We start from the raw sequence: 48715 nt of genomic DNA, 5'->3' as shown, positions 1-48715 counted from the left end.
CACGCCGCGGCCGGCGCAGCCGACGCCCGGCTCCGGACCGCCGGACTCGACGCAACGGATGTCGCGATAGCCGACCTTCATCACCTCTTCGATCTCGAGGTCCTCGACGCTGCCCGCGGCAGCGGCCAGACTGAGAATGGTGTCCTGCGCCTTGGCGTGCAGGATCAGGCGGGTCGAATCCGCCTTGGGGTCGCAGCCGACGATCAGGATCCGATGACCCATCTCGGCGAGCGCCGCCAGAGTGTTCTGCGACGTCGTCGATTTGCCGATGCCGCCTTTGCCGTAGAATGCGATTTGTCGAAGTGATGACATTCTGCTCTCCATCAACCGATTGCCAATGTCCCGCATGCGCCTTGCATGACCAGGACCGCGTCCTCTCTCCAGAACCGGCAGACGGGTTATTGGGAAGGAGAGCATCGCTCGTCCGAAGCGTCGGCGTGCACTCAGCCCTCAACCATTGCCTGACCAGAGTTTTGCAACGGCTGTGCCAGAGCTTTGGAATCGTTAAAAAGGCCATGTTTTGAAAGAGATGCGGTCAAGCTCGACGCTAGGATGAGCTTGTTGCAAACCCGACATCTGGGTTTTTCACCCGACGCTCCCACGACGTGCTGTCCGAAACGACACATGTCGCCGCAGGCCTGAACCAAGCGCTCAACGAACCCCCGTCACGGCGCATGTGCGAAGCCTACAGAGGGCGCGGTACGGAGTTTGCTTGATGTAGATCAAACCCGTTTCACGAACGGGCCAGAAGGAGCATTTTCGATGTCGAGCAGGACGTGCGTCTTTGTCATTGAATCCGATCAGGTGATCCGTTCGGCGCTCGGCTATATCCTCAGCGAGCGTCATGAGACCTTCACCTTCGCGGAGACCGCTGATGCGCTGAGCAAGGCGGCACGGGCGACACCTGACGCGGTGCTGGTCGGCAGCAGCATCCTGGAGGATGGCGGCGCCGAGACCGTCGGCATGCTCGCCCGCAAGCTGAACCAGGCCGGCATCATCGTCGTCGCCGGCTCGACCAAGTCGCCGCTCGCGCTGGCGGGCCTGCGCCAGGGCGCCGAGGCGATCATTGCGAAGCCGATCACCTTCGACGGCGTGACCCATGCGGTCGACACGGTGCTGGCGCGCCGCGGCACCGAGCCGAGCCTCGCGACATAGCCGCCCCGGGGCGGATCGAGATCAGCAGACCACCAGGAGAGGATCATGTTGAAGATGGCCCAGACCGCAGCACCGGCGAATCCGGATATCGACGACATCGTTGAGAACTTCGCGCTGCTCGACGACTGGGACGACCGCTACCGCTACGTCATCGAGCTCGGCCGCGGCCTGACGCCCCTGCCCGACGCCGACCGCAACGACGGCAACAAGGTCCAGGGCTGCACCAGCCAGGTCTGGGTCGCGACATCGGTACGCCACGGCGCAGCGCCGGTGCTCGACTTCGTCGGCGACAGCGACGCCCACATCGTCCGCGGCCTGGTCGCGATCCTGCTCGCGATGGTCTCCGGCCGCACCGCCCCCGAGATCCTCGCCGCCGATCCGATCGCGCTGTTCGAGAAGCTCGGCCTGCGCGAGCATCTGACGCCGCAGCGCTCCAACGGCTTCCGCTCGATGGTCAGCCGCATCAAGGCCGATGCGCAGGCGGCGATGGCCGCGGCGGCGTAGGTTTTGATGGGCTGGTTTGCTTGGTTAGTCTAGCCCCGCCTCGCGCGGCGCATGCGGTCCAAGCCTCTCCCCGCGTGCGGGGAGAGGCCGGATTTCATCGCAGATGAAATCCGGGTGAGGGGGACTCTCCGCGAGTCTGGTGCGAGTGTCACACCCACCGACCGTGCGGAGAGTCCCCCTCACCCCAACCCTCTCCCCGCAAGCGGGGCGAGGGAGCGCACCGCCGGCTTGGTGAGCGCTCGACTCCAACTTGCAAAAGTCAGGCGGGACCTATTACAGGGCGGCACAAGAGCGGCCTACGAGAAGAACTCCTGCGCCTTCTTCAGCGCGCGGACGAGCACGTCGACCTCTTCCCGCGTGTTGTACATCGCAAACGACGCCCGGCAGGTTGCCGAGACGCCAAAGCGCTCCAAGAGCGGCATCGCGCAATGGGTGCCGGCGCGCACCGCGACGCCGGAACGGTCGATGACGGTGGCGAAGTCGTGGGCGTGGGCGCCCTGCATCTCGAACGAGACGATGGCGCCCTTGTCGACGGCGTTGCCGATGATGCGCAGTGAGTTGATCTCGCGCAGCTGCTCGGTCGCGTAGGTCACGAGATCATGCTCATGCGCGGCGATGCGCTGCTTGCCGATCGAGGCGACGTAGTCGATCGCAGCACCGAGCCCCGCGGCCTCGACGATCGGCGGCGTGCCGGCCTCGAAACGGTGCGGCGGGTCGCCGTATGTGACGAAATCCCGCGACACCTCGCGGATCATCTCGCCGCCGCCGTTGAACGGCGGCATCGAAGCCAGGAGCTCGCGCTTGCCATACAGCGCGCCGATGCCGGTCGGGCCGTAGATCTTGTGCCCGGTGATGCAGTAGAAATCCGCGTCGAGGTCGCGGACGTCGACCTCCATATGCACCGCAGCCTGCGACCCGTCGATCAGAACGGGGATGCCGCGGTCGTGCGCGATGCGGATGACCTCCTTGACCGGCACCACCGTGCCGAGCACGTTCGACATCTGCGTCATCGCCACCATCTTGGTGCGTGGCGTCAGCAGCTTCTCGAACTCGTCGAGCAGGAAGTTGCCGTCATCGTCGACGGGAGCCCATTTGATGACAGCGCCCTGACGCTCCCGGAGAAAATGCCAGGGGATGATGTTGGCATGGTGCTCCATGATCGAGAGCACGATCTCGTCCCCCGGCCCGATCCGCTCGCGGCCGAAGGTCTGCGCGACCAGGTTCACCGCCTCGGTGGCGCCCCGGGTGAAGATGATCTGCTCGGGGCTCTCGGCATTGAGGAACGTCGCCACCTTGGCGCGGGCGCCCTCATAGGCCTCGGTGGCGGCGTTGGCGAGATAATGCAGCCCGCGATGCACATTGGCGTATTCCGACGTGTAGACCTGGTTCATCCGGTCCAGCACCGCCTGCGGCTTCTGCGCCGAGGCGGCGTTGTCGAGATAGACCAGCGGCTTGCCGTGGACCTGCATGCCGAGGATGGGAAAATCCGCCCGGATGCGGCCGACATCGTAGCCGCTCCCGTTCACCGCTGCATGCATCGTCTACTCCCGTCGTCCGAGCCAGCCCAGCAGCGCCCCGGTCAGCGCGTCGCGCACGCTCTCATTGGCCGCGCCCTCGATGATCTCGCCGATGAAGGCCTGGATCAGCAGCGCCTTCGCTTCCGCCGGCGGGATGCCGCGCGCCATCAGGTAGAACAGCAGCTCATCATCGATCGCGCCGGTCGTGGTGCCGTGGCCGCACTGCACGTCGTCGGCGAAGATCTCGAGCTCCGGCTTGCTATCGGCCTCGGCCTCGTCGGACAGCAGCAGCGCCCGCGACATCATCTTGGCGTCGGTCTTCTGCGCACCGGGGGCGACCGTGATCTTGCCCTGGAACACCGCGCGGGCGGTGTCGCCGACGACGGCCTTGAAGGTCTCGCGGCTCTGGCCGTTCTCCGCGGCATGCTCGATCGACAGCGTGGTGTCGGCATGCTGCGTCCCCGACAGCAGCGAGCCGCCGCGGATGTCGGCGACGGTGCCCTCGCCCGCAAGGCGGACGAACAGCTGGTTGCGGACCAAGCTGCCGCCGGCGACGAAGCCGAGCTGATTGAAGGTCGCGCGCGCGCCGATATTGGCGAGCAGCGAGCCGATGTGCAGCGCGCTGCCGCCCTCGCTGACGACCTTGATGTGGTCGATGCGCGCCTCGTCGCCGACGACGAGCTGCATCGCGGTATTGACCTGATACTCGCTGCCGTCAGGCCCCTGATGCGACTCGACGATGGTGGCGCCGGCACCGGCGCCGATATTGACCAGCGAGCGGGTGAACATCGAGGTCGCGACCCAATTGGTCGTGACGAAAGCGACGTGGATCGGCCGGCTCAGCGCGGTGCCCGGCGCGACCAGGATGACGACACCATTGGCCGCCAGCGCGGTGTTGAGCGCCAGCGCCGGATCGTCGTCCGGCACGATCGCGCCGAGGCGCTGCGACAGCAGCGGCTTGTCGGCGGCGAGCGCATCGGCCATCGGCTGGATGGTCAGACCGGGCTCGAGCCCGGCGAGGTCAGACAGCTCTGGCACGAAGGCGCCATCGACGATGACGAGCTTGCGGAAGCCGGCGCCGGCAAACAGATCCTTTGCCTCTCGCGCTTTAGCCTTGGCGGCGTCGTCCGGCAGCGAGGCGAGCCGCTTGGCTTCCTTCATCTGCGTGCGCAGATCGGTGTAGCGCCACGCCTCGACGCGCCGGTGCGGCAGGCCGACCGCGCTGAAGCGGTCGAACGCAGCGGCACGCACAGCCGTGATCTCCTCGCCGCCCGGCAGATAGCGGCGGGCGCCCTGGTACAGATCGGCCAGTCCGAGCTCGGCCTTGGTCTTGCGGATCGCGACGCCCATGCTCGTGCCCGCCCCTTATGCCGCTTCGCTCTGATACTGCGCGTAACCGGTCGCCTCGAGCTCACGCGCGAGATCCGCTCCGCCGGTGCGGACGATGCGGCCAGCCGCGAACACATGGACGATGTCCGGCACGATGTAGTCGAGCAGCCTCTGGTAGTGGGTGATCACGATCATGCCGCGCTCGGCCGAGCGCAACGCATTGACGCCGTTGGCGACGACCTTCAGCGCGTCGATGTCGAGACCCGAATCCGTCTCGTCGAGCACGCAGAGCGACGGCTGTAGCAGCGCCATCTGCAGGGTCTCGTTGCGCTTCTTCTCGCCGCCGGAGAAGCCGACATTGAGCGGCCGCTTCAGCATCTCGGAATCGATGTTCAGGGTCTTGGCGATCTCGCGGACGCGCTTGATCAGGTCCGGCGAGGACAGTTCCTCCTCGCCGCGCGCCTTGCGCTGGGCGTTGAAGGCGGCGCGCAGGAACGTCAGGGTCGCGACGCCGGGGATCTCCAGCGGATATTGGAACGCCAGGAACACGCCCTTGGCGGCGCGCTCGTCGGCAGACATCGCCAGCAGGTCCTCGCCGTTGAGATAAACCTCGCCGGCGGTGATCTCATAGCCGGGCTTGCCGGCGAGCACGTAGGAGAGCGTCGACTTGCCGGCGCCGTTCGGCCCCATGATGGCGTGGATCTCGCCCTTGTTCACGGTCAGGTCCAGGCCCTGGATGATCTTGCGACCACCGGAGATCTCGGCATGGAGCCCCTTGATTTCGAGCAAGGCCGTCATCGAACACTCCTTCATGTTGTCGCCGCGCGCGACGTCCTCATCCAACTGAACCTTCGAGGCTGATCGAGATCAGCTTCTGCGCCTCGACCGCGAACTCCATCGGCAGCTGCTGCAGCACGTCCTTGACGAAGCCGTTGACGACGAGCCCGACCGCCTCTTCCTGCGAAAGGCCGCGCTGGATGCAGTAGAACAGCACGTCCTCGGAGATCTTCGACGTCGTTGCCTCGTGCTCGAACACCGCCGACGAGTTCTTGGCCTCGATGTAGGGGACGGTGTGCGCGCCGCACTGGTCACCGATCAGCAGCGAGTCGCAGGCGGTGAAGTTGCGCGCGCCGGAGGCTTTGCGGTGGGCGCTGACGAGGCCGCGATAGGTGTTCTGCGACTTGCCGGCGGCTATGCCCTTGGAGATGATCCGGCTCGACGTGTTCTTGCCGAGATGAATCATCTTGGTGCCGCTATCGACCTGCTGGAAGCCGTTGGAGATCGCGATCGAGTAGAATTCGCCGCTGGAATTGTCGCCGCGCAGGATGCAGCTCGGATATTTCCAGGTGATCGCCGATCCCGTCTCGACCTGCGTCCAGGAGATCTTTGAATTCGCGCCACGGCAGTCGCCGCGCTTGGTGACGAAATTGTAGATGCCGCCGACGCCCTCGGAATTGCCGGGATACCAGTTCTGCACCGTCGAATATTTGATCTCGGCATCATCCAGCGCAACCAGCTCGACGACGGCGGCGTGCAGCTGGTTCTCGTCGCGCTGCGGCGCAGTGCAGCCTTCGAGATAGGAAACGTAGGCGCCCTTGTCGGCGATGATCAAGGTACGCTCGAACTGACCGGTGTTGCGCTCGTTGATGCGGAAGTAGGTCGACAGTTCCATCGGGCAGCGCACGCCCGGCGGGATGTAGACGAACGAGCCGTCCGAGAACACCGCCGAGTTGAGCGTGGCGAAATAATTGTCGGTGGTCGGCACCACCGTGCCGAGATATTTCTGCACCAGGTCGGGATGCTCGCGCAGCGCCTCGGAGATCGGCATGAAGATCACGCCGGCCTTCTTCAGCTCCTCCTTGAAGGTCGTGGCGACCGAGACCGAGTCGAACACGGCGTCGACCGCGATCTTGGTGCGCGGCGCGGCCGCCTCTCCGTCTTCGCTTTCCACCGCCGCGGACGGACGCTCGACGCCCTCGAGGAGCTCGACCTCGCGCAAGGGAATGCCGAGCTTCTCATAGGTCTTCAGGATCTCCGGATCGATCTCGTCGAGCGAGGCGACCTTCTTCTTCGGCTTCGGCGCCGAATAATAATAGAGATCCTGATAGTCAATCTTGGGGTAGCCGACGCGCGCCCAGGTCGGCTCGGTCATGGTCAGCCAGCGGCGATACGCCTCCAGCCGCCATTCCAGCATCCAGGCCGGCTCATTCTTCTTGGCCGAGATGAAGCGGATGGTGTCTTCCGACAGCCCCTTCGGAGCCTTCTCGGATTCGATCTGCGTCTCGAACCCGTAACGATATTGATCGACGTCAATGCCCTTGACCCGATCAATGGTCTCCTGAACCGCTGCCATCTCTCACTCCGCTTCCAAGGCTCAACAAGGCGCCCGCCTCAGGCGGGCACGCAGGTGTCCGGCACCGGACAGACGGCAGCACATTGCGGCGCGTCGAAGTGGCCTTCGCATTCCGTGCACTTCTTCGGATCGATGATGTACATGTCGTTCTTCAGCCGGATGGCCGCATTCGGACATTCGAACTCGCAGGCCCCGCAGACCGTGCATTGTGAGGCGATGATCTTGTAGCTCATGTGCTGTTCCCCGCGCTCCAGCGACATCGGGCGATGTCATTCGCGCATGATCTTTCAAGCGCCGTGCCAGAGCGCATTTGGTTGATTTCTAAGGAGGATTCTAAATGTCACTGACAGCGGCCAGCTGTCGCTCTCCCGACAGCATGTCGTAAGTGCGACAGGAGCGGCTGATGGACATGCCCGCCGTTGGAGTCGAGCTCTCGCCGCGCTGACGGTGAGCTCCCCTCCCCGCAAGGGGGAGGGGAGCCCACCGCCGCTGGAGCGACAGTCGGGCTCTCATGACGACAGCTGTGATCGCACTAACCATCGCTTTTGACTCGAGCATCGCCTCAAGCAAAAAGGGCGCGCTACCAGCGCGCCCTTCGGAACAGCTCACGCTCATCCACTCAGAACCGCTTGACCTCGATATTGTACTTCTTCAGCGCGTAGCCGATCTGACGGGGAGTCAAGCCCAGCAGGCGCGCGGCCTTGGCCTGGACCCAGCCGGAGCGTTCCATCGCTTGCACGATGCGATCGCGCTCGGGAACGGCGCCGCCATCCATCGCCTCGGAATACTCGCCATCGTCGACATCGCTTACCGCTGCTTCGACCGGAGTCTCGATCGGTGCCGACGTGCGCGGCAGGATCGGCAGCGGCACCATCGGCTGGCCGCGCGGTGGCGGCGGCGTGACCGTGTTGCCCTTCCACAGGATCGCCGACATGCACTCGTTGCGGCTGCAGGCGAAGTCGTGCTGGCCGATCGCCGATCCCGCCGCCAGGGTCGCCGTCCGCTGCACGCAGTTCTCCAGTTCGCGCACATTGCCAGGGAAGCCGCAATGCATCAGCACCTCGATGGCACTCACGTCGAAAGTGAGATCGCGCTCGTTCTCGCAATTGAAGCGGCGCAGGAACTCGCGCGCCAGCTGCGGGATGTCGCTGCGCCGGTCTCGCAGCGGCGGCAGCTTGATCGGCACCACGCTGATCCGGTAGTAAAGGTCGGCGCGGAATTCGTTGCGCGCCACCGCCTCTTCCAGATTGCGGTTGGTGGCGGTGACGATGCGGACGTCGACCTTGATGGTCTGATTGCCGCCGACGCGCTCGAACTCCTGCTCCTGCAGCACGCGCAAAAGCTTCGCCTGGAACGCCGGCGAGATCTCGCCGATCTCGTCGAGAAACAAGGTGCCCTTATCGGCCAGCTCGAAGCGGCCCTTGCGCGCATTGATCGCGCCGGTGAAAGCGCCCTTCTCGTGGCCGAACAGCTCGGACTCCAGCACCGTCTCGGGAAGCGCCGCGCAGTTGATCTTGATGAACGGCCGCTTGGCGCGATTCGACATCTCGTGGATCGCCTTCGCCACCAGCTCCTTGCCGGTGCCGGATTCACCGCGCAACAGCACCGGCGCGTTCGACTTGGCGACGACGTTGATCTTCTCCAGCAACGCGCGCAGCGCCGGGCTGTCGCCGACGATGCCGTCGACCAGCACCTTCTTGCCCTTGGTGGGCGCCGGCTTCAGCTCCATCAATTCCTTCTGCAACCGGTGGCTCTCGGCCATCAGCCGCTCGCGGTCGCGCGCGACGACGCGATGCAGCTTGATGGTCTGGCCGATCAGATTGGCAACCATGGTCAGGAAGCGGACATCCGAGTCGAGCCGGAACACGGCGCGGCCGTCCCAGACGCGGTCGATCGTCAAGGTGCCGACGACGCGCTGGTCGATGCGGATGGGCACGCCGAGGAACGACACGCGCGTGTCGGCGCCGGCCCCGAGCGTCGTTGCATCAGCGGCGCTGAAGGCGGGATGATCAGCGACGTTCTCCGCGATCAGCGGCACGGCGGTGGCCACGATCTGGTCGATGGCCTTCTGCGGCAGCCGCTCGCGATAACGCTGGTCGCTGCCCTCGCTCCACCCGGCGCCGACGGCGAGATCGGGAATGCCGTCATCGGCGAGCAGCGACACCACGCCGTGGCGCATCTGCATGAAGGACTGCAGCAGGTTGACGACGTTGGCGAGGGTGATTTCCAGCCGCGTCGGCGCGGCCAGGATTTTCGAGATTTCGAAAATTCCGGTCAGCGCGATCTCGCTGAGCGGTATCGGGGCAGCATTGGACCTGACGTCCTGAGCTTCGACCTGACGTGTTTCCGTTTGGACCATGGTCGCTTCTCTGATGGTCACGGACGCTCTCGACGAGATCGCCCGCGATTGTAGGCGTTCTAACATCCTCCCTTAACTGCAGTTGATTGTCGTGCCTAACTTTGCTGCATTGCCGCAGAAGTAGTGTGCAGCAAACAGAACAGAAAAGCTGCAGAACTTCATGGCCTTAACAAATTAGTTTGCACCTTGCGCGATGCGCGCACTGCACGGTCGCCGACGCGGTGAAAACAGCGCGTCTGGCGAATTCCTGTTGTCTTCCCGACACCTAGGATTCAGCGAACCGCGGCTGGCCTGCGAGCAGCTCGCAAGCGCCCCAACTGAACACCAGGTTTCCACGTCAGTCGTGGCACTCGCCGCGTGCGGCTGCCAGCTCCTGATGCCCCCGCCTTCACATCGGCGTGTAGCTCGGATCAACCTAGAGGTGCTGGCCTCCATTGATCTGAATCTCCTCGCCGGTCACGTAGCTCGCCGCGTCCGAGCACAGGAAGAACAGCACCTTGGCAACCTCTTCCGGCGCGCCGATCCGGCGCATCGGAATCAGCGGCGAAAAGCGCGCCTCGGTCTCGGGCGACACCATCTCCGTCTTGATCTCGCCGGGCGCGATCGCGTTGACGCGGATGCCATGCGGGGCGAAGTCGTGCGCCATCTCGCGGGTCAGGCAGGCGAGCGCCGCCTTGGAGGTCGCATAGGCCGTGCCGGCAAACGGATGCACCCGGGTGCCCACGATCGAGGTCACGTTGACCACCGCGCCCTGCCCGCGCTTCAGCTCCTCGAACAGGCCGCGCGCCAGCAGGATCGGTCCGAGGAAGTTGACGTGGAAGACGGTCATCCACGTCTCGACCGAGGTCGCCAACGAATCCAATCGGCCGCCATCCTCGGCCTTCGGCGAGATCGCGGCATTGTTGATGAGCGCATGCAGCGGCGCGCCGTCGAGGCGCTCCTTGATGTCGGCAATCGCACGCGGGATCGCCTTGCGGTCACTGAGATCGACCTGGACGTGGTTGTCTGGCCCGGCGTCCCACGGACAGCGGCCGCCATCGAACGGCTGGCGCGAGCAGGTGATGATGCGCCAGCCCGCGTCCGAGAACAGCCGCGCCGTCGCGTGACCGATGCCGCGCGAGCCGCCGGTCAGCACCAGCGTCTTCTGCTCGGCGCGCTGCGGACGCTCCGCGGCCGCCATGTCGCGATGGAACGGGCATGAGGCGATGTCGGCCGCATCGATGGCCGGCTCGCGGACGTCCTGGTCGAGATCGAGACTCACCTCATCCGCCCTGATCCTGCACCGCGCTTCACCGAGACTCTCCGCGGATTCGTCATGCGCCGGTTGTGCAGATTCCGGGCCAGCGAAAACCGCGCGCAGCCCCGCTGTTCCCTGTCGGGTTCGCGACAGATTGGCGGGTTCAGGACAGATCCAGCGTCGGCTTTCCGCCGCGCCCATTCTAAGGCGTTCTGAACTCAAGACGTTCAAACGATGATCATTTTCGACATGCTCGGCGCTGGTCCGACTCTTGCTCAACCGAAGTGATCAATTTGATCTGAAAGTTGGCTTTCCACCGTCACGACGGAGGGCCACGAGACGCCGAACGCCGTATGGACCGGGACATGGGGACGACTGCAGTGCGCTTCGCCGTCGTCCTCGGGACCAACGACGTCGCGTCGGCGATCGCCGTGCATCTGCATCGCGCGGGCTTCTGCGTGGTGCTGTCGCATGACCCCAATCCGCCGGTCATGCGGCGCAAGATGGCGTTTCACGACGCTCTGTTCGGCGACAGCGTTCGTGTCGAGACCGTGATCGGCGAGCGCATCGACAGCACCATGGACGTGTTCAAGGCGCTCGGCGATCCCCAGCACGTCCTGGTCACCCCGCTTGGGCTGATCGATCTGCTGCCGGTCCGCGCCATCGACGTGCTGGTCGACGCGCGCATGCAGACGCGCGAGGTGACCCCCAATCTGCGCGGCATGACGCGGCTGTCGATCGGCATCGGCCCGGGCTTCTCGCCCTCGGCCAATTGCGACGTCGCGATCGAGACCCGGCCAGATCGGCTTGGGCAGATCGTACGCGAGGGCTGGACGCTGGCGAAGGATGATGTGGGCGAGCTCGGCGGCGTCGGCGCCGAGCGCCTGGTGCATTCGCCGCATGAGGGCCGCTGGCATACGCCGGTCGAGATCGGCACGCGGATCTACAAGGGGTTTGTGATCGGCCATCTCTCGGGTGAGCCGGTGGCCGCGCCTTACGATGGTATCCTGCGCGGCATCGTCCGCGACGGCAGCGACGTGTCGGCCGGCGTGGCGCTCGCCGAGATCGATCCGCGCGGCCGCCACGCGCAGTGGACCGGCATCGATGCGCAGGGACAGGCGCTGGCGCAGGCGACGCTGGCCGCAATCCGGCTGCACGCCGCCGACCGCATCGGCGCGAGCGCCGGCAGCCTGCGCTGATCTCCCGCCTTCGAACGATTCTGATTAGCCCGCGTCCCGGATGCCCGCCTTGGCATCGCCGTTGCTTATCGTTGGCAGGAGCGAGCAACAGCCATGATCATTTGTTCCTGCAACGTCATCAGCGACACGGCCATTCGTGACGTCGTCACGGCGGCCGACATCACCTTCGGTTCGCCGGCACAAGTGTATGATTGCCTCGGCTGCTCGGTCCAATGCGGCCTCTGCTCGCGCTCGGTGAAGCGGATTCTGGAGGAACGAATGGGCGAGACGGCGGTGTGGCCGGTACAGACCGAACCCGCGCCGTGCCAGCTGATGTCGGTCGCCTGACAAGCGACAGACCAGACCTGTCGCCTCGCGCGCTGTCGGATGTCGGACAAAGCCGACAGCGGCACCGAGACGGAGTTTCGGTGGATAGGCGACATACACCTGCATCACCCCGCCCGTCATTCCGGGGCAAGGCCGCAGGCCTTGAACCCGGAATCTCGAGCTTGTCTTGCAATGCTTCTCCGCAATCTCGAGATTCCGGGTTCAATCGCCAACGCGCCGTCGCATTGACGATTGCCCCGGAATGACGGTGCGTCGATGCAGTTCGACGATGCGGATCCTCAAATGAACGGCTTCCCGCCCGTGACCGCCACCGTGGTCCCCGACGTGTAGCTCGACAGCGGATCGGCCAGCATCACGTAGGCCGTCGCCAGCTCGGCCGGCTGGCCGGCGCGCTTCATTGGCACCTGTTGGCCGAAGCTCTTCACCCTGTCCTCGGACATCGTGGAGGGGATCAGCGGTGTCCAGATCGGACCGGGCGCGACGGCATTGGCGCGAATGCCTTTCTCGGCCAGCATCTGGGCAAGGCCGCCGGTGAAGTTCTGGATTGCGCCTTTCGTCGTGGCATAGGCGAGCAGACTCGGATTGGGCATGTCGGAATTCACCGAGGCGGTGTTGACGATCGCGCTGCCGGGCTTCATGTGCGGCACCGCCGCCTTGGTCAGATAGAACATCGCGTGGATGTTGGTGCGGAAGGTCATCTCCCACTCCTCATCCGAAATATCGCCGATGTCGCTGAAGGTCGCCTGATGCGCGGCGTTGTTGACCAGGATGTCGATGCCGCCGAGCTCGTCGACCGCACGCTGGATGATCGCCCGGCAATGCGCGGCGTCCTGGATGTTGCCGGGCATGAGCAGCGCTTTGCGTCCTTCGTTCTCGATCAGCTGCTGCACCTCTTTGGCGTCGTCATGCTCCTCGAGATAGGCGATCAGGACATCGGCGCCCTCGCGGGCGTAGGCGATCGCGACCGCGCGGCCGATGCCGCTGTCACCACCGGTGATGACGGCCTTCTTGCCGGTAAGCTTGCCCGAGCCCTTGTAGCTGGCCTCGCCATGATCGGGTTTTGGCCGCATCTCGGCCGTGCGGCCCGGCATGGCCTGCTGCTGCGGCGGAAACGGCGGCTTGGGGTATTGGTCGGGCATGATCGCGCTCCTGACGTTTGATGCAGCTTCAATCGCAGTGCCGGAGTCGCGTTCCTGTCGCGGAGGGGCCGCGGCTGTCAGCTCGCCGCACGGAACGCCAGCGCCTCTGCCCGCATTGCCTTGACGACGAGGACGACGAAGGAGCGAGCCATGGCCAAGGATCTTCGCAGGGATCTTCGCAAGGATCTTCCCATCAACGGACGCGAGCCCGACCGCTCCGAAGATGACATCCAGCGCGATCAACTCGGCCCGCGTGGCGTACCCGGCGGAAACGATCCGGCGAAGATGACGCCGCAACGCGACAAGAAGACGCCGGACGATCTCGATCCTGGGCATACGGCGTGAGAGCATAGGTCTAGATCGGAGACGAGATGGCCGGGTAGATATGGCCTGATAACTCGCACCACCCGTGCCGCTGCCCCTCACCCCAGCCCTCTTCCCGTAAGAACGGGGAGAGGGAGCGCGGCTCGCTCGTGGCCACGATTTCTATGACGTCGACTATCAACTCATAAGCAGATCTGTCTGTCAGTTATTCGCGCTCTGCGGATACCAACGATGCTCAGGTATTTTCTGTGCAAGTAACGATAGAATCTACTCGCCAAATCGGCGGTGCACTCCCTCTCCCCGTTCTTACGGGGAGAGGGGCAGCGGCACGGGAAGTGCCAATGATGACCCCTGAAGCCCTGCCCTTACCCGACGCAACGCCCATCCACCTCAATGGGTCTTGCTCTCGCCCCACTTCTCGAGATCCTTTGCCGCCTCGGAGCGCTGCTCCTTCTCCGGCTTCTCGGCCCAGGGCTTGTCGGTCTGCTTCATCGATCCCCAGTCGCTCTCCTGGCGGGGATCGTCCTTCGGTGTTTCCTTGCTCATGGCCAATCCTTTCGTGTCGCACTCATCCCGGCAGAATGGTCGGCGGCGCTGCCGTCGCCTCGTCATGCAGCTCGTCGGTTTCACGGACCTCGCGCTCCGCCTGATACCAGAACTCATCCTCGCGACCGTCCGGACGGCCGGACTGCTCCCACAAGTGATGGGCGCGTTCGCGGATCCTGTCTTGCAGACCTGTGTCGCTGCTGTGTCCCATAATGCTCCTCGCAAACGGCCGTCGTGACATGACCTGCGTGGCAATCATCGGGGCAGAGCGAAGTTCCAAGGCCGGACGCCGCCGCGGACGATCCGCCGCAGCGCGCCTCACACGTCAGGACGATCCCGCTCTCGTCAGCTCAGCGTGCCCGGCATGAAGCAGCGGATGGATGTGCCGAGCGAACCCTTGATGGGCCACACCATGGTGCGGCCGGCGCGGTTGGGCTCCCTGATGACGGCGTCGTCCGGCACCACGATCCATTCGCCGTCGAGCCGCACCCGATAATGCGTGCCCTGCAGATCCCAATCGGGATCCGAGACCGCCAATCCGTCCGCATCCGAACAGCACGGGCCGCGGCCGCTTCTGAGGCTGTCGAACCAACCCTTGAGTGGCGAGTTGGCATAGCGACCGTCGTCACGCGCGACGGCATGGTTGAAGGACAGCGCAGCCGCCACCGCGGCGCCGCTCAGCGCAAGCAAGGTTCTGGTCATCTGATCACCGCAAGCTACCGGCGCGTGCTCCGGACTGCGGCTCACGCGGATTGTAAGTTGCTCGTTGAAATGCGGCGTCCGATCGTTTGTTCCTAGGCAGGGTTGCCGCCTAGCGGCGCCACAACCTGTCGACCATCCAGCGCAGCGAGGCTGCGGCGAGACTGCGCTTGCGACCGCGCTTGGTGCCGTGCAGCACATCCGCCCTGATGAGATCGCGCAGCTCGACGAACGTCCAGAACAGCGGATTCCACGCCTGCATCACCGCAGCCGCCTCATGCGTGAAAAAGCCCGCGACGATGTCGGGCGGCGTGGCGAACACCTCGGGCATGCGCGACGACAGGCCGTCGTCGCCGAGGATGTTCCAGCGGCTGTGGCCACCCATGACCGGCGACCCCAGGCCATAGACGACGCGGCCGATGCGCACCTCGCGCATCGCATAGGCGCACATCGGACACGGCTCGACCAGCGTATAGAGCGTGCAGTCGTCAAGGGAGCTGGTGCCGAGCGCCTTCTGCGCCTGCGAGATCGCCACCAGCTCGGCGTGCTGAGTCACGTCGCGATCCGCGTTGGCGCGATTGATGGACTCACAGACCATCCGCCCGTTGCGGCCGATCACGGCGGCGTAGGGCACCTCGCCGCGCGCACGCGCCGAGGACGCGAGCGCGAGGCAGCGCCGCATCATTGCAGCGTCCTGATCGGTCGTCATGGCTCTGCACTCCCCCCGGGCTCATCGGCATGGGCGGGACGCGACCGCCCTGCGCGTCCCGGTGGCACCACAACGTCGGACGCGCGAAATCGAGCCTATTTGAGTTCCCGGCTCACGCAGCGTCCGCCGGCGCCATGGCATCGGCCGGCACCAGCGCCTCGATGGTGACCCCCGCAGCGGTCGAGGCCACGGTCAAGGTGCCGCCGAGCGCCAGCAGCCGCTCGCGCATGCCGGTCAGCCCGAAGCCGAGCTTGTGCTCCGCCTTCAGCCCGCGGCCGTCGTCGCGGACGCACACCCGCGTGTAGCTGCGGCGCTGTCCGCCCGCCGTCTGCTGCAGCGGCTCGATGGTGACGTCCACCGCGGTCGCCTCGGCATGGCGGAACACGTTGGTCAGCGACTCCTGCACGACGCGGTAGATCGTCAGCTCCGCGGTTTCGTTGCTGCGCGCGACGGTGTCGGTGATCGTGGTCTCGATCGCCACCTCGGGCCGCGACTCCCGCCACAGCCGCACCAATGCGCCGAGGGCATCGCGCAGGCCGAGTTCGGCGAGGCCGACCGGGCGCAGCCGCTCCAGGATGCGACGATTGAACTGCTGCACGGCGTTGACCTGGTCGAGGATCGCCTGGCCGTGCCGGCGCATTGCGGCAATATCCAGCGTCGCCGCGTCCGGCAATCGCATCAGCGCGCTGGCATGGGCGCGCAGCGCGAACAGATGCGGCCCGAACTCGTCATGCAGCTCGCGCGCGATCTCCTTGCGCTCGAGGTCCTGCAGCGACACGGTGCGCTCGGCGAGCCGCCGCTTCTCCTCGACTGCCTCGCCGAGCGCACCGGCGAGATGGTTGAGCTTGGCGCAGAGCGCGGCGAGCTCGGGGGCGCCGCCCGGCTTGACGCGCGTATCATAGGCGCCGGTCTCGATCCGGCTCATCGCCTCCGAGAGATCGCCGAGCGGCGCCAGCGCGCGGCCGACGACAAGCGTCGTGATTCCGAACAGTGCGAGGCCGACGAGCGAGCCGACCACCAGCTGCGTGAGAATGCCGTCCCAGATCTCGGCGATCTCATCGTCGGGATGCGAGGTGATCACCAGCGTTTGGGCGCGGCCGGCGACGATCACGGGCATGCTGACCGAGGTCTTGTCGGGATGCACCAGCGCGATGAACCAGGCCGGCGCCGCGCGACCGACGCCGGAGGATGAGGGCGTCTGCACCGGAGTCCCCTGCCGGCCAACGCTGACATGGCGCAGCTGCCCGAGATCGCTGACGATGCGGTTCAGGCGGGCATCCGGATCCGGGGCGTCATTGACCTCGTCCATGATGGTCTCGATGAAGGCGCGGGTCAGGCGGATGACGCTCTGGTCCTCGGCGAGCACGCGCGGCGCAGCCTCCAGCGCGAGACGGCCGATATTGATGCCGAGCCCCAGCGTCAGCACCAAAGCGAGCAGCACGTTGATGCGCCTGCGCAACGACCAATTCTGCCACATTGTCTCCGCCTCGAAGCCACCTTGTTCCACGCGCACTCACATTGACAGACAAATCCGCCAGCGATCTAATTGCAACATGTTGCAGCACCGCGCAGCATGCATCCATGATGCATCGCAACAATGACGCGAGTTGGAAGTCCGGGACCCCAAGGTGACCTCAAGGCCATGCGCGTACTGATCGTCGACGATCACCCCATTGTGGCGTCCGGCTGCCGGGCCCTGCTCTCCGGCGATCCGGATTTCGAGCTGATCGAGGCCGCCGATGCCGAGAGCGGCGAATCCAGCTTCATCGCGCGCCGTCCCGACGTCTGCGTGATCGACATCAACCTGCCGACCGTGTCCGGCTTCGAGCTGGCGCGCCGCATCCTCGCGCATGATGCGAGCGCCCGGCTGATCATGTTCAGCATGAACGACGATCCGGTGTTCGCCGCCCGCGCCATCGACATCGGCGCCAAGGGCTATGTCTCCAAGAGCGGCGATCCGAACGATCTCGCCGAGGCGATCCGCGAGGTCTCCAGTGGCGGCAGCTATCTGCCGCCGGCGATCGCGCGCAGCATCGCATTCGCAGGTGCGGCCGTGGCGCAGAGCCCGCTGGCGAAATTGACCTCGCGCGAGCTCGAGATCCTGCGCCTGCTCAGTGCCGGCAAGAGCCTGTCCGAAATTGCCTGGCTGATCCACTCGTCCTACAAGACGGTGGCCAACACGTCCTCGATCATTCGCCAGAAGCTCGGGGTGCGAACCTCCGGCGAGCTGGTGCGGCTGGCGATCGAGAACGGCGTCGCATAGACTGCTCTCGAGGCCAGTCTTGATTGAACGACGCAGCCCACAATGCGTTGGCCAAGCCCTCGCCGGCCATCCTTTATCATTGCCGCACAGGTGATCCCATGACGCTCACGACCGTCTCGCAGAACAAGTCCCATGGCGGCGTCCAAGGCGTCTATCGCCATGCCAGCCAGGAAACCAAGACCGAGATGACGTTCTCGGTGTTCGTGCCGGCGCATGCCGAAGGCGCGAAGCTGCCGGTCGTCTGGTATCTCTCCGGCCTGACCTGCACGCACGCCAATGTCACCGAGAAGGGCGAGTTCCGCGCCGCCTGCGCCGAGCTCGGCCTGATCTTCGTCGCCCCCGACACCTCGCCGCGCGGCGACGGCGTGCCGGGCGATGCCAACAACGCCTATGATTTCGGCCTCGGCGCCGGCTTCTATGTCGATGCGACACAGGAGCCGTTCGCGAAAAACTATCGGATGTGGAGCTACGTCACCGAGGAGCTGCCGCACGTGGTGGCGGCGAACTTCCCCGTCGATCCGCGCCGGCAATCGGTGATGGGCCATTCGATGGGCGGCCATGGCGCGCTGACGGTGGCGCTGCGCAACCCGGACCGCTACCGCGCCGCCAGCGCGTTCTCGCCGATCGTCGCCCCCTCGCAGGTGCCATGGGGCGAAAAGGCGCTCGGTGGCTATCTCGGCAGCGACAAGGCGGCATGGCGCAAGCACGACGCGGTGGCGCTGATCGAGGATGGCGCGCGCGTCTCGGACCTGCTGGTCGATGTCGGCACCGCCGATCAGTTCCTGACGCAACAGCTCCGCCCGGAGCTGCTCAAGGCCGCCTGCGAGAAGGCCAACATCCCGCTGCTGCTGCGCAAGCAGGAGGGCTACGACCACAGCTACTATTTCATCTCGACCTACATGGCCGATCATCTGCGCTGGCACGCCGCCCGGCTCGGGCGTTGAATCTCAGCCGCAGCCTGATTTGCGCGTCGGGCGCGATGACGTGCCCGACGCTTTCGTCTCACGCGCTTTCGCGCCTGGTTTGATCTGCGCGCGGATCTCGATTTCCGCAGGCCGAGCAACGCGATCACCTCTGTCCAGTCCCCCGGTGAAAAAGATTCAACTTCCGTTTTTCAGAATTTCATGATTGTATCGCGCATCCCGCCTCGTCGAGAGGGCGTATCGCGGTCGTCACGAACGTGGAGGTGGGATGCGGTGGACGCCGGCGGTGCGCAGCATGCTTGAACGCATGCGGACGAACGCGCCACGGTGTACGGCCAAGTCGCGTGGTCCTGGCATCCCGAAGCCGATGCCCCCGCGGCGGCGTGCGAAAGCGTGTCGTCGCGCACGGTGACCAGACAGCCCGGCGCACCGGGGAGAACGCGAAGCAACCGTTAAGACCATCCGCGCAGGGAGGGTCGGGATGTCCGAGCCGAACCTGTGGTACCTGCCGCCTGCATTTCTTTCTGCAGGCGGGCCATGGGGGCGGCAGGCTCCCGGCCTTCCCTGCGCCTCTCTGTTTGAGAGAGGCGATCGAGACGCAGAGCTCGGGCTTCATCAGCCGCGAGAACGCGCGATCATGTCCGGCGCGCACGTCGCGGCGTCGGGGCCTCATGGTTCGAGACGCGCCGCCGGACACGCCGATGATTGGGCTGGCTGAGGTGCACCGCGCTCCTCACCATGAGGGCAATGAGCGCGGCTTGATGCAGCAGATCCCGGATATCGCCACACACTCCGCCCTCATCCTGAGGGGCCCGCCGTCAGGCGCGCGTCTCGAAGGATGGCCGCGGGCTCTGCTGGCAGTGACGCTGCAGGCCTACTGCGCCTGCGGCGCGCCGTAGTTCGGGGCCAGCAGGCGATTGCGGAGCAGCCAGGCCATGGTGCGGGTCCAGGATTCGTCGGTGTTGCCGCGCATGTCGGCGGTCATGGCCGCGACCGGCTTCCCGGTGTGAACGTCGCGCAGATAGATGTTCATGTTGAGGATGAGATTGGAGACCTTCTGCACCGTGCCGGTGATGGCGAGATCGGCGCCGATGTCGCCCGCGAGCTTGACGTCGCAGCCGCCGCAGGCCTGCAGATTGCTGTGGTGCGCCGCATCGTTAATGGGGGCGATATCGAGCACGCGGTATTTGCCGGACTCCTGCAGCGCCGACCGCAGTTGCTCGGCCGCATGCGCCAGCCTTTGCTGCTCATCCTGGCGCGGCCCCTGCACCTCGCCCTGCAGGCTGGTGTCGATCAGCTCGAAATCGAACACCGCCACCTTGGGCGGCTCGGCATGCGCTGATGTTGCAGACATCAGGATCAGGGATGCGAGGAGGACAGCCAGTTTCAAGGTCGTGATCCGAATGACGCGACAGCGGCGAAAAGTGGGGTTGAAAGCTAGGCCAAATCGTTCATCTTGCAAGATGAAACCTCGCCGAGAAACGACGGGGGAACAATGGGAGGACATGTGGTCCTGGGAGTTCTGGCCCGATCTCTGATCGGCGCGATCGGCCTCATTGCCGCCGCAACCGCTGCTGAGGCGGCGGACCCGGTCGACATTGCGATCGGCTATCTCGGCCGCGCCGGCGTGCCGCAGACCTTGTCGCCGCTCGATCAGCCGGCGGCCGATGACGGCGTCGCCGGCGCCAAGCTCGCGATCGAGGACAACAACACCACGGGCAAGTTCCTCAACCAGCGCTTCACGCTGCTCGACCGCCGCGTGAAGGATGACGAGGACGCGGCCCAGGCCGCCAATGAGCTTGCCGGCAAGACCGGCTTCATCCTCGCCGATCTGCCGGCGGATGCGCTGCTGAGGGTCGCTGACAGCCTGCGCGGCCGCGGCATCACCCTGCTCAATGTCGGCGCCACCGACGATCGCCTGCGCGAGCAGGACTGCCGCGCCAATGTCATCCATGTCGCGCCGACCCGCTCGATGCTGGCCGATGGCCTCGCGCAATATCTGGTGTGGAAGCAGTGGAAGCGCTGGCTGCTCGTCACCGGCTCGCACGACAACGACAAGCTGTTCGCCGACGCGCTGCGCCGCGCCGCCACCCGCTTCGGCGCCAAGATCGTCGAGGAGCGCGTCTTCGAGGACACCGGCGGCGCACGCCGAACCGATAGCGGCGTCACCCTGATCCAGCGCCAGATGCCGGTGTTCACGCAAAAGGCCCCGGCCTACGACGTGCTCGTTGCCGCCGACGAGAGCGAGGTGTTCGCCAACTACCTGCCCTACCGCACCTGGGACCCGCGTCCCGTCGCCGGCTCCGCGGGCCTGCGGCCGACCAGCTGGGACCCGGCGCAGGACCAGTGGGGCGCGACGCAATTGCAGAACCGCTTCATGAAGATGGCATTGCGCCGCATGGATGCGCTGGACATGCAGGCCTGGATGGCCGTGCGCATGGTCGGCGAAGCGGCCTCGCGCACCAACTCCGGTGATGCCAAGGCGATGACGGACTATCTCAAGAGCCCGAACTTCACCATCGCTGCCTTCAAGGGCACCCGCCTCTCCCTGCGCGACTGGAACCTGCAACTGCGCCAGCCGATCCTGCTGGCGGACGGCCGCATGATCGTCTCGGTCTCTCCGCAGGAAGGCTTCCTGCACCAGGTCTCCGAACTCGACACCCTCGGCGTCGACCGCCCCGAAACCAAGTGCAAGCTGCAATGATGTCGGATGAGATGATGTTGATGAAGATGCGCAGTCCGACAGGTCGAATACTGAAAGCCGCGCCCGGCTCGAAGCCGCGCCCTTGTGAGGAGACCACCGTCGACACCGCGGGCGCGGTGCAAGCGTCTCCCCGCGTGCGGGGAGAGGCCGGATTGCATCGCAGATGCAATCCGGGTGAGAGGGACTCTCCGCTGGGTCTGGTGCCCGCGGCTGCCCCTCACCCCAACCCACTCCCCGTGAAGGACGGGGAGAGGGAGCGCACTGCCGACGCCGCGACAGGTCGGCTCCATCTGACAAGGGGTCGGATAGGAAAATTGCGCGATCAAATTCCGACGCGTGCGGCCTTCGCAGCATTACTGCTCAGCGCCGCACTCTCCCTTGCCACCATCACCCCCGCTTCCGCCTACGTCGCCTTCGTCTCCAACGAGAAAGGCAACACCGTCTCCGTCATCGACACCGACAGCTGGACCGTCACCAAGACCATCAAGGTCGGCCAGCGCCCGCGCGGCATCGCGTTCACCCGGGACGGCAAGTTCGTCATGGTCGCCGTTGGCGACGACGACACTATCCAGCTGATCGACGCCAAGAAGATGGAGATCGTCGACACCCTGCCCTCCGGTCCCGATCCCGAGCTGTTCGCGCAGGACGCCCAGGGCAAGACGCTCTACGTTGCCAACGAGAACGACAACACCGTCACCGTGCTCGACCTCGAGAAGCGCGTCCGTATCGGCGACGTCCAGGTCGGCGTCGAGCCCGAGGGCATGATGCTGAGCCCGGACGGCAAGATCCTGATCTGCACCTCCGAGACCACCAACATGGCGCATTTCATCGACACGGCAACGCGAAAGATCGTCGCCAACGTGCTGGTCGACGCGCGGCCGCGCTATGCCGAGTTCAAGAGCGATGGCTCGGAGCTGTGGGTGTCGGCCGAGATCGGCGGCACGGTGTCGATCATCGATCCGGCCAAGCGCGAGGTGACGGGCAAGATCAAGTTCGCCGTGCCCGGCCTGCGCAGCGAGGCGATCCAGCCGGTCGGCATCAGCCTGACCAAGGACGGAAAGACCGGCTTCGTCGCGCTCGGCCCGGCCAATCGCGTCGCGGTCGTCGACGGCACCACCCACGAGGTGAAGAAATATCTGCTGGTCGGCCAGCGCGTCTGGCACATGGAGTTCACCCCGGACGAGAAATATCTGCTGGTCACCAACGGCGTCTCCAACGACGTCTCGGTGATCGACGTCGCCGCGCAGAAGGTGATCAAGACCATCCAGGTCGGCGAGCTGCCCTGGGGCATCACGATTGCACAGCCATGACGACGCAGAACGCACCCGCTCTCGACACCACAGGCTCGGCAACGCAGCCGGTGCTCCAACAGGTCCCGGCGCTGTCGGTTGCCGGCGTGAGCCATTCCTACGGCGCACGCAAGGCGCTCAACGACGTCTCCTTCGTGGTGAAGCCCGCGAGCTTCACCGCCCTGCTCGGCCTCAACGGGGCGGGCAAGAGCACGCTGTTCTCGCTGATCACTCGCCTGTTCGCAGTTCAGTCCGGACAGATCAACATCTTCGGCCATGACATCGGCCGCACGCCGGGCGAGGCGCTGCGGCTGCTCGGGGTCGTGTTCCAGCCGCGCACGGTCGATCTCGATCTGTCGCTGCGGCAGAACCTGCTTTATCACGCTGCCCTGCACGGCATCTCCCGACGCGAGGCCCGCGCACGCAGCGAGGAGTTGCTGGCGCGCATCGGGCTGGCCGACCGCGCCGGCAACAAGGTCCGCGACCTCTCCGGCGGCCAGATGCGCCGGCTGGAGATCGCCCGTGCGCTGCTGCACCGGCCGCGCCTGCTGCTGCTCGACGAGGCTACCGTCGGGCTCGACGTCAAGGCGCGCGCCGACATCGTCGGCCATGTCCGCCAGCTCGTCACCGAGCAGGGCATCGGCGTGCTCTGGGCGACGCATCTGTTCGACGAGATCGCGCCGACCGATGATCTCGTGGTGCTGCATCAGGGCCGCGTGCTGGCGCGCGGGCCGGTGCCGCAAGTGATCGCCGAGGCCGGAGCCTCCGACGTCAACGCCGCCTTTGCGCGGCTGACGACCCAGGCTAGCCCCGCGCGGAGTGCCGACGCATGACCGTCACCACCGTTCACACCCCCGCCCCCACTCGCAGCGGCTTCTCCGCCGGCGAATACATCACCTGCCTGATCGGCATCGTCTGGCGCGAGGGACTGCGCTTCCTGCATCAGCGCGAGCGGTTTGTCTCGGCCCTGGTGCGGCCGCTGGTCTGGCTGTTCATCTTTGCCGCCGGCTTCCGCCAGGTGCTGGGCATCTCGATCATCCCGCCCTACGAGACCTACATCCTCTACGAGGTCTATATCGCGCCCGGCCTGATGGCGATGATCCAGCTGTTCAACGGCATGCAGTCCTCGCTGTCGATGGTCTACGACCGCGAGATGGGCAACATGCGCACCCTGCTGGTGAGCCCGCTGCCGCGCGGCTACCTGCTGTTCTGCAAGCTGCTCGCCGGCACCGCCGTCTCGGTGCTGCAGGTCTATGCGTTCCTGGTCATCGCCTGGTTCTGGGACATCACGCCGCCCCCGATGGGCTATCTCACGGTGCTGCCGGCGCTGATCCTGTCCGGCCTGATGCTCGGCGCGCTGGGCATGCTGATCTCCTCCGGCATCAAGCAGCTGGAGAATTTTGCCGGCGTCATGAACTTCGTGATCTTCCCGATGTTCTTCGCCTCGTCGGCGCTCTATCCGCTCTGGCGCGTCGAGGAAGGCAGCCCCTGGCTCGCCTATCTGTGTGAGGCGAATCCCTTCACCCACGCGGTCGAGCTCATTCGCTTTGCGCTCTATGGCAAGCTGAACTGGGTGTCGCTCGCGGTGGTCGGCGGCTGCACCGCCGTGTTCATGATCGGCGCGATCCTGGCCTACGATCCGTCGCGCGGGTTTGTCAGGCGTGGTCCCGGAGGCGAGGCATGAAGGTGAGATCGATCCTGGCAGCCATTGCCGTCGCCGCATCCACGGCGGCTGCGCTGGCCGCAGATCCGCGCTATCCGGACTGGCCCTGCCCGCAGGCCAAGGTGCCGGAGATCTCGATCGCGGCTGTCTGGGCAGGCCCGCCGATCGACGATGTGGGCGCGAGCTGGAAGGATGATCCGAAGATTTCCGAGCTCGTCGCCAAGCTCGCGGCGCGCCGCATCCCGCTCGAGCAGGCGCAGAAGGATGTCGCCGATTTCCTCACCGGCACCGCCGAGGAAAAAGCGCGCAAGGGCAAGCTGCTGTTTGCCGGCCTGTTCGACACGCTCAATGCGCAGCGCACATCGGTGATGAATGGCCTTGAGCGCGTCATGCGCAAGCAGCGCGACGCCGTCGACAAGGTCCGAGGCGACACCATCAAGCTGCAGGAGATGCAGAGCAGCGCCACGCGCGACGAGGCCAAGGTCGAGGAGTTGAGCAATCAGCTCAACTGGGAGACCCGCATCTTCGAGGACCGCCGCCGCGTCATGAAATTCGTCTGCGAGGTCCCGACCGCCATCGACCAACGCCTGTTCGCGCTCGCCCGCGAAATCCAGCAGGACATGGAGTAGCTGCGCGGATGCCGCTCGCTCATCATCACGCCAGCGAAGAGGGAGCGCACTGCTGCTTCAGCATCGTCATGGCCGGGCTTGACCCGGCCATCCACGTCTTTCAACGCGGCACCACATGGATGCCCCGGACAAGCCCGGGCATGACGACCAAACTAATTGGCTGGGGTGTCAGCGGAGAGAGACGCCGGCACTCACTCCTCCAGCCGCGACTCGGGTTGCGTCTCCTTCAGCGGCAGGTCGGCGCGGGCCCAGCCGTCGGTGCCGTCGGGGTACCAGGCGACGTTGCGATAGCCGTAGGCCAGCGCGCGCTTGGCGGCATTCCAAGACATCCAGCAATCTTCGAGGCAGTAGAACACCAGCAGACGGCCGAAATCGCCGCCCGACGCCTGCGCGAGCCCGCGCTTGAGATAATCCTCCGTCCGGGCCGCGAGCACGCCATAGCCGGTGTCGGGCAGCCAGATGCTGCCGGGAATGTCGAGCCGCGGCTGCTCGCGCCACACAGTTCCGGCCGGCAGGTTCTTCGGCTTGGGCGGCCGCGGCAGCACATCGACGAACGCGGCGGACTTGTCGCGCCAGATCGCCTCGGTGTCCTTGGTCGACAGGACGCGCGCGCCGGCCAACGTCGTCGGCACCGGCGCGCGGTAGTTCTCGGTACGATAGCTGTCCGGCTCCGGCACGAGATCGTCGGCCCGCACCGCGGCGTCGATCAGCAGCACGCCTGCCAATGCCGCAGCGGTGAGCCGGCCGATCATGGCTTCGCGGCAGCCTCGGCGGTGATCAGATGATTGCTCTCGTCCAGCAGCGGCACGCCGAAATCGAGCAGGATCCTGTTGATCTCGCCCTGGTTCTCCTGGATCAGCTTGTTGAGCTGCCGCCGCCAGTTCTGATCGGCCCCGCGCACACCCATGGCGATACGATAGATCAGCTTCGGCCCGGACGTCTCCTTCACCAGCGGCGTCACATGCAGTTGCGGGCTCGCCTGCTTGGCATAATAGCCGGCCATCGGGCCCCACAGCACGCCGGCGTCGATCTCGCCGGATTTGAGATCATTGATCATCGCCTCCGCCGACGAGTCCACGCGCGTGTCGATCATCAACGGATACGGCTTGGCCGTCGTCATCAGCCCGGCCAGCGCCATGTTGGTCGCCGGCGGCGTGCCCGCCACGATGCCGATGTGCTTGCCCTTCAGCTTGGCGTCCTCCAGCGTGGTGACGTCGGCAAGATCAGAGCCGGGCTTGGTCACGATGGCGTAGGCCGTCCGGTAGTAGGGACTGGTGCTCTGCACCAGGTCATCGCCTTGCGGAAATCCCATGATGACGTCGCAGCGGTGCGAGCCGAGCGTCATACGCACGAAGCCCGTGGCCTGCGGAAAGAACGTGTAGTCGACCTTCTTCTGCAGCTTGGCGGCCAGGAAATCCGCGAGCTTGTTCTCAAAACCCTCGCCCTTCTCGTTCGAGAACGGCAGGTTGCGCGGATCGGCGCAGACCCGCAGCACCTTCGGATCGACCAGCTCGATCGACAGGTCCAGGCCGTCATTGCTTTGCGCGTAGGAGGCAGCAGGTCCGAGCAGAGTGAGGCCCGTGGCAACGGCCAGCGAGCCGACAAAAATCCAACGCTTCGTCATTCTTATTTCCATCCCTATCGAGCGCATCGAGGTATTTTTGAAAATGCTAGGCCGCCGGCCTCGCCTGCGCAACTGCTGCTGTCATCCCGAAGAGTTGACCCGATGCTGCGCCGCAACGCCGCCGGCTGGACGCACACGTCGCACGCAAGCGAGGCGAACCGATGATCAGCCGGTTGATCATCGCGATCATGACATGGGGCATGCTCGCGCTCGGCGGCGCGGTGCATGCCGAGCAGCTGGAACTCACGATCAACGAGATCGCGCCCGGTGTATTCGTCCATATCGGGCAGACAGCCTTGATGACCGCCGCCAACGAAGGCGCCATCGCCAATGTCGGCTTCATCATCGGCCGTGACTCCGTGGCCGTGATCGACACCGGCGGCAGCGTCCGTGAAGGCCGCGCGTTGCTGGCGGCGATCCGCGCCCGCACCACCAAGCCGATCCGCTACGTCATCAACACCCACGCGCACCCCGATCATGTGTTCGGCAACGCCGCCTTTGAGGCTGACGGGACGAGCTTCGTCGGCGCGAAGAACCTGCAACGCGCGATGGCGCTGCGCGGACCGCATTACATCGAGGCGTTCCGCCGCCTGATGGGCGCGGAGCTGATCGACGAGGTCCGCCTGGTGCCCCCCTCGATCGTCGTCGATGATCAGATGACGCTCGAGCTCGGCGGCCGTACGCTCACGTTGAAAGCCTGGAGCACGGCGCATAGCGACTGCGACCTGTCCATCTATGATGAGCAGAGCCGGACCTTGTTTGCCGGCGACCTCGTCTTCCTGCGTCACATCCCCGTGATGGATGGCAGCCTGCGCGGCTGGATTGCCGACATTGCGACCCTCGGTACGATGACGGCCGATCGCGTCGTGCCGGGCCATGGGCCGGTCAGCCCGTGGCCGCTGGCGCTCGCCGACGAGCGCCGCTATCTCGATGCTCTGGCTCTCGATGTTCGGGGGCTGATCAAGGCGGGCAAGCCGATCGCGGATGCGGCGGGCGCCGCCGGATCGGAGCGTGGCAAATGGGAGCTGTTCGACGACTACAATGCGCGCAACGCCACGGCGGCGTTCTCGGAAATGGAATGGGAATGAGCCCGGGGACGCGCTATGATCGTCAGCTTACCAGAACGCTTTTGGAGGACTGCGCCATGACCCGGCTCCGCCTGCCGTCCACATTGCTTCTCGGCGCCTGCCTCGCGCTTGCTTTCGCACCTGCGAAGGCCGCCGAGGCGTACGATCCCTGGCCGGGACTGGTACAGGACATCTTCAGCAACAAGCCGATGCAGGACGGCAGCAACGTTCTGTCGATCGAGATGCCGACGCGGGCTGAGGATGCCTCGGTCGTCCCGGTCACCCTGCGCAGCAAGCTCTCACCGGCGGACGAGCGCCGCATCAAGACGATCACCCTGGTAATCGACCAGAACCCCGCGCCGATGGCCGCCAAGTTCACGCTCGGCGCTGATGCCAACGTGACGGCGATATCGACCCGAGTCCGCGTCAACAACTACACGGATGTGCATGCCGTCGCCGAGCTCACAGATGGCCAGCTCTATGTGGTCAAGACGTTCGTCAAGGCGTCCGGCGGCTGCTCCGCCCCGGCGGCGAAGAATCCAGACGAGGCCAAGGCCCGCATCGGCCAGATGCGCTACCGGCAGTTCACGCAAGGCAGCGATGGCGCCAGCAGCGGCATCCGCGAGGCGCAGGTGATGGTCGGGCATCCCAACAATTCCGGGCTGCAGATGGACCAGCTGACGCAGCTCTATATCCCCGCCTTCTTCATCGACCAGCTGACATTGTCGCAGGACGGCAAACTGGTCCTGTCGGTCGAAGGCGGCATCTCGATCTCGGAGGATCCCAACATCCGCTTCACCTATGTGTCGAACGGCGCCAAGCATTTCCGCGCCGAGGCGCGGGATACACAGGGCCATGTGTTCGAGCACGAATGGCCCACGGAGGGATCAGGCACCTGATGCAGAGGCCGGGCCGCGAGGCGTCAGAAACATCTCACTTCGGCTTCGGCCTGGGCGCGGCGGAGATCGTTGAGCGCGTTGGCGGCCTGCTCGGAGGTGCGGAACTGGGTGCCGAGGTTGCTCTTCACCTGGGACATGCTGAGCACGGTTTCCGCCGTGACATAGCGGTCGTACGGAATGATCGAGGCGATCACGTCGATCGAGCAGGAGCATTGCGAGATCGCCTGGCGCGTTTCGCCATTGGCCTTCATGCAGCCAAACACGTATTCGGCGCGCGCCGAGGTCGGATAGTCGTTGAGATCCTCGGCGCGAACCGTACCAGCCAGCGCGGTTACGGCAACGAAGGTGGCGACAATCGGTCCTACCGGAACAGCGCAACGCATGACAGTCCTCCACGGCATCGCAGTCCAGGCTATGCTAAGGGAATGAGGCTGAAAAGAACACATCTCGAGGAAACGCAATCGTGCCCATGACCCAGCTCGGTCGTTTGTTGATCGCAGTCCTCGCCTGTGTGGTCCTGCCGGTCGCGGTCTCTCACGCCGCCGAGACCGTGAAGGTTGCGGTGCAGAAAACCGGTACCTTTGCCTGGGAGCTGGCGGTCATCCGCGCGCATCAGCTCGACAAGCAGGCGGATATCGCGATCGACGCGGTCGAGCTCGCAAGCCCCGAGGCCGGCAAGATCGCGCTGCGGGCGGGCAACGCCGACATCATGGTATCGGATTGGCTGTGGGTGTCGCGCGAGCGCGCGCTCGGCGCCAAGCTGACCTTCTATCCCTACTCCAGCGCGCTCGGCGCCGTGATGGTACCGGCCGCTTCGCCGATGAAGACGCTTGCCGATCTCAAGGGGCGCAAGCTCGCGGTGGCTGGCGGGCCGCTCGACAAGAGCTGGCTGCTGCTGCAGGCCGCGCTCAAGCGCGACGGCGTCGAGCTGAAGTCGCAGGCGACCATCACCTATGGCGCGCCGCCGCTGCTCGCTGCCAAGCTTGCGGACGGCGAGATGGATGCCGGCTTGAACTACTGGAATTTCTGCGCGGCGCTGGAAGCAAAGGGTTTCCGCCGCCTCGCCGGCATCGAGGATATCCTGCCTGGCTTCGGCGCCAAGGGCCGTACCGCGATGATCGGCTATGTGTTCGACGAGGACTGGGCCGCCAAGCATCGCGACCTCGTCAGCCGCTTCTTGTCGGTCACCGCCAAGGCCAAGGAGATCCTGGCGACGTCGGACGCCGACTGGCAGACGATCGCGCCGCTGACCGGCGCGCCGGACGAAGCCACTTTGCGCGCCTATCGCGACCGCTACCGCGAGGGCATTCCGCGCCGCTCCGTGGCCGAAGAAGAGGCGGACGCCCGCATTCTCTATGGCGTGCTCGCCTCGATCGGCGGACGCGATCTGGTCGGCCCCGCCGCGGAGCTCAGCCCCGGCACCTACTACAGGGCGGATGCGAGGGATTAGTGCTGCGGCTGTTGTCCTTCGCGCTTCTGCTGGCCACCTGGTGGGTGGCCGCGACCATCGCCGGCAGCGCCAAGCTGCCGCCGCCGTCGGCCGTTCTGGCAGTCGCCGTCGCGGAAGCAAAATCCGGCGCGCTGTTCCTGCATCTCGGCGCGACGCTGGCCCGCGTGGCGCTGGCCTTCACGCTGTCGATGGCGATCGGCTCGGCGCTCGGCTATTGGATGGGCCGCAGCCGGCTCGCCAACCGCCTCGGCGATCCCTGGCTGATCCTTCTGCTCAATTTGCCGGCGCTGGTGGTGATCGTGCTCGCCTATATCTGGGCCGGCCTCACCGAAGTCGCGGCCATCGCGGCGATTGCGATCAACAAGCTGCCGACCGCCGTCGTCACCTTGCGCGAGGGGGCCCGCGCGCTCGATCCGTCGCTCGATGAGATGGCGAAGGTGTTCGCCTTCCCGCGCGGCCGCATCCTGCGCCACGTGCTGCTGCCACAGCTCGCACCCTATATTGCGGCGGCCGCGCGCTCCGGCCTGTCGCTGGTGTGGAAGATCGTGCTGGTCGCCGAGCTGCTCGGGCGTCCAAACGGCATCGGCTTCGAGATCGGCGTCGCCTTCCAGCTGTTCGACATCCCGCTGCTGCTCGCCTACTCGCTCAGCTTTGCCGCCGTCGTGCTGGTGATCGAAGCCGTTCTCGTGCAGCCGTTCGAGCAGCGCGCATCAAGGTGGCGGCTCCGTGCGGCTTGAGGTCGACATCCGCTCCAAGAGCTACACGAGCGCCAATGGCAAGCGCCAGGACGTGATATCCGGCATTGCTTTCACGCTCGAGCGCGGCGAACTTGGCGTCGTCGTGGGCCCCTCCGGCTGCGGCAAGAGCACGATGATGCGGATCCTCGCCGGCCTGGACAACGACTACGAGGGGCGCGTGTCACAGCCGGAAGGCGCGCGGCTCGCGATGGTGTTCCAGGAGCCGCGCCTGCTGCCCTGGCGCTCCGTTGAGGAGAATGTCCGGCTGGCGGCGCCCGAGGTAGCCGACGACCGGCTGGCGGCAATCTTCGGCGTGCTGGAGCTCGATGCTCATCGCAGCCATTTTCCTGGCGAACTGTCGCTCGGCCTCGCCCGCCGCGTCGCGCTGGCTCGGGCGTTTGCGGTCGAGCCGGATTTCCTGATTCTCGACGAACCCCTGGCCTCGCTCGACGACGCCCTCGCCGCAAGGCTGCGCGACGAGATCGCGACGCTGGTGGCGTCCAGGCCGATGATTACGCTGCTCGTGACGCACAGCATGGATGATGCGGCGCGGCTCGGCGACCGCATCTTCTTGCTCTCCTCCCGCCCGGCCCGCCTGCTGCGCGCCATGCCGATCAGCGTGCCGCGCGGCGAGCGCAGCGAGGAGACCGTGGCCGCCATCAGGGCTGATCTGGCGCGGCGGGATTTTTCCGTGTCATAGTCATGGCAATCAATGGACAACAGAACCCAGGGAAACGCCATGAGATCCGCCCTCGCCGCAATCGCGATCGCTCTGTCAGCCCTGCCGATCGCCGCCTCCGCGCAGGGCAAGGGCATCCGGCTATGGAATCTGACCAGCGCGACGATGACCGGCTTCCAGTTGTCGCCCGCCGGCCAGAACAGCTGGGGCCCGAACCAGACGCTGAACGACAAGGACAAGGAGCTCGATCATGACGAGCGGCTGAAGCTCAGCGGAGTCGAGCCGGGCCGCTACGATGCCAAAGTGAGCTATGCCGGGGATCGGCAGTGCATCGTTCGCGACCTCGACATCAGGGCGGATGCCGTGGTTTCGGTGGCCGACAAGGATCTCAAGGACTGTACGAAGTAGACCGCGAGCAGACTAGGCCGACCGCCTCAAGCCTTGTCGTTGCTGTGCGGATACTCGCAACGCCACCGCACCGCAGTCCATTTCGGGTGCTCGCCGATCCATTGGGCGATGTAGGGCGGCGCCTTCATCGCGCATTGCTGCAGCGATGCGCCGCCGTCGGCGAACACGAGGTGCTGCTCCTCGCAGGTGGTGGGAGACAGCACCGCACAGACGGTGATGACGAGATCGATGGGGCTCATGGCTCGGTATCCCTGGGCAAGGCCGGAAGCAGAGTACCTGAAACTACGACGTCCGGCTGCATCGGTTTCTGTTTGCGCCGCATTTTCTGCAGCGGAACCTGAACTGGGAGTCGGGAGGTTCTGGCGCTTGATCCGAGCCGGCAGATCGGCTGCAATGGGTACCGGTCGATCGACCTCAGAAAGACGAATGCGGAGGAAGCAGATGCCCAAGGTTCTCGTACTCTACAAGACCCCCAAGAGCGCCGAGGCGTTCGACAAGCACTACATGAACGTCCACGTGCCGCTGGCGAAGAAGATTCCGGGGTTGAAGTCTTACGACATCAGCCGTGGCCCGGTGAACGGACCGGCGGGGCCGACCAACATCCACCTCGTTGCCACGCTGGTGTTCGATTCGATGCAGGACCTGCAGGCCGGCATGGGCTCGGCGGAAGGCAAGGCGGCGGCCGGAGATCTGCCGAACTTCGCGGACGGTGGTGTCGACCTGTATATCTTCGACACCCAGAATGTCTGACCGGGATGTCTGACCGGGATGTCTGACCGGCGCCGCGAAATCTAGGCGCACGGCCGGACGAAAATGGATCTGCCAAGAATGGATCTGCCAAGTCACCGGCGAACTGATCGCTCGCGGCAACTTGGCAGATCTCTACCGCTTACTTGCGCGCCGCGCAGGCGTACATGTTGATTTCCATGCCCACCGGCACTTCGACGATCTTCGGTGTCTTCCAGGCCATCTCAAGCTCCCAAGTTCTGACTATCATTGCCTGGCGCGTCACGCGCGCCGACCTCGAAGCTAGGGCCACGCCGGATCGAACGCAAGACTCGACGGCCGGGAGCATTTCCTGGCTGCGATGGATCAGCCCAGCGAAACCGCTCCTGTCGACCGACCACGTTCCGCCTCAATCACGAGCTTCGCAACTGCGACCACTCACGCGCCACCCGGCTGCACATAACAGAACACATAGCGGTTGCGGCTCAGGAAGATCACGCCGTGACCGGTTGGATTTCCCTTGTCCCACTTCAGCTTGTGATCCGGAACTTCGATTTCCGTACCGACATCGATGTGCGGCCGCCCACGCGGCTCGTCGGGACGATCGTCAGTAATGGTCACATAGGTCTTGCCGTCGCGGACATGGATCTCGTCGGCAAAATAGGCATCTGCTTCGCCGCAGCAGGACGCCGTCGGCACATCCGGCTGCATCAACGCCTCGTACCATTGGCGCAATGCAGGATCGACCGCTCCCCATTGGCCGAGATCGCGCGCACTCGCACTCACCCAAAGGCAACACAGCATGCCGAGCCAAAGGATGGTTCGTCTCATCCGTCTACTCCTCTGTTGATCCCGACATGCTGCAGTGAAGCAATGTTCATGCCGCAAAGCAGCATGAAAAAGGTGTCATCATGCCAACTGCAAACATCTTGCTATGACAAGGACTTGGCTCGGCCCCTGCCGTCGCGCGGGAAAACATCCCTGGTCCTGCGACGACGACCGCCCACCTTTTCATATTGACGCTTCCCGAATCTGAGCGGAGTGTTGTTCCCGCAGCGTCAGGATAGGCGCGCATAAAAATCTTGGAGGAAATGAATGAAGCGGATCGCGCTGGCCGCAGGCCTCGCTATTCTTGCATCACACGGTGCGAGCGCGCAGAGCGCCGATCAGTTGGTCAAGGGTGCAACTGATACGGCGAACGTTCTCAACTACGGCATGGGCTACAATCTGCAGCGGTTCAGCACGCTCACGCAGATCAACAAGGACAATGCCAAAAACCTCGTCCCGGTCTGGAACTACAGCTTCGCCGATGATCGCAGCGAGGAGTCGCAGCCGCTGATCTACCAGGGCGTTCTCTATGTCACGACGCATAATGCGACGATGGCCGTCGACGCCAAGACCGGCAAGCAGATCTGGAAGAGCAAGATCGAGTATCCCGCGGAGACCCCGCGCGTGGTCTGCTGCGGCATCATCAACCGCGGCGCTGCGCTTTACGACGGCAAGGTGTTCCGTACGACGCTCGATGCCAACGTGATCGCGCTGGATGCCAAGACCGGCAAGGAGCTGTGGCGTCAGAAGGCCGCCGACATCAAGGAAGGCTATTCGATGACCGTCGCGCCGCTGGTCGCCGACGGCGTCGTGCTCACCGGCATCTCCGGCGCCGAATTCGGCACCCGCGGCTTCATCGACGGCTGGGATCCAGCGACGGGCAAGCATCTGTGGCGCACGCACACCGTCCCAACTCCGGATGAACCCGGCGGCGACACCTGGAAGGGCGACACCTGGAAGCTCGGCGGCGGCTCGACCTGGATCACCGGCTCCTACGATCCCGAGCAGAACACCGTGTTCTGGGGCGTCGGCAATCCCGGCCCGTTCAATGCGGCGGTGCGTCCCGGCGACAACCTCTACACCTGCTCGGTGCTCGCGCTCGATCCGAAGACCGGCAAGATGAAGTGGCACTTCCAGTTCTCGCCGAACAATCCGTTCGACTATGACGCTGTCGCGGAGATGGTGCTTGCCGACATGAATGTCGAAGGCAAGCCCACCAAGGTGCTGATGAACGCCAACCGCAACGGCTTCTTCTACGTGCTCGACCGCACCAACGGCAAGCTGCTGGCAGCCAATCCCTATGTGAAGGTCAATTGGGCCTCCAGCATCGATCTGAAGACCGGCAAGCCGGTCGAGACCGATGTCACGCGTGACGCGCGCGAGGGCAAGAAGGTCACGGTCTATCCGTCGATTCTCGGCGGCAAGAACTGGCAGCCGATGTCGTTCAACCCGCAGACCGGCTTGGCTTACGCCAACACGCTCGTGTTCGGCGGCCACTACAAGACCGAGCCCGCGACCTACAAGGCCGGCGAGTGGTACCTCGGCATGGACCTGACGGATCTCTGGGATTGGCCGGAAGGTCCGCGCGGTCAGCTCAAGGCCATCGATCCGATGACCGGCAAGACCAAGTGGGAGCAGCCGAGCGACATTCCGCGCTTCTCCGGCGTGCTGTCGACCGCGGGCGGCGTGGTGTTCTCGGGCAAGCTGACCGGCGAGTTCGAAGCGTTCGACGCGGACAGCGGCAAGAAGCTGTGGCAGTTCCAGACCGGCTCCGGCATCGAAGGCCAGCCCGTCACCTGGCAGCAGGACGGCGTGCAATATGTCGCCGTGACCTCCGGCTACGGCGGCGTCTACTCGCTGTTCTCCGGTGACGAGCGCCTCGCCAATGTTCCGGCGGGCGGCTCGCTCTGGGTCTTCGCGGTCAAGAACTGAGTTCGGATTGCCCGTGAAGCAGAAGATGTTCATGAAAACGGCGGCGACAATCGCCGCCGTCGCTGCGACATCGGCCGTGCTGTCCACGGCCGCCGTCGCTCAACAGCAGGACGGCACCGCCGCACACAATGCGATCGACCTGGGCAAGACGACCTTCGCTCAGAAGTGCTCGCATTGCCATGGCCCTAACATGGTGAATTCCGGCACCGTCACCCCGGACCTCCGCAGGTTTCCGGACGATCAGCCGCGCTTCGTGACCACCGTGAAGCAGGGCAAGAACGGCCGCATGCCGCCGTGGGGGGACATTCTCAGCGATGATGAGATCACCGCGCTCTGGGCCTATGTCTCAAGCCGGAGAGCGCAATGATGCGCCGCCTCGCGTGTTGGGCTGTCGCCTTGCTGATGGCGACGGCGTCGTCGGCGGCCCAGGCCGCTGACGAGGTCCTGCGCATTTGCCTGGACGAAAATCTCCCTCCCCTGTCGGTCCATCATCGCGGCAAGCCCGGCAGCGGATTTGACGTTCTGCTCGGTCAGGCCATCGCGGACCGCCTCGGCAAGAAGCTCGAAATTCAATGGTTCGAAAGCAAGCTCGACGAAGATTCGAGCCCGGCACTCGAGGCCAACGCCCTGCTCTCCGACGGTCGGTGCTCGCTCGTGGCAAGCTACGCCTTCACACAGGACGGGCTGGTCGCGCCCGGCGTCAAAACGGCCAAGCTGCCGGATTTCGATGGCGCGACGCGTGACGATCGCAGGCGGCGCATTCCTTTGGGCGCGCTGACGCCGAGCAAGCCTTACATGTTCTCGACGCTGACGGTCGTTCTCGGACCCGACGCGAAACAGCGTCAGATCCGCGACATCGGCGACCTCGCCGGTCTCCGGCTCGCGATCGAGAGCGGCACGCTGGCCGACGCGATCCTGATGACCTTCGACAAAGGCCGCCTGATCGACGACATCACGCACCTCATTCCGGCGCGGGATGACCTTCTGGGCGCACTCGAACAAGGCAAATTCGATGCGACATTGCTCGACAGCCGACGCTTCGACGCGTATCGCGCCGCTCATCCGGATAGCAAGCTCGCGCCCTCTGGCTATAGCTATCCGATCGGCGTGAACCGGGGTTATGTCGGGCTGTCCAGTTCAGCCGACTTGCTCGCGTCCGTCGACAGGGTGCTCGCCGATCTTCATGCCTCAGGAACTCTGACGGATCTCGCTCGCTCGGCCGGCCTGACCTATCTCCCGCCGCGTGAGCCCGTCATTCTCGGCGATGCATTTCAGAAGATCATCCGGAGTGGCGCGCGCTAGCGCCGCTCCGCTTCAATCGGCGCGAGCTGCGATCTTGTGGACCGACGACGGAACGACGCCGAAATACTTGCGGAACACGCGGCTGAAGTGTGACGAGCTCGAAAAGCCCCAGGAGAACGCGACGTCGGTGATCGTCTTGCCGCTCTGCGTCTCCAGCTCCTGACGGCAGTGCTGCAGCCGGGCACGCCAGATATAGTCGCTCACCGTCATGCCACGGTCACTGAACACCATGTGGAGATAACGCTTGGTGCATCCCAAGGCGGCCGAGATCTGGTCGATGCAGAGATCGGGATCGCGAAGGTGCTCGCGAATGAAGGCCTGCGCGCGGACGTAGACGGCTTCCGGGCCCGCGCGGTCGAGCATGCGGTCCGCTTCACGCAACGGCAGCAGCAACAAATCGATCAGCGATTCGGCAACGCCGGCGGCCGAGTTCGGGGTTAGCCGGGTCGCCTCATCGAAAGCAGAATGTGTCACGTCGTGCGCAATGCGGCCGGTACCGCTCCGCGCCGACAGCTTGTAAGCCGGCATCTTCTCCGACCGGAAGCCGCGCTCCTGCAGCAGTTCCTTCGGCACAATCACGACGTCATGACGCGTCAGCGCCGGGCTGATGATCGTGTGCGGCGTCGACACATCGTAAGCGAGGCAATCACCGGGACCAATCTCGATCTGGCGACCGTCCTGCTCGAAATAGGAGATGCCATAGGTCTGGAACAGAATCTTGATGTAGGGATGCGCCACCTTCTGTGCGCGCGCATATGTATGCGCGATCCGGTGCTGGCTCGCCTCGATCTGACACAGCTTCAGACGAGAGACCGTGGTGAAATTGATGCGCCCCTCGAACGAGGCGCCCTCCAGCGGATCGACATCGAAACGTCCGCAGAGATCGGTCAGTGCATCTGACCAACGCTGGATCTGGCTCTTGGGTGAGAACCCCGAGGTGGTAAGCGAGCGGATCGTATCGGACATCTTCATCCACCGATTCAAGATCGAGACGCAACGGGTCCGCCGCAGGACGGCGGATGAGAGTGCTGGCAGATTACTCCGATTTTAAGGCCGCGATATCCCTTGCGACGCATCAGTTCCATAAAACGCCCGCGACGATCCTCCGCCTTCATCACTGTAAGGTCAAGAAAAACATCAACCTTCGGTGGAACCCTCGTGCTGCAAATTGATGCTACGCAGCAAGAACACGTCTGATGTTGCGGACCAGCAAAGCAAATTCTCCTTCAAAAACTTCTCTTCGCTTCACTCTTGAGCAAGCTCTTTTCTCTTTTGGGCAAGTTTCCCGATCCGGAAGTGGATAATCAATGATGCCGAAAACGAATACTGGGCCGCGTTGATGCGGAACCTCAGTTGAACCCGGGAGGAAAGACGATGCGAAGAGTGCTACTCGCAACCTGTCTGACGTCAGTCGCGGCGCTTGCCGCGGGTGGCGCATTTGCCAGCGAAGAGCTGGTCAAGATGTCGGCCAACCCGAAGGACTGGGTGATGCCGGCCGGCGACTACGCCAACACGCGCTACTCCAAGCTCAACCAGATCAATGCCCAGAACGTCGGCAAGTTGCAGGTCGCATGGACCTTCTCCACCGGCGTGCTGCGCGGCCACGAAGGTGGACCGCTCATCGTCGGCAACATGATGTATGTGCATACGCCGTTCCCGAACAAGGTGTATGCGCTCGATCTGGCCAACGACAACAAGATCGTCTGGAAGTACGAACCCAAGCAGGACCCGAACGTCATTCCTGTGATGTGCTGCGATACGGTGAATCGCGGCGTCGCCTACGGCGACGGCAAGATCTTCCTGCATCAGGCCGACGACAAGCTCGTCGCGATCGACGCCAAGACCGGCCAGCATGTCTGGACCGCCGTCAACGGCGATCCGAGCAAGGGCCAGACCGGCACCTCGGCCCCGCTCGTGGTGAAGGACAAGGTCCTGGTCGGCACATCGGGCGGCGAGTTCGGCGTCCAGTGCAGCATGACCGCTTATGACATCAAGAGCGGCAAGCAGGTCTGGAAGGCCTACTCGGAAGGTCCGGACGACCAGATCCTGTTCGACGCGAACACCACCGCTCTCGGCAAGCCGGTCGGCAAGGACTCGAGCCTCAAGACCTGGCAGGGCGATCAGTGGAAGACCGGCGGCGGCTGCACCTGGGGCTGGGTCTCCTACGATCCGCAGCTCGACATGGTGTATTACGGCTCGGGCAACCCCTCGACCTGGAATCCGAAGCAGCGTCCGGGCGACAACAAATGGTCGATGACGATCTTCGCGCGCAACGCCGACACCGGCGTGGCGAAGTGGGTCTACCAGATGACGCCCCACGACGAGTGGGACTATGACGGCGTCAACGAGATGATCCTGTCGGACCAGTCGATCAACGGCCAGCCGCGCAAGCTGCTGACGCACTTCGATCGTAACGGCCTCGCCTACACGATGGATCGTGCCAGCGGCGAGCTGCTGGTCGCCGAGAAGTACGACCCGAAGGTGAACTGGACCTCCGGCGTCGACATGGACAAGAACTCGGCGACTTACGGCCGTCCGAAGGTTGTCGATCAGTACTCGACCGACAAGCAGGGCGAGGACGTCAACACCAAGGGCATCTGCCCGGCCGCGCTCGGCACCAAGGACGAGCAGCCGGCGGCCTACTCGCCGGACACGCAGCTGTTCTACGTGCCGACCAACCATGTCTGCATGGACTACGAGCCCTTCAAGGTGAGCTACACCGCAGGTCAGCCCTATGTCGGCGCGACCCTGTCGATGTACCCGCCCCAGGGTGAGACCCATATGGGCAACTTCATCGCCTGGGACGGCAAGACCGGCAAGATCGCCTGGTCGAACAAGGAGCCGTTCTCGGTGTGGTCGGGTGCGCTCGCAACGGCCGGCGGCGTCGTGTTCTACGGCACGCTGGAAGGCTATCTGAAGGCGGTCGATGCCAAGACGGGCAAGGAGCTCTACAAGTTCAAGACTCCGTCCGGCATCATCGGCAACGTCACGACCTATGAGGCGGGCGGCAAGCAGTACGTCGCCGTGCTCTCGGGTGTCGGTGGCTGGGCCGGCATCGGTCTCGCGGCGGGCTTGACCGATCCGACGGCTGGTCTCGGCGCGGTCGGCGGCTATGCGGCACTGAGCAACTACACCGCTCTCGGCGGCGCGCTCACCGTGTTCTCGCTGCCGCAGTAAGCCAGGTCCTCTGCTCCGGCGCATGGATGTCCTCCATGCGCCGGTTCGCCTTCCCCAAAAAATTAAGGGAAAACGCCCTTGCGTAGAATCTGGTTTACGGTCGCCACGGCTCTGATCCTGGCAACCGCCGGGATGACTGTCGCCCAAACTGCCCGGGCCGAGGGCCCCGGAGATCCGACGGCCGTCAAGTCTGAGGATGGGAAGTACTTCGATAAGGACGGCATTCCGACCTACAAGGTGGGCGCCGACGGAACGGTCGACTGGTACACCTACTCCGGATACCGCCGCTATCATTCCGAATGCCATGTCTGCCACGGCCCGGACGGGATGGGATCGACCTATGCGCCTGCGCTCAAGGACTCGGTCAAGACCATGAGCTACGGCGATTTCATCGGGACCATCGCCAGCGGCCGCAAGAATGTCAGCACGGCCCAGGAGAACGTCATGCCGGCTTTTGGCGACAATCCGAACGTCGCCTGCTACATGGACGACCTCTACATCTACTTGCGCGCCCGCGGCAATGACGCGGTGGGTCGCGTCCGCCCGGCCAAGCATGAGGACAAGCCGCCAGCCTATACGGAAGCGGAGAACTCCTGCATGGGCAAGAAATGATTGACGATGAAGGCCGCGCTCTGGGCAGGGTCGCGGCCTCGAGAGACTGAAACAGGAGTTTGAGACATGAAGACGCGCGCCGCGGTCGCTTTCGAAGCCAAGAAACCGCTGGAGATCGTCGAGGTCGACCTCGAAGGGCCGAAGGCCGGCGAGGTGCTGGTCGAGATCAAGGCGACCGGCATCTGCCACACCGATGCCTACACGCTCGACGGTTTCGACAGCGAAGGCATCTTCCCCTCGATCCTCGGCCATGAGGGCGCCGGCATCGTGCGCGAGGTCGGCCCCGGCGTGACCTCGGTCAAGCCCGGCGACCACGTGATTCCGCTCTACACACCGGAATGCCGCCAGTGCAAGAGCTGCCTCAGCCGCAAGACCAATCTCTGCACCGCGATCCGCGCCACCCAGGGTAAGGGCCTGATGCCCGACGGCACCTCGCGCTTCAGCTACAAGGGCCAGACCATCTACCACTACATGGGCTGCTCGACCTTCGCCAACCACACGGTGTTGCCGGAGATCGCGGTCGCCAAGATTCGCGAGGACGCGCCGTTCGACAAGAGCTGCTACATCGGCTGCGGCGTCACCACCGGCGTCGGCGCCGTCGTCAACACCGCGAAGGTCACGCCCGGCTCCAACGTCGTCATTTTCGGCCTCGGCGGTATCGGTCTGAACGTGATCCAGGGCGCGCGGATGGCGGGTGCCGACAAGATCATCGGCGTCGACATCAACGACAGCAAGGAGGAATGGGGCCGCCGTTTCGGCATGACCCATTTCGTCAACCCGAAGAAGGTGACCGGCGATATCGTCCAGCATCTGGTCGCGCTCACCGACGGCGGCGCCGACTACACCTTCGACTGCACCGGCAACACCACGGTGATGCGCCAGGCGCTGGAAGCCTGCCACCGCGGCTGGGGCGAATCGATCATCATCGGTGTCGCCGAGGCCGGCAAGGAGATCGCGACCCGTCCATTCCAGCTCGTCACCGGACGCGTCTGGAAGGGCACGGCGTTCGGCGGCGCGCGCGGGCGCACCGATGTCCCCAAGATCGTCGACTGGTACATGAACGGGAAGATCGAAATCGACCCGATGATCACCCACACGCTGAAGCTCGAAGACATCAACAAGGGCTTCGACCTGATGCATGAGGGCAAATCGATCCGTTCCGTCGTCGTGTTCTGACCCGAGCCACGCAAAACTGAGGAGGATTGCGCCATGACTGTCCACATTCACCCGTCCGTTGATAACGGCGTCAAACAGGGAAGCGGCCACTTCGCCGGCGGCACCCTGGTCTGCAAGTGCCACGACCGGCCGGTGAAGGTCGGCATCACCGGCGACGTCGCGCACAACCACGCGTGCGGCTGCACCAAGTGCTGGAAGCCGTCGGGCGCAACCTTCTCGGTCGTGGCTGTCGTGCCGCGCCAGAACGTCACCGTTCTGGAGAACGGCGACAAGCTGAAGATCGTCGATCCCGCCGCCGTCATCCAGCGCTACGCCTGCACCGGCTGCGGCACGCACATGTATGGCCGGATCGAGAACACGGGCCATCCGTTCTACGGCCTCGACTTCATCCATCCCGAGCTGTTCCAGGAGCAGGGCTCGGCGGCCCCCGGCTTTGCCGCCTTCGTCTCCTCGGTGATCGAATCGGGCGTGAAGCCGGAGCAGATGGGCGAGATCCGCGCGCGGCTGAAGGAACTGGGGCTCGAGCCCTATGACTGCCTTTCGCCGCCGCTGATGGATGCGATTGCCACCCACGTGGCGAAAGCAAAGGCGGCCTGACAGCCGCAGCGTACCAAGCGTAACGACTGAAGCGTTCCTTCCTGAAGACTTGGTGCCTCGCCTGCCTTCGCGCCGGCGAGGCATTCTTTCTTTGTGCCGAGATTTTTCTGTCGACCTTCTTTGTATCGGCATTCTGTCAGCCGCGCCATTTTGCCGCGCCATCCGAAGCCACACAGATCCGCCTGCGCTGCCACGCCGGCAACATTTGCAACGCAGCGCGTTTGCGGCTGTCGAGGACGCTCCTGCAACACACGCGGCTGTGTACACCGGCAGCGGTCGCGGTCTGCTAGCATGGAATGTCTTCCGACAACTCTCAATTGATCCGGCGCGTGCATCCAGACATGTGGTCCCGCGCGCGTCCACCAACGATCAGAACCAACGACCATTGGTCCGACAAAGCGAGGGCGAACATGATCAAGGTGAAAATCAACGGACAGGAGCAGAGCTGGGATGGCGATCCGAGCCTGCCGCTGCTGTGGTACCTGCGCGACGAGCTGGGACTGACCGGCTCGAAATATGGCTGCGGCCAGGCGCTGTGCGGCGCCTGTACCGTGATGGTCGACAAGGAGGCCGCGCGCTCCTGCATCACATCGCTCTCGGATGTGGCAGGCCGCGAGGTCACGACCATCGAGGGCCTGCATCCGACCGGCGACCATCCGGTGCAGAAGGCGTGGCGGCAGGTCAACGTGCCGCAATGCGGCTTCTGCCAGGCCGGGCAGATCATGCAGGCGGCCGCGCTGCTCAACCAGAACCCGAAGCCGTCGCATGATCAGATCCGGGACGCGATGTCCGGCAACATCTGCCGCTGCGGCTGCTATCAGCGCATCGAGAATGCGGTCCATCTGGCCTCGACGGGGGTGTGATCATGAGCATCATCGAAAATCCAGACGTCGTGAACTCGGCTTCGCGCCGTGGCTTCGAGCGGCACCTGAAGGTCGAGAACGTCTCGCGCCGCGCCATCCTGCAGACACTCGGACTTGCCGGCGGCTTCGTGCTCGCCGCTCCCCTGCTGTCCCGCCCGGCTTTCGCCGCCTATGAGACCGGCGCCGGCAAGATGCCGCACGGCACCGTGGTCGATCCCAAGGTCTTCGTGTCGATCGCGCCCGACGGCATCGTCTCGATCCTCGCGCATCGCTCCGAGATGGGTACGGGCGTGCGCACCAGCCTGCCGCTGATCGTGGCGGAGGAAATGGAAGCCGACTGGTCGAAGGTCCGCGTCGTGCAGGCGCCCGGCGACGAGGTGAAGTTCGGCAACCAGGACACCGACGGCTCGCGCAGCACGCGGCACTATCTGCTGCCGATGCGCCAGATCGGCGCGATGGCCCGAAGCATGCTCGAGGCCGCGGCGGCGAAGCGCTGGAGCGTGCCCGCGAGCGAGGTGAAGGCGGTCAACCACGAGGTCGTGCACAGCGCCAGCGGGAAGCGGCTGGGCTTCGGCGATCTCGCGGCCGATGCCGCCAGCCAGCCGGTGCCTGCAGTCGACACCATCAAGCTGAAGTCGCCGAAGGACTTCCGCTATCTCGGCAAGGGCCAGGTCAGCATCGTCGACCTGCGTGACATCACGGTCGGCAAGGCCCGCTACGGCGCCGACGTTCGCCTGCCCGGCATGAAATACGCCGTCATCGCCCGGCCGCCCGTGACCGGCGGCAAGGTCAAGTCGTTCGATCCCGCCGAGGCGCTGAAGGTCTCGGGCGTCGAGAAAGTGCTCGAGGTCAAGGGCTGGCCCTGGCCGTCGAAGTTCCAGCCGCTCGGCGGTGTCGCGGTGATCGCGCGTAACACCGGAGCTGCGATCAAGGGCCGCGACGCCCTGAAGGTCGAATGGGACGACGGCCCCAACGCGGCCTACGACTCGGTCGCCTATCGCGCGGAGCTCGAAGCCGCCGCGCGCCAGCCGGGCCTCGTCGTCCGTCAGGAGGGCGATGCCGATGGCGCGCTGAAGTCGGCCGACAAGGTGATCACCGGCGAGTACTACCTGCCGCACTTCGCCCACGCCAGCATGGAGCCGCCGGTTGCGATCGCCGACGTCAAGGGCGACAAGGCCGAAATCTGGGCGCCGGTGCAGAGTCCCGGCGGCACCCGCGAGGATGTCGCCAAGACGCTGCAGATCCCGCCGGAGAACGTGACCGTCAACGTCACGCTGCTCGGCGGCGGCTTCGGCCGCAAATCGAAGTGCGACTTCGTGCTCGAGGCCGCCCTGCTCTCCAAGGAGCTGGGCGCGCCGGTGAAGGTGCAGTGGACGCGTGACGACGACATCCAGCACGACTTCCTGCACACGGTCTCGGTCGAGCGCATCGAGGCCGGGCTCGACAAGAGCGGCAAGGTCGTCGCCTGGCGCCACCGCAGCGTGGCGCCGACCATCCTGTCGACCTTTGCGGCCGGTGCCGACCACGCTGCGCCGTTCGAGCTCGGCATGGGCCTCGTCGACATGCCGTTCGAGATCGCCAACATCCAATGCGAGAACCCCGCCGCCAAGGCGATGACCCGCATCGGCTGGTTCCGCTCGGTCTCGAACATTCCGCGCGCCTTCGCCGTGCAGTCGATGGTCGGCGAGATCGCGCATGCCACGGGACGCGACCAGAAGGACATGCTGCTCGAGCTGATCGGCAGTCCGCGTGTGCTGAAGCTCGCTTCGGTGAAGGATCTCTGGAACTACGGCGAGCCCTATGAGAGCTACCCGATCGATACCGGGCGGCTGCGCCGTGTCGTCGAGTTCGTCGCCGAGAAGGGCAATTGGGGCCGCAGCGTTCCCAAGGGCCACGGCCTCGGCATCGCCGCGCATCGCAGCTTCGTCAGCTACATCGCCACCATCGTGGAGGTGTCGGTCGACGACAAGGGCAAGCTGACCGTGCATCAGGTCGACAGTGCCATCGACTGCGGTGTGTTCGTCAACCCGGAGCGCATCGCCTCGCAGCTCGAAGGCGCGGCGATCATGGGGCTGAGCCTCGCCAAATATGGCGAGATCAGCTTCAAGAACGGCCGGGTGCAGCAGCGCAACTTCGATGACCACCAAGTGGTCCGCATCGACGAGGCGCCGCTGATCACCAACGTGCACATCGTGCCGGCCGACGCCGAGACGCCGCCGAGCGGCGTCGGCGAACCGGGCGTGCCGCCATTCGCGCCGGCGCTCGCCAACGCGATCTTTGCCGCCACCGGCAAGCGCCTGCGCGCGCTGCCGATCGGCAATCAGCTCGCGACCTGAGCGCGACGCCACGACGACGACCTCATCGGCCGGAGTGATCCGGCCGATGATTGCTTCCGCAGAGGAGTGATGAGCTAGCGGCCGTAGCGCACCGAGGCATAGCGACCGATCACGGCGCCACGTCCCTGCCCGGGCGCACCGGCCACACCGTGCGGCGTACTGCCGCAATCCTGGCGCAGCGCCGCTGGCGCAGGCTTGGCGGTGTTTGCAGGCGGCTGGCCTTCGACGAGCTTGGTCACCAGCGAACGCAGCCGCTGGTTCTCGATCTCCAGCTCCTTCAGATGACGCAGCGCTGGACTGGTGAGACCGCCATAGCGCTGGCGCCAGCGATAGAAGGTGCGCAGCGACACGCCGGCCGTGCTGCAAATTTCGGCAATCGGAACGCCCGACTCCGCCTCGCAAAGCAGGACCAAAATCTCGTGCTCGGTGTGCAGGGAACGTCGCATGCTCACAGACCCCTACGCGGCCAATCCTGGCATTCTCGCATGAATTCCATGAGCTTGGTAGAGCGCCGCCGCATCGACCTCGCGACCGCGCGCCGCATGTGTCGGTGTCGATAGCGACCGGTCGCGGCGGTAATGGCGGGTAGAGACCTGGCGGCACCTCGCCATCAATTGGCAAAATTGACACCCGCGCCCGAAGCCGATCCGATCTGCCGGCGGTGTGAGCAAGGTTGAACAGATTTTGGCATTGCCCGCTGTCAGAACCTGTCTTGAAATCAGCGCGACGACCCGAGCCCCACGGAGCCAGCCCATGTCCAAACGCCACGAGATCCCTGCGACGCATGAGAGCATGGTGTGGGGCTATCTCGACAGCACCACGCCGCCGGTGCTGGAGGTCGCCTCCGGCGACACGGTGACGCTGCATTCGTTTCCGGCGGGCGGCAAGGAGACGTTGCCGGAGGACCGCAGCATCGTGCCGCCAGCCTATCTCACCGCCCTCGACACCATGATCCAGGGACCGGGGCCGCATTTCATCACCGGCCCGGTCTATGTGAAGGGCGCGCAGCCGGGCGATACGCTGCAGGTGGATATCCTCAGCTGCAAGGTCAGCCAGGACTGGGGCTTCGTCTCGATCCTGCCGCTGCTCGGCACCCTGCCCGACGAGTTCACGGACTACGAGACGATCCATCCGAAGGTCCATCACGAGCGCCAGGTCTGCATCATGCCCTGGGGGACCGAGATCGCGCTCGATCCGTTCTTCGGCATCATCGCGACAGCTCCGCCGCCGGCGTGGGGGCGGTGCGGGTCGCCGGTGCCGCGCAGCTTTGGCGGCAACATGGACAACAAGGAGCTGCGGCCCGGCACCACGCTGTATCTGCCCGTCTTCAACGAGGGCGCGCTGTTCTTCGCCGGCGACGGCCACGGCGTGCAGGGCGACGGCGAGGTCTGCATCACCGCGCTCGAGACCGGCGTCAGCGGCACCTTCCGGCTGACCGTCCGCAAGGACATGGACATCACCTGGCCGTTCGCCGAGAACGCCACGCATCTGATGTCGATCGGCCTCGACGAGGATCTCGACGACGCCGCCAAGCAGGCGACCCGCGAGATGGTCAAGCATGTCTGCGCCCGCACCAATCTGTCGCGCAACCAGGCCTACATGCTGTGCTCGCTGGCCGGCAATCTGCGCGTCACCCAGCTGGTCGACGGCAACAAGGGCATCCACATGCTGCTGCCGAAGGCTTATCTGTAGTCCCTCCTCTACCGGTTGACGAAGCGGTCGTGCGCGGTCAGCACGACCTGCCCGGCGGCATCGACCGCCTGGAATGTGACGTCGGCATCCGCAGGTTCGGGCATCGTCAGCGTGACGCGCAGCGTCTCCGAACCGTCCGGCTCGACCTCGATCGCATCCGCCGCGGCATGGCCGACGATCGCGAGTGCCGCATCGGCGCCGCTGATCGCGAGCTTGAAGCTCTGCACGGCCGAGGACTTGTTGAGCAGCTTCACCGTATAGGCATTGCGCACCGAGCCGTCCGACAGCCTTACCGACATCGGATCCCGGTCGTGCTGAACCGACAACACGGCGGTGGTCTTGGTGACGAATGAAACCGCGATCACGCCGGCCAGCGCCACGCAGGCGAGCGCCAGCCCGATCGTCTTTGGCCGCAGCAGGCGGGACACGCGCGGCTCGCCCGCGCGGCCACGTTCGATGTTGCTCCAGCTCTCGTAGTCGATCAGGCCGCGCGGCCGGTCGAGCTTGGCCATCACGCCGTCGCAGGCATCGACGCACAGGCCGCAATTGATGCAGGCAAAGTTCGGCCCCTGGCGGATGTCGATGCCGATCGGGCACACCGCGACGCAGCCGCCGCAATCGACGCAGTCGCCGGCCGGCTCGCCCAGCGCACGCGCCTCGGCCGCCTTCTTGGCCGACATCCTGATCTCGCCGCGATAGTCGCGGTAGTTCACGGTAAAGGCCTCGGGATCCCAGATCGCGCCCTGCAGGCGCGGCCACGGGCACATGAAGGTGCAGACCTGCTCGCGCGCGAAGCCGGCCAGGCCGTAGGTCGTGCCGGCAAACACCAGCGTCCAGGTCAATGCGGTCGCCGACATCTCGCCGTGGGCGAGATCGCGCAGCAGCTCCGGCGCGTCGGTGAAGTAGAAGATCAGCGTGCCGCCGGTGAGAAGCGCGATCATCATCCATAGCACGTGCTTGGTGGCGATCTGCGCGACGCGCCTCGCGGTCAGCGGCGCGCCGATGTTCTTCAGCCGCTGCCGGCGGTCGCCTTCGACGAGGCGCTCGACCAGCAGGAACAGGTCGGTCCACACCGTCTGCGGACAGGCGAAGCCGCACCACAGTCGGCCGGCCAGCGCGTTGACCAGCACCAGGATCAACGTCGCCAGCAGCATCGCCGCGGTGATGAGATAGAGATCCTGCGGCCAGATCTCGGCCGGGCCGAGATAGAGCTTGCCGTGGGCGAAATCGAGCAGCACGGCCTGGTCGGGCGCGTTGGCGCCGCGGTTCCAGCGGATGAAGGGCGTGACGTAGTAGACCGAGAGCGTGAGCGCCAGGATCAGCCATTTGAGGCGGCGAATCGGACCCTTGACGCCTTGTGGAACCACCGGGCCGCCAGCCTTACGCGGGGATCGCGCCGGCTTGCGGACGGGCGCCTCGCGCTGAGCCGAGGACTGGCTTTGGCCCCGCTCCTGCGCCATGCGGCGCGTCCTGGCGTGATCGATCTCGATGGTGATGGCCACGGCTGCCCTCGTTCGCTTGCCTGTTGCGGGCGACGATAGGCGACGGTGTCCGGCGGCTCTTTGTCGGCCCACAAACTTGCGAACGGCTGGCAGCCGCTGTTTGCGCGGGAACAACGATGGCGGGCGGCTCGCGGGCGATAAGGAGCGCGGCGCCGCGAGCGCCATGGCGGCAGGTCCAGCATCCGGAGGGATGGCTGCGGCTGCCGCCCTTTGGGATCACCGCACGCGCGGCGACGCTCG

53 protein-coding genes are annotated in these 48715 nt (G+C 65.1%); 29 read left to right on the top strand and 24 right to left on the bottom strand.

From position 1 onward, the window contains the following. The coding region (locus BRAO375_RS29570; protein WP_035642989.1) for an AAA family ATPase at window positions 1-312 on the bottom strand (312 nt) is incomplete at its 3' end. A gap of 450 nt (window positions 313-762) precedes the next feature. On the opposite strand from BRAO375_RS29570, the gene BRAO375_RS29565 reads away from it, so the two are divergent. Further along, window positions 763-1155 (top strand): response regulator, encoded by a 393-nt coding sequence (locus tag BRAO375_RS29565; protein ID WP_009031101.1) that lies wholly within the window; start codon window positions 763-765, stop codon window positions 1153-1155. 45 nt (window positions 1156-1200) lie between these two features. Further along, a complete protein-coding gene (locus tag BRAO375_RS29560; protein WP_009031100.1) occupies window positions 1201-1659 on the top strand; it encodes a SufE family protein in 459 nt (152 codons plus the stop codon). Between the two features lie 296 nt (window positions 1660-1955). On the opposite strand, the gene BRAO375_RS29555 is transcribed toward BRAO375_RS29560, so the two are convergent. The 7 genes from BRAO375_RS29555 to BRAO375_RS29520 all read right to left on the bottom strand — a co-directional run bounded on the left by BRAO375_RS29555 (window position 1956) and on the right by BRAO375_RS29520 (window position 10478). Next, a complete protein-coding gene (locus BRAO375_RS29555; RefSeq protein ID WP_009031099.1) occupies window positions 1956-3197 on the bottom strand; it encodes a cysteine desulfurase in 1242 nt (413 codons plus the stop codon). 3 nt (window positions 3198-3200) lie between these two features. Continuing rightward, on the bottom strand, window positions 3201-4526 hold the full coding sequence (gene sufD / locus BRAO375_RS29550; RefSeq protein ID WP_009031098.1) for a Fe-S cluster assembly protein SufD: 1326 nt from the start codon (window positions 4524-4526) through the stop codon (window positions 3201-3203). 15 nt (window positions 4527-4541) lie between these two features. Further along, the gene (gene sufC, locus BRAO375_RS29545) at window positions 4542-5303 is read right to left on the bottom strand and encodes a Fe-S cluster assembly ATPase SufC (protein WP_006609650.1); all 762 of its coding nucleotides are present in this window, start codon (window positions 5301-5303) and stop codon (window positions 4542-4544) included. A gap of 37 nt (window positions 5304-5340) precedes the next feature. Then, on the bottom strand, window positions 5341-6858 hold the full coding sequence (gene sufB, locus BRAO375_RS29540; RefSeq protein WP_009031097.1) for a Fe-S cluster assembly protein SufB: 1518 nt from the start codon (window positions 6856-6858) through the stop codon (window positions 5341-5343). Between the two features lie 38 nt (window positions 6859-6896). Further along, entirely contained in the window at window positions 6897-7091 is a 195-nt protein-coding gene (locus tag BRAO375_RS29535) for a 4Fe-4S dicluster domain-containing protein (protein WP_009031096.1), read from the bottom strand. A 386-nt stretch (window positions 7092-7477) separates the two neighbouring features. Then, a complete protein-coding gene (gene nifA / locus BRAO375_RS29525; protein WP_009031095.1) occupies window positions 7478-9217 on the bottom strand; it encodes a nif-specific transcriptional activator NifA in 1740 nt (579 codons plus the stop codon). 415 nt (window positions 9218-9632) lie between these two features. Beyond that, on the bottom strand, window positions 9633-10478 hold the full coding sequence (locus BRAO375_RS29520; protein WP_009031094.1) for an SDR family NAD(P)-dependent oxidoreductase: 846 nt from the start codon (window positions 10476-10478) through the stop codon (window positions 9633-9635). Window positions 10479-10819: 341 nt separating this feature from the next. Here BRAO375_RS29520 and BRAO375_RS29515 point away from each other — a divergent pair, with 341 nt between their 5' ends. Continuing rightward, window positions 10820-11653 carry a xanthine dehydrogenase gene (locus BRAO375_RS29515; RefSeq protein WP_139031507.1) on the top strand — a complete coding sequence of 278 codons (834 nt, stop codon included), beginning with the start codon at window positions 10820-10822 and terminating at the stop codon, window positions 11651-11653. A 93-nt stretch (window positions 11654-11746) separates the two neighbouring features. Further along, window positions 11747-11980 (top strand): (2Fe-2S)-binding protein, encoded by a 234-nt coding sequence (locus BRAO375_RS29510; RefSeq protein ID WP_035642978.1) that lies wholly within the window; start codon window positions 11747-11749, stop codon window positions 11978-11980. Window positions 11981-12258: 278 nt separating this feature from the next. Here BRAO375_RS29510 and BRAO375_RS29505 read toward each other — a convergent pair whose 3' ends face one another. After that, window positions 12259-13119, bottom strand: coding sequence for an SDR family oxidoreductase (locus BRAO375_RS29505; protein WP_009031091.1), 861 nt, complete (start codon window positions 13117-13119; stop codon window positions 12259-12261). Window positions 13120-13269: 150 nt separating this feature from the next. On the opposite strand from BRAO375_RS29505, the gene BRAO375_RS29500 reads away from it, so the two are divergent. Next, window positions 13270-13464, top strand: coding sequence for a hypothetical protein (locus tag BRAO375_RS29500; protein WP_009031090.1), 195 nt, complete (start codon window positions 13270-13272; stop codon window positions 13462-13464). Between the two features lie 369 nt (window positions 13465-13833). On the opposite strand, the gene BRAO375_RS38245 is transcribed toward BRAO375_RS29500, so the two are convergent. The 5 genes from BRAO375_RS38245 to BRAO375_RS29480 form a co-directional block, all read right to left on the bottom strand. Then, window positions 13834-13989, bottom strand: a complete 156-nt coding sequence (locus tag BRAO375_RS38245) for a hypothetical protein (protein ID WP_008961662.1) — start codon at window positions 13987-13989, stop codon at window positions 13834-13836. Window positions 13990-14011: 22 nt separating this feature from the next. Beyond that, window positions 14012-14200, bottom strand: a complete 189-nt coding sequence (locus BRAO375_RS29495) for a DUF2934 domain-containing protein (RefSeq protein ID WP_009031089.1) — start codon at window positions 14198-14200, stop codon at window positions 14012-14014. A gap of 134 nt (window positions 14201-14334) precedes the next feature. After that, window positions 14335-14691 carry a hypothetical protein gene (locus tag BRAO375_RS29490; protein ID WP_009031088.1) on the bottom strand — a complete coding sequence of 119 codons (357 nt, stop codon included), beginning with the start codon at window positions 14689-14691 and terminating at the stop codon, window positions 14335-14337. 109 nt (window positions 14692-14800) lie between these two features. Next, on the bottom strand, window positions 14801-15397 hold the full coding sequence (locus BRAO375_RS29485; RefSeq protein ID WP_009031087.1) for a nucleoside deaminase: 597 nt from the start codon (window positions 15395-15397) through the stop codon (window positions 14801-14803). Between the two features lie 112 nt (window positions 15398-15509). Beyond that, entirely contained in the window at window positions 15510-16874 is a 1365-nt protein-coding gene (locus BRAO375_RS29480) for a histidine kinase (RefSeq protein ID WP_009031086.1), read from the bottom strand. 165 nt (window positions 16875-17039) lie between these two features. Here BRAO375_RS29480 and BRAO375_RS29475 point away from each other — a divergent pair, with 165 nt between their 5' ends. After that, the gene (locus BRAO375_RS29475; RefSeq protein WP_009031085.1) at window positions 17040-17660 is read left to right on the top strand and encodes a response regulator transcription factor; all 621 of its coding nucleotides are present in this window, start codon (window positions 17040-17042) and stop codon (window positions 17658-17660) included. 98 nt (window positions 17661-17758) lie between these two features. After that, complete coding sequence (gene fghA / locus BRAO375_RS29470) at window positions 17759-18604, top strand: S-formylglutathione hydrolase (protein WP_009031084.1); 846 nt, start codon at window positions 17759-17761, stop codon at window positions 18602-18604. 853 nt (window positions 18605-19457) lie between these two features. Here fghA and BRAO375_RS29460 read toward each other — a convergent pair. Then, window positions 19458-19937, bottom strand: coding sequence for a DUF3280 domain-containing protein (locus BRAO375_RS29460; RefSeq protein WP_009031083.1), 480 nt, complete (start codon window positions 19935-19937; stop codon window positions 19458-19460). A gap of 141 nt (window positions 19938-20078) precedes the next feature. Between BRAO375_RS29460 and BRAO375_RS29455 the strand changes: the two genes are divergently transcribed. The 5 genes from BRAO375_RS29455 to BRAO375_RS29435 all read left to right on the top strand — a co-directional run bounded on the left by BRAO375_RS29455 (window position 20079) and on the right by BRAO375_RS29435 (window position 24868). Continuing rightward, the gene (locus BRAO375_RS29455; RefSeq protein ID WP_009031082.1) at window positions 20079-21287 is read left to right on the top strand and encodes a lanthanide ABC transporter ABC transporter substrate-binding protein PedA1; all 1209 of its coding nucleotides are present in this window, start codon (window positions 20079-20081) and stop codon (window positions 21285-21287) included. Window positions 21288-21601: 314 nt separating this feature from the next. Then, window positions 21602-22597, top strand: a complete 996-nt coding sequence (locus BRAO375_RS29450; protein ID WP_009031081.1) for a YVTN family beta-propeller repeat protein — start codon at window positions 21602-21604, stop codon at window positions 22595-22597. Then, entirely contained in the window at window positions 22594-23409 is an 816-nt protein-coding gene (locus BRAO375_RS29445; RefSeq protein WP_009031080.1) for a lanthanide ABC transporter ATP-binding protein PedB/LutE, read from the top strand. The genes BRAO375_RS29450 and BRAO375_RS29445 overlap by 4 nt, the downstream gene beginning before the upstream one ends. After that, window positions 23406-24260, top strand: a complete 855-nt coding sequence (locus BRAO375_RS29440) for a lanthanide ABC transporter permease protein PedC (RefSeq protein ID WP_009031079.1) — start codon at window positions 23406-23408, stop codon at window positions 24258-24260. The genes BRAO375_RS29445 and BRAO375_RS29440 overlap by 4 nt, the downstream gene beginning before the upstream one ends. After that, window positions 24257-24868, top strand: a complete 612-nt coding sequence (locus tag BRAO375_RS29435; protein ID WP_009031078.1) for a hypothetical protein — start codon at window positions 24257-24259, stop codon at window positions 24866-24868. The genes BRAO375_RS29440 and BRAO375_RS29435 overlap by 4 nt, the downstream gene beginning before the upstream one ends. Window positions 24869-25059: 191 nt before the next feature. Here BRAO375_RS29435 and BRAO375_RS29430 read toward each other — a convergent pair whose 3' ends face one another. Then, window positions 25060-25620 (bottom strand): PQQ-dependent catabolism-associated CXXCW motif protein, encoded by a 561-nt coding sequence (locus BRAO375_RS29430; protein WP_009031077.1) that lies wholly within the window; start codon window positions 25618-25620, stop codon window positions 25060-25062. Continuing rightward, the gene (locus tag BRAO375_RS29425; protein WP_009031076.1) at window positions 25617-26492 is read right to left on the bottom strand and encodes a substrate-binding domain-containing protein; all 876 of its coding nucleotides are present in this window, start codon (window positions 26490-26492) and stop codon (window positions 25617-25619) included. The genes BRAO375_RS29430 and BRAO375_RS29425 overlap by 4 nt, the downstream gene beginning before the upstream one ends. Before the next feature lie 161 nt (window positions 26493-26653). Here BRAO375_RS29425 and BRAO375_RS29420 point away from each other — a divergent pair, with 161 nt between their 5' ends. Together BRAO375_RS29420 and BRAO375_RS29415 are read left to right on the top strand one after the other, a co-directional pair. Further along, window positions 26654-27580, top strand: a complete 927-nt coding sequence (locus BRAO375_RS29420; RefSeq protein WP_009031075.1) for a quinoprotein relay system zinc metallohydrolase 2 — start codon at window positions 26654-26656, stop codon at window positions 27578-27580. A gap of 56 nt (window positions 27581-27636) precedes the next feature. Next, on the top strand, window positions 27637-28458 hold the full coding sequence (locus BRAO375_RS29415; protein ID WP_009031074.1) for a quinoprotein dehydrogenase-associated SoxYZ-like carrier: 822 nt from the start codon (window positions 27637-27639) through the stop codon (window positions 28456-28458). A gap of 23 nt (window positions 28459-28481) precedes the next feature. Here the strand turns inward: BRAO375_RS29415 and BRAO375_RS29410 are convergent, their stop codons facing one another. Next, complete coding sequence (locus BRAO375_RS29410; protein ID WP_009031073.1) at window positions 28482-28841, bottom strand: hypothetical protein; 360 nt, start codon at window positions 28839-28841, stop codon at window positions 28482-28484. Between the two features lie 86 nt (window positions 28842-28927). Here BRAO375_RS29410 and BRAO375_RS29405 point away from each other — a divergent pair, with 86 nt between their 5' ends. Genes BRAO375_RS29405 through BRAO375_RS29390 form a run of 4 tightly spaced genes read left to right on the top strand, consistent with a single transcriptional unit; the run spans window position 28928 to window position 31732 of the window. Next, the gene (locus tag BRAO375_RS29405; RefSeq protein WP_009031072.1) at window positions 28928-29908 is read left to right on the top strand and encodes an ABC transporter substrate-binding protein; all 981 of its coding nucleotides are present in this window, start codon (window positions 28928-28930) and stop codon (window positions 29906-29908) included. Beyond that, the gene (locus tag BRAO375_RS29400; RefSeq protein ID WP_009031071.1) at window positions 29908-30645 is read left to right on the top strand and encodes an ABC transporter permease; all 738 of its coding nucleotides are present in this window, start codon (window positions 29908-29910) and stop codon (window positions 30643-30645) included. Before BRAO375_RS29405 ends, BRAO375_RS29400 begins: the two co-directional genes overlap by 1 nt. Continuing rightward, window positions 30635-31345 (top strand): ABC transporter ATP-binding protein, encoded by a 711-nt coding sequence (locus tag BRAO375_RS29395; RefSeq protein WP_009031070.1) that lies wholly within the window; start codon window positions 30635-30637, stop codon window positions 31343-31345. Before BRAO375_RS29400 ends, BRAO375_RS29395 begins: the two co-directional genes overlap by 11 nt. Window positions 31346-31384: 39 nt before the next feature. Beyond that, window positions 31385-31732 carry a hypothetical protein gene (locus BRAO375_RS29390; RefSeq protein WP_009031069.1) on the top strand — a complete coding sequence of 116 codons (348 nt, stop codon included), beginning with the start codon at window positions 31385-31387 and terminating at the stop codon, window positions 31730-31732. A 26-nt stretch (window positions 31733-31758) separates the two neighbouring features. Here BRAO375_RS29390 and BRAO375_RS29385 read toward each other — a convergent pair whose 3' ends face one another. Continuing rightward, the gene (locus tag BRAO375_RS29385) at window positions 31759-31971 is read right to left on the bottom strand and encodes a hypothetical protein (RefSeq protein ID WP_006609620.1); all 213 of its coding nucleotides are present in this window, start codon (window positions 31969-31971) and stop codon (window positions 31759-31761) included. A 202-nt stretch (window positions 31972-32173) separates the two neighbouring features. On the opposite strand from BRAO375_RS29385, the gene BRAO375_RS29380 reads away from it, so the two are divergent. Beyond that, window positions 32174-32482 carry an EthD family reductase gene (locus BRAO375_RS29380; protein WP_009031068.1) on the top strand — a complete coding sequence of 103 codons (309 nt, stop codon included), beginning with the start codon at window positions 32174-32176 and terminating at the stop codon, window positions 32480-32482. 139 nt (window positions 32483-32621) lie between these two features. Here BRAO375_RS29380 and pqqA read toward each other — a convergent pair whose 3' ends face one another. Together pqqA and BRAO375_RS29370 are read right to left on the bottom strand one after the other, a co-directional pair. Continuing rightward, window positions 32622-32702 carry a pyrroloquinoline quinone precursor peptide PqqA gene (gene pqqA, locus BRAO375_RS29375; RefSeq protein ID WP_009031067.1) on the bottom strand — a complete coding sequence of 27 codons (81 nt, stop codon included), beginning with the start codon at window positions 32700-32702 and terminating at the stop codon, window positions 32622-32624. A 194-nt stretch (window positions 32703-32896) separates the two neighbouring features. Further along, entirely contained in the window at window positions 32897-33289 is a 393-nt protein-coding gene (locus tag BRAO375_RS29370; RefSeq protein ID WP_244423365.1) for a hypothetical protein, read from the bottom strand. Between the two features lie 264 nt (window positions 33290-33553). On the opposite strand from BRAO375_RS29370, the gene BRAO375_RS29365 reads away from it, so the two are divergent. The 3 genes from BRAO375_RS29365 to BRAO375_RS29355 are packed head-to-tail and all read left to right on the top strand — an operon-like array spanning window position 33554 to window position 36520. After that, window positions 33554-35218, top strand: coding sequence for a methanol/ethanol family PQQ-dependent dehydrogenase (locus tag BRAO375_RS29365; protein ID WP_009031065.1), 1665 nt, complete (start codon window positions 33554-33556; stop codon window positions 35216-35218). 25 nt (window positions 35219-35243) lie between these two features. After that, window positions 35244-35585: a c-type cytochrome gene (locus tag BRAO375_RS29360; RefSeq protein WP_009031064.1), complete on the top strand. Its 342-nt coding sequence runs from the start codon at window positions 35244-35246 to the stop codon at window positions 35583-35585. Beyond that, window positions 35585-36520: a substrate-binding periplasmic protein gene (locus BRAO375_RS29355; RefSeq protein WP_009031063.1), complete on the top strand. Its 936-nt coding sequence runs from the start codon at window positions 35585-35587 to the stop codon at window positions 36518-36520. The genes BRAO375_RS29360 and BRAO375_RS29355 overlap by 1 nt, the downstream gene beginning before the upstream one ends. Before the next feature lie 12 nt (window positions 36521-36532). Here BRAO375_RS29355 and BRAO375_RS29350 read toward each other — a convergent pair whose 3' ends face one another. Further along, window positions 36533-37486 carry a helix-turn-helix domain-containing protein gene (locus tag BRAO375_RS29350; protein WP_035642992.1) on the bottom strand — a complete coding sequence of 318 codons (954 nt, stop codon included), beginning with the start codon at window positions 37484-37486 and terminating at the stop codon, window positions 36533-36535. 408 nt (window positions 37487-37894) lie between these two features. On the opposite strand from BRAO375_RS29350, the gene xoxF5 reads away from it, so the two are divergent. From xoxF5 to BRAO375_RS29320, 6 genes are all read left to right on the top strand, one after another. Then, window positions 37895-39697, top strand: coding sequence for a lanthanide-dependent methanol dehydrogenase XoxF5 (xoxF5, locus tag BRAO375_RS29345; RefSeq protein WP_009031061.1), 1803 nt, complete (start codon window positions 37895-37897; stop codon window positions 39695-39697). Between the two features lie 132 nt (window positions 39698-39829). Beyond that, entirely contained in the window at window positions 39830-40309 is a 480-nt protein-coding gene (locus BRAO375_RS29340) for a c-type cytochrome, methanol metabolism-related (RefSeq protein WP_009031060.1), read from the top strand. 66 nt (window positions 40310-40375) lie between these two features. After that, window positions 40376-41485: an S-(hydroxymethyl)glutathione dehydrogenase/class III alcohol dehydrogenase gene (locus tag BRAO375_RS29335; RefSeq protein ID WP_008960238.1), complete on the top strand. Its 1110-nt coding sequence runs from the start codon at window positions 40376-40378 to the stop codon at window positions 41483-41485. 33 nt (window positions 41486-41518) lie between these two features. Beyond that, on the top strand, window positions 41519-42082 hold the full coding sequence (gfa, locus tag BRAO375_RS29330) for an S-(hydroxymethyl)glutathione synthase (protein WP_006609610.1): 564 nt from the start codon (window positions 41519-41521) through the stop codon (window positions 42080-42082). 410 nt (window positions 42083-42492) lie between these two features. Further along, window positions 42493-42945, top strand: a complete 453-nt coding sequence (locus BRAO375_RS29325) for a (2Fe-2S)-binding protein (RefSeq protein WP_009031059.1) — start codon at window positions 42493-42495, stop codon at window positions 42943-42945. 2 nt (window positions 42946-42947) lie between these two features. Next, window positions 42948-45281 carry a xanthine dehydrogenase family protein molybdopterin-binding subunit gene (locus BRAO375_RS29320; protein WP_009031058.1) on the top strand — a complete coding sequence of 778 codons (2334 nt, stop codon included), beginning with the start codon at window positions 42948-42950 and terminating at the stop codon, window positions 45279-45281. Window positions 45282-45355: 74 nt separating this feature from the next. Here BRAO375_RS29320 and BRAO375_RS29315 read toward each other — a convergent pair whose 3' ends face one another. Then, window positions 45356-45727, bottom strand: coding sequence for a transposase (locus tag BRAO375_RS29315; protein ID WP_009031057.1), 372 nt, complete (start codon window positions 45725-45727; stop codon window positions 45356-45358). Between the two features lie 307 nt (window positions 45728-46034). Here BRAO375_RS29315 and BRAO375_RS29310 point away from each other — a divergent pair, with 307 nt between their 5' ends. Continuing rightward, entirely contained in the window at window positions 46035-46973 is a 939-nt protein-coding gene (locus BRAO375_RS29310) for an acetamidase/formamidase family protein (RefSeq protein WP_009031056.1), read from the top strand. A gap of 8 nt (window positions 46974-46981) precedes the next feature. Here the strand turns inward: BRAO375_RS29310 and ccoG are convergent, their stop codons facing one another. Then, on the bottom strand, window positions 46982-48475 hold the full coding sequence (ccoG, locus tag BRAO375_RS29305) for a cytochrome c oxidase accessory protein CcoG (RefSeq protein WP_009031055.1): 1494 nt from the start codon (window positions 48473-48475) through the stop codon (window positions 46982-46984). Window positions 48476-48715: the final 240 nt, after the last annotated feature.

This window comes from Bradyrhizobium sp. ORS 375, from assembly GCF_000239775.1.
Classification (GTDB): domain Bacteria; phylum Pseudomonadota; class Alphaproteobacteria; order Rhizobiales; family Xanthobacteraceae; genus Bradyrhizobium.
This window is presented reverse-complemented; position numbering and strand designations above follow the sequence as displayed.

Excerpts from the sequence above, each read along its gene's own strand:
- BRAO375_RS29565 (WP_009031101.1), top strand. The coding sequence starts at position 763 with ATGTCGAGCAGGACGTGCGTCTTTGTCATTGAATCCGATCAGGTGATC.
- BRAO375_RS29560 (WP_009031100.1), top strand. The coding sequence starts at position 1,201 with ATGTTGAAGATGGCCCAGACCGCAGCACCGGCGAATCCGGATATCGAC.
- BRAO375_RS29555 (WP_009031099.1), bottom strand. The coding sequence starts at position 3,197 with ATGCATGCAGCGGTGAACGGGAGCGGCTACGATGTCGGCCGCATCCGG.
- sufD (WP_009031098.1), bottom strand. The coding sequence starts at position 4,526 with ATGGGCGTCGCGATCCGCAAGACCAAGGCCGAGCTCGGACTGGCCGAT.
- sufC (WP_006609650.1), bottom strand. The coding sequence starts at position 5,303 with ATGACGGCCTTGCTCGAAATCAAGGGGCTCCATGCCGAGATCTCCGGT.
- sufB (WP_009031097.1), bottom strand. The coding sequence starts at position 6,858 with ATGGCAGCGGTTCAGGAGACCATTGATCGGGTCAAGGGCATTGACGTC.
- BRAO375_RS29535 (WP_009031096.1), bottom strand. The coding sequence starts at position 7,091 with ATGAGCTACAAGATCATCGCCTCACAATGCACGGTCTGCGGGGCCTGC.
- nifA (WP_009031095.1), bottom strand. The coding sequence starts at position 9,217 with ATGGTCCAAACGGAAACACGTCAGGTCGAAGCTCAGGACGTCAGGTCC.
- BRAO375_RS29515 (WP_139031507.1), top strand. The coding sequence starts at position 10,820 with ATGGGGACGACTGCAGTGCGCTTCGCCGTCGTCCTCGGGACCAACGAC.
- BRAO375_RS29510 (WP_035642978.1), top strand. The coding sequence starts at position 11,747 with ATGATCATTTGTTCCTGCAACGTCATCAGCGACACGGCCATTCGTGAC.
- BRAO375_RS29505 (WP_009031091.1), bottom strand. The coding sequence starts at position 13,119 with ATGCCCGACCAATACCCCAAGCCGCCGTTTCCGCCGCAGCAGCAGGCC.
- BRAO375_RS29500 (WP_009031090.1), top strand. The coding sequence starts at position 13,270 with ATGGCCAAGGATCTTCGCAGGGATCTTCGCAAGGATCTTCCCATCAAC.
- BRAO375_RS38245 (WP_008961662.1), bottom strand. The coding sequence starts at position 13,989 with ATGAGCAAGGAAACACCGAAGGACGATCCCCGCCAGGAGAGCGACTGG.
- BRAO375_RS29495 (WP_009031089.1), bottom strand. The coding sequence starts at position 14,200 with ATGGGACACAGCAGCGACACAGGTCTGCAAGACAGGATCCGCGAACGC.
- BRAO375_RS29490 (WP_009031088.1), bottom strand. The coding sequence starts at position 14,691 with ATGACCAGAACCTTGCTTGCGCTGAGCGGCGCCGCGGTGGCGGCTGCG.
- BRAO375_RS29485 (WP_009031087.1), bottom strand. The coding sequence starts at position 15,397 with ATGACGACCGATCAGGACGCTGCAATGATGCGGCGCTGCCTCGCGCTC.
- BRAO375_RS29480 (WP_009031086.1), bottom strand. The coding sequence starts at position 16,874 with ATGTGGCAGAATTGGTCGTTGCGCAGGCGCATCAACGTGCTGCTCGCT.
- BRAO375_RS29475 (WP_009031085.1), top strand. The coding sequence starts at position 17,040 with ATGCGCGTACTGATCGTCGACGATCACCCCATTGTGGCGTCCGGCTGC.
- fghA (WP_009031084.1), top strand. The coding sequence starts at position 17,759 with ATGACGCTCACGACCGTCTCGCAGAACAAGTCCCATGGCGGCGTCCAA.
- BRAO375_RS29460 (WP_009031083.1), bottom strand. The coding sequence starts at position 19,937 with ATGTCTGCAACATCAGCGCATGCCGAGCCGCCCAAGGTGGCGGTGTTC.
- BRAO375_RS29455 (WP_009031082.1), top strand. The coding sequence starts at position 20,079 with ATGGGAGGACATGTGGTCCTGGGAGTTCTGGCCCGATCTCTGATCGGC.
- BRAO375_RS29445 (WP_009031080.1), top strand. The coding sequence starts at position 22,594 with ATGACGACGCAGAACGCACCCGCTCTCGACACCACAGGCTCGGCAACG.
- BRAO375_RS29440 (WP_009031079.1), top strand. The coding sequence starts at position 23,406 with ATGACCGTCACCACCGTTCACACCCCCGCCCCCACTCGCAGCGGCTTC.
- BRAO375_RS29435 (WP_009031078.1), top strand. The coding sequence starts at position 24,257 with ATGAAGGTGAGATCGATCCTGGCAGCCATTGCCGTCGCCGCATCCACG.
- BRAO375_RS29430 (WP_009031077.1), bottom strand. The coding sequence starts at position 25,620 with ATGATCGGCCGGCTCACCGCTGCGGCATTGGCAGGCGTGCTGCTGATC.
- BRAO375_RS29425 (WP_009031076.1), bottom strand. The coding sequence starts at position 26,492 with ATGACGAAGCGTTGGATTTTTGTCGGCTCGCTGGCCGTTGCCACGGGC.
- BRAO375_RS29420 (WP_009031075.1), top strand. The coding sequence starts at position 26,654 with ATGATCAGCCGGTTGATCATCGCGATCATGACATGGGGCATGCTCGCG.
- BRAO375_RS29415 (WP_009031074.1), top strand. The coding sequence starts at position 27,637 with ATGACCCGGCTCCGCCTGCCGTCCACATTGCTTCTCGGCGCCTGCCTC.
- BRAO375_RS29410 (WP_009031073.1), bottom strand. The coding sequence starts at position 28,841 with ATGCGTTGCGCTGTTCCGGTAGGACCGATTGTCGCCACCTTCGTTGCC.
- BRAO375_RS29405 (WP_009031072.1), top strand. The coding sequence starts at position 28,928 with ATGACCCAGCTCGGTCGTTTGTTGATCGCAGTCCTCGCCTGTGTGGTC.
- BRAO375_RS29390 (WP_009031069.1), top strand. The coding sequence starts at position 31,385 with ATGAGATCCGCCCTCGCCGCAATCGCGATCGCTCTGTCAGCCCTGCCG.
- BRAO375_RS29385 (WP_006609620.1), bottom strand. The coding sequence starts at position 31,971 with ATGAGCCCCATCGATCTCGTCATCACCGTCTGTGCGGTGCTGTCTCCC.
- BRAO375_RS29380 (WP_009031068.1), top strand. The coding sequence starts at position 32,174 with ATGCCCAAGGTTCTCGTACTCTACAAGACCCCCAAGAGCGCCGAGGCG.
- pqqA (WP_009031067.1), bottom strand. The coding sequence starts at position 32,702 with ATGGCCTGGAAGACACCGAAGATCGTCGAAGTGCCGGTGGGCATGGAA.
- BRAO375_RS29370 (WP_244423365.1), bottom strand. The coding sequence starts at position 33,289 with ATGAGACGAACCATCCTTTGGCTCGGCATGCTGTGTTGCCTTTGGGTG.
- BRAO375_RS29365 (WP_009031065.1), top strand. The coding sequence starts at position 33,554 with ATGAAGCGGATCGCGCTGGCCGCAGGCCTCGCTATTCTTGCATCACAC.
- BRAO375_RS29360 (WP_009031064.1), top strand. The coding sequence starts at position 35,244 with ATGTTCATGAAAACGGCGGCGACAATCGCCGCCGTCGCTGCGACATCG.
- BRAO375_RS29355 (WP_009031063.1), top strand. The coding sequence starts at position 35,585 with ATGCGCCGCCTCGCGTGTTGGGCTGTCGCCTTGCTGATGGCGACGGCG.
- BRAO375_RS29350 (WP_035642992.1), bottom strand. The coding sequence starts at position 37,486 with ATGTCCGATACGATCCGCTCGCTTACCACCTCGGGGTTCTCACCCAAG.
- xoxF5 (WP_009031061.1), top strand. The coding sequence starts at position 37,895 with ATGCGAAGAGTGCTACTCGCAACCTGTCTGACGTCAGTCGCGGCGCTT.
- BRAO375_RS29340 (WP_009031060.1), top strand. The coding sequence starts at position 39,830 with ATGACTGTCGCCCAAACTGCCCGGGCCGAGGGCCCCGGAGATCCGACG.
- BRAO375_RS29335 (WP_008960238.1), top strand. The coding sequence starts at position 40,376 with ATGAAGACGCGCGCCGCGGTCGCTTTCGAAGCCAAGAAACCGCTGGAG.
- gfa (WP_006609610.1), top strand. The coding sequence starts at position 41,519 with ATGACTGTCCACATTCACCCGTCCGTTGATAACGGCGTCAAACAGGGA.
- BRAO375_RS29325 (WP_009031059.1), top strand. The coding sequence starts at position 42,493 with ATGATCAAGGTGAAAATCAACGGACAGGAGCAGAGCTGGGATGGCGAT.
- BRAO375_RS29320 (WP_009031058.1), top strand. The coding sequence starts at position 42,948 with ATGAGCATCATCGAAAATCCAGACGTCGTGAACTCGGCTTCGCGCCGT.
- BRAO375_RS29315 (WP_009031057.1), bottom strand. The coding sequence starts at position 45,727 with ATGCGACGTTCCCTGCACACCGAGCACGAGATTTTGGTCCTGCTTTGC.
- BRAO375_RS29310 (WP_009031056.1), top strand. The coding sequence starts at position 46,035 with ATGTCCAAACGCCACGAGATCCCTGCGACGCATGAGAGCATGGTGTGG.